The organism is Streptomyces pseudogriseolus, from assembly GCA_002154585.1.
Taxonomy (GTDB): Bacteria; Actinomycetota; Actinomycetes; order Streptomycetales; family Streptomycetaceae; genus Streptomyces; species Streptomyces pseudogriseolus.
Window position 1 is genome coordinate 1 of sequence record MUNG01000193.1, and the last position, 54506, is coordinate 54506.

Below are 54506 nucleotides of genomic sequence, written 5' to 3' on the forward strand. Positions count from 1 at the left end.
AGCAGCAGCAGTCCGCCGACGGCGGCCACGTACGGCCAGGCGGTGTGGGAGAGGGCGCCGACGGTCGCGGAGGCGTCCCCGGAGGCCCGCGCGGCCTTCTCGTCGAGGGCGGCGGAGTCGGACGCCCCGAGCAGCGCGGCGGCGACCGTGCCGGCCCCGGAGAGGGCGAGCACGGCGGCGACGGCGAGCCGCCCGGCACGGCGCACGGCGAAGACGGCGACCAGGGCGGCGAGCCCGACGACGGCCAGGGCGGCGGGCACGCCGGTGACGTCGCTGCCCGTCGCGGTCAGCGGGAACGCGCCGCCGGCCACCGTCGCGACGCCCTCCGACCACTGCTGCCGGGTGGCGAGCAGGGCCACGGCCGCGCCGAGGGCGCCGCTCAGCAGGGCGGCGGCGAGGCTCGTACGGCCGGTCCGGGAGGGGCCGGCAGGCTCGGGGCGGGGGCTGGGTACGGCAGTCACGCCCTCCACTATGGCCCGCGCCCCGGGCGTCGGGGCATCCGGGGGGATGTGTCAGCCGTCACCCAGCCGGTTCGCGGTGTGGACGGCGCGCAGCACGGCGGCCGCCTTGTTGCGGCACTCGGTGTCCTCGGCGACGGGGTCGGAGTCGGCCACGATCCCCGCGCCGGCCTGCACGTAGGCGGTGCCGTCGCGCAGCAGGGCGGTGCGGATGGCGATGGCCGTGTCGGAGTCGCCGGCGAAGTCGAGGTAGCCGACGCAGCCGCCGTACAGGCCGCGCCGGGACGGCTCCAGTTCGTCGATGATCTGCATGGCGCGGGGCTTGGGCGCGCCGGAGAGGGTGCCGGCCGGGAAGCAGGCGGTGAGCACGTCGAAGGCGGTGCGGCCGGCGGCGACCCGTCCGGTGACCGTGGAGACGATGTGCATCACGTGCGAGTAGCGCTCGACGGACATGAAGTCGACGACCTCGACGGAGCCGGGCTCGCACACCCGCCCGAGGTCGTTGCGGCCGAGGTCGACGAGCATCAGGTGCTCGGCGCGCTCCTTGGGGTCGGCGAGCAGCTCCTCGGCGAGCGCCTGGTCCTCCTGCGGGGTGGCGCCGCGGTGCCGGGTGCCGGCGATGGGGTGCACCATCGCCTGCCCGTCCTCGACCTTGACCAGGGCCTCGGGGGACGAGCCGACGACGTCGAAGCCGTCGAGGCGGAACAGGTACATGTACGGCGACGGGTTGGTGGCGCGCAGCACCCGGTAGACGTCGAGGGCGCTCGCCGTGCACGGCGTCTCGAACCGCTGGGAGGGCACGACCTGGAAGGCCTCGCCTGCGCGGATGCGTTCCTTGACGTCCTCCACGGCCGCCTGGAAGTCGGGGCCGCCCCATCGCGCGGTGTACCCGGGCAGCTCGGACGGCGGCAGCACGGCCGGGGGCTGGGCGACCGGGCGGGCGAGGTCGGCCTGCATGGCGTCGAGCCGGGCCACGGCGTCCGCGTAGGCCTCGTCGACGCCGGTCTCCAGGTCGTTGTGGTTGATCGCGTTGGCGATCAGCCAGACGGAGCCCTCCCAGTGGTCCATGACGGCGAGGTCGCTGGTCAGGAGCATGGTCAGCTCGGGCAGCTTCAGATCGTCCCGCTCGCCGGGGCCGATCTTCTCCAGGCGGCGCACGATGTCGTAGCCGAGGTAGCCGACCATGCCGCCGGTGAAGGGCGGCAGGCCGAGGTCCTGGGCGAGGTCGCGGGGGGTGTGCAGGGCCTCGAGGGTGGCGCGCAGCGCGGCGAGCGGGTCGCCGTCGACGGGCACGCCGACGGGCGGGGTGCCCTCCCAGTGGGCCTGGCCGCCGCGTTCGGTGAGGGTGGCGGCGGACCGTACGCCGACGAAGGAGTACCGGGACCAGGAGCGCCCTCCCCCAGTGCTGAACGCCTGGGAGGTGCCCCCGTCTGCGGACTCCAGCAGGAAGGTGCCGGGGCGCTCGGCGGCGAGCTTGCGGTAGAGCGCGACCGGGGTGTCGCCGTCGGCGAGGAGCTTGCGGGTGACCGGGATGACCCGGCGGTCGGTGGCGAGCTTGCGGAACGTCTCGAGGTCCATGGCGGCAGACCTTACTGATCTTCGGCGGGGGCGTCCGCCACCGCCAGGACGTCGGCGTCGAAGCAGGTGCGGTCGCCGGTGTGGCACGCGGCCCCCACCTGGTCGACCTTCACCAGCACGGTGTCGGCGTCGCAGTCCAGCGCGACCGACTTCACCCGCTGGACGTGGCCCGAGGTGTCGCCCTTGACCCAGTACTCCTGGCGGCTGCGCGACCAGTAGGTGCAGCGGCCGGTGGTGAGCGTGCGGTGCAGCGCCTCGTCGTCCATCCAGCCCAGCATGAGCACCTCTCCGGTGTCGTACTGCTGGGCGATCGCGGGCAGGAGGCCGTCGGGGCTGCGCTTGAGCCGCGCGGCGATCTCCGGGTCGAGGCGGCTGGGCGGAGCGCTGTGGCGCGAAGCGCCTCCCCCAGGGGCGGTGGTCGGGCGACGGGCGGGCGTGCTGGTCATGGGGACCATTGTGCCGCGCGGGGCGGACGCCCCCGGGTGGCCGTCCACTGTCCGGACGTCACGGCCCGCCGTAGGCTGGCTGGCATGTCGACCCATGCCAAGCGTGAACGACTCCTCCTTGCCGACCTGCTGGAGACCGCGGGTCCGGAGGCGCCCACCCTCTGCGAGGGGTGGACCACCCGGGACCTGGCCGCGCACGTGGTGGTGCGCGAGCGCCGTCCGGACGCGGCGGGCGGCATCCTGGTCAAGCAGCTGGCGTCGCGTCTGGAGCGGGTGACGGCGGAGTTCCTGGCGAAGCCGTACGACGAGCTGATCCAGCTGATCCGCACAGGCCCGCCGCGGTTCTCCCCCTTCTCGCTCAAGCAGGTCGACGAGATGTCGAACGTGATCGAGTTCTACGTCCACGCCGAGGACGTCCGCCGGGCGCAGCCGGACTGGACGCCCCGCGAGCTGGACCCGGTGTTCCAGGACGCCCTGTGGTCGCGTCTGGAGCGTTCGGCCCGGCTGATGGGGCGCGGGGTGCCGACCGGTCTGGTGCTGCGCCGCCCGGACGGGCAGACGGCGGTGGCGCGGCGCGGGGCGCCGGTGGTGACGGTGACCGGGGAGCCGTCCGAGCTGGTGCTGTTCGCGTACGGCCGGCAGGGCGCGGCGAAGGTGGCGCTGGACGGCGACGAGACCGCGATCGCCGAGCTGCGCGCCACGAAACAGCTCGGCATCTGATTCGCTCCGGAAAGGCCCAGCTCGTGATCAAGGTCGCCATGACGAGTGTCTACGTGGAGGACGTGGCCAAGGCGCACGCCTTCTACACCGGGGTGCTCGGCTTCGAGACCCGCACCCATGTGGACCCGGGCGGCGGCACGCCGTTCGTCACCGTGGGCGCGCGGGAGGGCGCCCAGCCGGATCTGGAGCTGCTGCTGGAGCCGGGTGACGGGCCGATCGCGGAGCCCTACCGCCGTGCGGTGCGGGAGGCGGGGCTGCCGTCGATCGTGTTCTCGGTGGACGACCTCCGCGCGGAGTTCGAGCGGCTGCGCGGGGAGGGCGTCCACTTCGTCCGGGAGCCGGAGAAGCAGGGCCCGGTGCTGACCGCGCTGCTCGACGACACGGTCGGCAACCTGATCCAGCTCACGCAGCCGCTCGGCTGAGGCTCACCGCACCGGGTGGCCGGCGTCCTTGAGGGTCTGCTTGACCTCGCCGATGCGCAGGTCGCCGAAGTGGAACACCGAGGCGGCCAGCACCGCGTCCGCGCCGGCGGCGACCGCGGGCGGGAAGTCGGCGAGCCGGCCGGCGCCGCCGGAGGCGATCACCGGGACCGTGACGTGCTTGCGCACGGCGGCGATCATCTCCAGGTCGTAGCCGTCCTTGGTGCCGTCGGCGTCCATGGAGTTCAGCAGGATCTCGCCCGCGCCCAGCTCGGCGGCGCGGTGCGCCCACTCGACGGCGTCGATGCCGGTGCCCTTGCGGCCGCCGTGGGTGGTGACCTCGAAGGCGCCGCCCTCGGTGCGCCGGGCGTCCACGGAGAGGACGAGCACCTGGCGGCCGAACCGCTCGGCGATCTCCCGGATGAGGTCGGGGCGGGCGATGGCGGCCGTGTTCACGCCGACCTTGTCGGCGCCGGCCCGCAGCAGCTTGTCGACGTCCTCGGCGGTGCGCACGCCGCCGCCCACGGTGAGCGGGATGAACACCTGCTCGGCGGTGCGGCGGACCACGTCGTAGGTGGTCTCGCGGTTGCCGGAGGACGCGGTGATGTCCAGGAACGTCAGCTCGTCGGCGCCCTCGGCGTCGTACACCTTGGCCATCTCGACGGGGTCGCCCGCGTCGCGCAGGTTCTGGAAGTTGACGCCCTTGACGACCCGGCCGCCGTCCACGTCCAGGCAGGGGATGACTCGGACCGCCAGGGTCATGACTCCACGGCTCCTCTGAATGCTTCGAGTTCCACTGAGACCAGTACGCGCGGGTCGACGAAGCCCTCGACCACCAGCAACGTGGTGACCGGGCGGACCGCGTCGAACAGCTCCTTGTGCGCGCGGCAGGCCGCGTCCACGTCCCGCGCGTGGGCGAGATGGAGCCGGGTGCGGATCACGGACCCGGCGTCGAGCCCGAACTCCGCGATCGCCTCCAGCGCGGCTGTGAAGGCGACCTTGGCCTGCTCGTACGGGTCGCCCTCCCCGTACAGCACCTCGCCCCGGAACGCGGTGGTGCCCGCGACCAGGACGCGGTCGCCGGCCGCGACGGCACGCGCGGAGCCGAGGATCTCTTCCCAGGGGTTCTCGCTCCGCACGCGCCGTACGGCATCGGATGTCATCGCGACACAGCCTCCAGGGCCTCTTCCAGGGTGAACGCCTTGGCGTACAGGGCCTTGCCGACGATGGAGCCCTCGACGCCGAGCGGGACGAGTTCGGCGATCGCCCGCAGGTCGTCCAGCGAGGACACCCCGCCGGAGGCGACCACCGGGCGGTCGGTGGCGGCGCAGACGTTCCTCAGCAGGTCCAGGTTGGGGCCCTGGAGGGTGCCGTCCTTGGCGATGTCGGTGACGACGTAGCGGGCGCAGCCCTCCTTGTTCAGGCGGTCCAGCGTCTCGTAGAGGTCGCCGCCGTCGCGGGTCCAGCCGCGGCCGCGCAGGGTGGTGCCGCGCACGTCGAGGCCGACGGCGACCTTGTCGCCGTGCTCGGCGATGACCTTGGCGACCCATTCGGGGGTCTCCAGGGCGGCGGTGCCGAGGTTGACGCGGGTGCAGCCGGTGGCGAGGGCGGCGGCGAGGGTGTCGTCGTCGCGGATGCCGCCGGAGAGCTCCACCTTGATGTCCATCGCCCGGGTGACCTCCGCGATCAGCTCGCGGTTGTCGCCGGTGCCGAACGCGGCGTCCAGGTCGACCAGGTGCAGCCACTCGGCGCCGGAGCGCTGCCAGGCGAGCGCGGCCTCCAGCGGCGAGCCGTAGGAGGTCTCGGTGCCGGACTCGCCGTGCACGAGGCGGACGGCCTGGCCGTCGCGGACGTCGACGGCGGGGAGGAGTTCGAGCGTGGCCATGTCTCTACAGGGTTCCGATCCAGTTGGTGAGGAGCTGGGCGCCGGCGTCGCCGGACTTCTCGGGGTGGAACTGGGTGGCCCACAGGGAGCCGTTCTCCACGGCCGCCACGAAGGGCCTGCCGTGGGTGGTCCAGGTGACGAGCGGGGGCTTCATCGCCGCGTTCGTGACCTCGAACGACCAGTCGTGGACGGCGTAGGAGTGCACGAAGTAGAAGCGGGCGTCGGCGTCGAGGCCGGCGAACAGCTCGGAGCCGGCCGGGGCGTCCACGGTGTTCCAGCCCATGTGGGGCACGACGTCGGCCTGGAGCGGCTCGACGGAGCCGGGCCACTCGTCGAGGCCCTCGGCCTCGACGCCGTGCTCGATGCCGCGGGCGAAGAGGATCTGCATACCGACGCAGATGCCCATGACGGGGCGGCCGCCGGCCAGGCGGCGGTCGACGATCCAGTCGCCGCGGGCCTCCTTGAGGCCCTTCATGCAGGCGGCGAAGGCGCCGACGCCGGGCACCAGCAGCCCGTCGGCGTTCATCGCCGTGTCGAAGTCGCGGGTGATCTCGACGTCGGCCCCGGCGCGCGCGAGGGCGCGCTCGGCGGAGCGGACGTTGCCGAAGCCGTAGTCGAAGACCACGACCTTCCTGGTGGTGCTCAAGGGCTCACACCTCCATCTGGAGCAGGCCCGTGACGATGCACAGCGCGGCGCCGACGGACATGAGCGTGATCAGGCTCGCGGGCATCTTCTGCTTGACGAAGGAGATGATCCCGCCGACGAAGAACAGGCCGACGACGATCAGGACGGTGGACAGTCCGTTCATGGTCTACAGCGCGCCCTTCGTGGACGGGAGGATGCCGGCCGCGCGCGGGTCGCGCTCGGAGGCGTAGCGCAGGGCGCGGGCGAGGGCCTTGAACTGGCACTCCACGATGTGGTGGGCGTTACGCCCGTAGGGCACGTGCACGTGGAGCGCGATCTGCGCCTGGGCGACGAAGGACTCCAGGATGTGCCGGGTCATCGTCACGTCGTAGGAGCCGATCATCGGCGCCATGTTCTCGGGCTCGGTGTGCACCAGGTAGGGGCGGCCGGAGAGGTCGACGGTGACCTGGGCGAGGGACTCGTCCAGCGGGACCGTGCAGTTGCCGAAGCGGTAGATGCCCACCTTGTCGCCGAGCGCCTGCCTGAAGGCGGCGCCGAGCGCGAGGGCGGTGTCCTCGATGGTGTGGTGGGAGTCGATGTGGAGGTCGCCCTCGGTCTTCACGGTGAGGTCGAACAGGCCGTGGCGGCCGAGCTGGTCGAGCATGTGGTCGTAGAAGCCGACCCCGGTGGAGATCTCGGTCCTGCCGGTGCCGTCGAGGTCGATCTCGACGAGCACGGAGGTCTCCTTGGTGGTGCGTTCCACGCGTCCAACGCGGCTCATGCGCTCTGCTCCTTCTTGATGTCACGGACCGCGTCGAGGAACGCGTCGTTCTCGGCCGGGGTGCCCGCGGTGACCCGCAGCCATCCCGGTACGCCGTTGTCCCGGACCAGGACGCCCCGGTCGAGGATCTGCCGCCAGACGGCGTGTGAGTCCTGGAAGCGGCCGAACTGGACGAAGTTGGCGTCGGAGTCGGTCACCTCGTAGCCCAAAGCGCGCAGTTCGGCGACCAGCCGGTCCCGCTCCGCCTTGAGCTGCTCGACGTAGCCGAGCAGGGTGTCGGTGTGCTCCAGGGCGGCCAGCGCGGTCGCCTGGGTGACGGCCGACAGGTGGTACGGCAGCCGTACGAGCTGGACGGCGTCGACGACCGCGGGGTGCGCGGCGAGGTAGCCGAGGCGCAGGCCCGCCGCGCCGAACGCCTTCGACATGGTGCGGGAGATGACGAGGTGGGGCCGCCCGTCCAGCAGCGGCAGCAGCGAGTCGCCGTGGCTGAACTCCACGTACGCCTCGTCGACCACGACGATCGAGGGCTTCGCGGCCTGGGCGGCCTCGTAGAGGGCGAGGACCGCCTCGGCCGGGACCGCGTTGCCGGTGGGGTTGTTGGGGGTGGTGACGAAGACGACGTCCGGCCGGTGCTCGGCGATCGCCTTCTGGGCGGCGGGCAGGTCGAGGGAGAAGTCCTCGCCGCGCGGGCCGGAGATCCAGCCGGTGCCGGTGCCGCGCGCGATCAGCGCGTGCATCGAGTACGACGGCTCGAAGCCGAGCGCGGTGCGGCCGGGTCCGCCGAAGGTCTGCAGCAGCTGCTGGATGACCTCGTTGGAGCCGTTGGCCGCCCACACGTTGTCCAGGGCGACCGGGTGGCCGGCGGTCCTGGTCAGGTACGCGGCCAGCCCGGTGCGCAGTTCGACCGCGTCCCGGTCGGGGTAGCGGTTGAGGTGCCGGGCGGCCTCGCGGACCCGCTCGGCGATCCGCTCGACCAGCGGCTCGGGCAGCGGGTAGGGGTTCTCGTTGGTGTTGAGCCGTACGGGGACGTCCAGCTGGGGCGCGCCGTAGGGGGACTTGCCGCGCAGCTCGTCCCGTACGGGGAGATCGTCGATGCTCACGTCGCTCACTTGTTCTCGGGCACCTTCCAGCCGAACCTGGCCTTGACCGCCGCGCCGTGCGCGGGCAGGTCCTCCGCCTCCGCCAGCGTGACCACGTGGTGTGCGACCTCGGCCAGCGCGTCCTCGGTGTAGTCGACGATGTGGATGCCGCGCAGGAAGGACTGCACGGACAGGCCCGAGGAGTGGCAGGCGCAGCCGCCGGTGGGCAGGACGTGGTTGGAGCCGGCCGCGTAGTCGCCGAGGGAGACCGGGGACCACGGGCCGATGAAGATCGCGCCGGCGTTGCGCACCCGCTCGGCGACCGCGGCGGCGTCGGCGGTCTGGATCTCCAGGTGCTCGGCGCCGTAGGCGTCGACGACCCGCAGGCCCTCCTCGACGCCGTCGACCAGGACGATGGCGGACTGGCGGCCGGACAGGGCCGGGACGATCCGCTCGTCGACGTGCTTGCTGGCCTTGACCTGGGGCTCCAGCTCCTTCTCCACCGCGTCCGCGAGGTCCGTGGAGTCGGTGACCAGGACGGCGGCGGCCAGCGGGTCGTGCTCGGCCTGGCTGATCAGGTCGGAGGCGACGTGCACCGGGTCGGCCGTGGAGTCCGCGAGGATCGCGATCTCGGTCGGGCCGGCCTCGGCGTCGATGCCGATCTTCCCGGTGAAGTAGCGCTTGGCGGCGGCGACCCAGATGTTGCCGGGGCCGGTGACCATGTTCGCGGGCGGGCAGGACTCGGTGCCGTACGCGAACATCGCGACGGCGGTGGCGCCGCCGGCCGCGTACACCTCGTCGACGCCGAGCAGGGCGCAGGCGGCGAGGATGGTGGGGTGCGGCAGGCCGCCGAAGTCGGCCTGGGCCGGGGATGCGAGCGCGAGGGACGGGACGCCGGCCTCCTGGGCGGGCACCGCGTTCATGATCACGGAGGACGGGTAGACGGACCGGCCGCCCGGCGCGTACAGGCCGACGCGGTCGACCGGGACCCACTTCTCGGTGACCGTGCCGCCGGGCACGACCTGGGTGGTGTGCGTGGTGCGGCGCTGCGCGCGGTGGACCAGGCGGGCCCGGCGGATGGACTCCTCCAGGGCGGCGCGCACGGCCGGGTCGAGCTCGTCCAGCGCGCGCTCCAGCGCGGCGGCCTCCACCCGGACCTGGTCGAGCTGCACGCCGTCGAAGCGCTCGGCGAAGTCGATCAGCGCCGCGTCGCCCCGATGATGCACGTCCTCGCAGATGGGCCGCACTTTCTCCAGGGCGGCCGCGACGTCGAAGTCGGCTCGGGGCAGCAGGTCGCGCAGGGCGGGGCCCTCGGGGAGGGCGTCGCCGCGCAGGTCGATTCGCGAGATCACGTGCTCAATTCTCTCAGACCCGCCCAGGAGGACGTCCGCCCGTTCCAGTGGCTGATACATCACGCTCGTGGTGACGTTCCGCGCTCGTTTTCGAGATCCTCTTCACTTTCCGTGTTCAACCCCTCACCGTACCGGGCATGAACGGCTGTACGACGCGATGAACCGGTGAGTAATGAGGAGGAGGGGAGTGCCGTGGCCGAGGGGGCGGGACCGCAGGGCGGCGAGCCGCCGGAGGACCTGACCGCCGCGGAGGCGGGCATGTGGCAGGCCTTCCGCAACGGCAGTGTGTACGACCTGAGCAGCGGCGACGCGCTGGTCGACGATCCGCACGGCGGACACCCCTGGGGACCCGAGCGCACGGTGCGGGCCCGGGTGGTGTGCTGGCTGCTGCTGGACGGCCCGCCCGCGCTGGCAGGGCGGGTGCCCTCGCTGAAGCTGGTCGGGGTGCGGATCAGCGGCCCGCTGGACCTGGCCGGGGGCACGGTCGTGCCGTACGTGGAAATGCGCGGCTGCCGGTTCGAACGGGACGTGCTGCTGCCGGAGTCGCGGTTCACCACGATGCGGCTGGTGGACTGCTCCATACCCCGCCTCGAGGCCGCCCGGCTGCACACGGAGGGCGATCTGCATCTGCCGCGCTGCCGCTTCCTGGGCGGCATACGGCTCACCGACGCCCGGATCGGCACGGACCTGCTGCTCAACCAGGCGGTCGTGCACCGTGACCGCAGCGGCCGCTCCATAGCCGGGGACGGGATGAGCGTCGGCCAGGACCTCCAGGCCGAGATGCTGGAGTCGTACGGCGAGCTGAGCCTGCGCGGCGCGACCATCGGCGTCTCGCTGAGCCTGCGCGGCGCCCGGCTGGTCAACCCGCACGGCCGGCTCGCGCTGAACGCGCCGCAGCTGACCGTGGAGCGCTCGCTGTACCTGACCCCGGCCGGGGTGGGGGCGCAGGCGCGCAGCGGCATGACGCCCGCGCGGGGCACGCGCATCCAGCGGTTCGACTGCGAGGGCGGGATCCGGCTGGACGACGGGCGGTTCGGGGACGCGGTCGACTTCGAGGGGGCCGTGTTCACCTTCACCGACGAGCAGGAGCTGTCGCTGCGCCGGGTGCAGACGCCGGAGCTGCGCTTCCTCGGGCAGCGGCCGGCGCGCGGGCGGGTGGTGCTGTCGGGGGCGCGGGTGGTGAACCTGATGGACCGCGCGGACAGCTGGCCGGGCCCGGGCCGGCTGCACATGGGCGGCTTCGCCTACGAGAACCTGGTGCCGCGCGGCCCTTTCCCGCTGGCGCTGCGGCTGCGCTGGGTGGACGCGGCGAGCGCCGAGTACACCCCGGAGCCGTACGAGCGGCTGGCGGCGGTGCTGCGGGGCGGCGGGGCGGACGAGGACGCGCGGGAGGTGCTGCTGGCCAAGCAGCGGCGGCGCCGCGAGAGCCTCCCGCTCGCCGCGAAGCTGTGGGGGTACGCGCAGGACTGGACGGTCGCCTACGGGTACCGGCCGGGCCGGGCGGCGGTGTGGATGGCGGTGCTGTGGGCGGCCGGTTCGGTGGCGTTCGCGCGGGCGGACCATCCGCCGCTGAAGGCCGGCGAGCACCCGGACTGGAACCCGGCGCTGTTCGCGCTGGATCTGCTGCTTCCGGTGATCGACCTCGGCCAGGTGGGGTTCTGGCAGCTGCGCGGGGGCTGGCAGTGGCTGTCGGCGGCGTTCATCCTGCTGGGCTGGATCCTGGCGACGACGGTGGCCGCGGGGGCGACCCGCACGCTGCGGCGCACGTGAGGGTGCGGGGGCACAGGTCCGTGTGCGACGTACGTGCGACATACGTGCGAGAGGTGGGGCCGGCGAGGCCTGGGGCGCCTGCCGGGCCCCGCTTTTTACCGGTCCTTGACTCACCCCCGTACAACTTTCCGCGACTTCCGCGTGGACCCTGGCGCAGCCGTGACCTGCGGTCTTTCAATGGTCGACACCATGGCTCTGCTGCACGCGTTCACCCGCACGCCGAAGGTGCGAGGAAGGCGGACGGGCACCCCGTCGCCCCTCGCCCCGGTCGCGCTGCCCGCCGACGACGAGGTGCTGCTCGACGTGCCGGACGACGCGCTGGGCCGGGCGCTGGTCGGCGCCGCGGCCGGTGACCACACGCCGGCCGCCGAACTGCTCCTCGCCACCCGCCGCCGGGCCGCGTGGGAGCACCGCGACCGCTACGTCCGCCGGCTCGCCGCCTTCGCCCGGTCGCGGCCCGAGTGGCTGGACGCCTGGCGGGCCCGTGCCCCGCGCGACCCGGACGCGCTGCTGGTGGACGCCCAGCGGGCAGTGGACCGGGTGTGGGACTCGCCGGCCCGTGCGGAGCTGCTGCGCGAGGTGAGCCCGCTGATCACCGCGGCCGCCCGCGCCGACCACCGTGACCCGGTGCCGTGGCGGCTGGCCCTGGACCATGCGCGCGGCGCGCGGGCCGGCCACACCTACTTCGAGGAGCTGTGGGAGGCGGCGGTGCGCCGCGCCCCGCACCACCACGGGTGCCATGTGGCGGCGCTGCGCTACCTGGCCTCCTCCTGGCACGGCTCGCACCGCGAGTGCTTCGACTTCGCCGACACGGCCGCGCAGGACGCGCCGGAGGGCTCGCTCACCCAGGCGCTGCCGCTGCGGGCGGCGTACGGCTACCTCACCGACGGCTGCGGCCCGGCGGTCGAGCGCGCCCGGCTGGACGCGGCCGCCGACCGGGCCGTCGCCCTGTCCGCGCGGCTGCCGTCTGCCCAGCCGTGGCCGGCCGAGCTGCGCAACCTGCTGGCCTGCGTGCTGGTCCGCCTCGGGCGCCCGCGGGACGCGCTGGAGCAGTTCCGGCTGACCGGCCCGTACGCCACCTCCTTCCCCTGGGACCGGGACGCCGACGATCCGCTCGGGCGGTTCCTGGAGGTCCGTCAGGAGGCGCTGCGGGCGGTCGCGTCGGGCGCCGGGGCGGCCGGTGCGGACGCCTCCGCCGCCGGGTCCGGGCGGTCCCGGGGCGAACGGCGGGGACGGCCGGAGCCCGGCGGCCATTAGGCTCTTGCGATGTGACCACCGTCCGGCTTCCGCTCTTCCCCCTGAACACGGTGCTGTTCCCGGGGCTCGTGCTCCCGCTCAACGTCTTCGAGGAGCGTTATCGCGCCATGATGCGTGAGCTGTTGAAGACACCCGAGGACGAGCCACGGCAGTTCGCCGTGGTGGCGATCCGCGACGGCCACGAGGTCGCGCCGAGCGCCCCCGGGCTGCCCGACCCCACGGCCGTGCCCGAGCGGGGCCCGGCGGCCGGCTTCGGCGCGGATCCGCTGCGCGCCTTCCACAAGGTGGGGTGCGTCGCCGACGCGGCCACGATCCGCGAACGGCCGGACGGCACCTTCGAGGTGCTGGCGACCGGCACGACCCGGATGCGGCTGCTGTCCGTCGACGCCTCCGGTCCCTTCCTCACGGCGGAGCTGGAGCCGCTGGAGGAGGACCCGGGCGAGGAGGCGGGGCCGCTGGCGGAGGGCGTGCTGCGGTCGTTCCGGCAGTACCAGAAGCGGCTGGCGGGGGCCCGGGAGCGGTCGCTGACCTCGGACACCGAACTGCCGGACGAGCCCAGCGTGGTCTCGTACCTGGTCGCCGCCGCGATGATGCTGGACACGCCGACGCGGCAGCGGCTGCTCCAGGCGCCGGACACCGCGTCCCGGCTGCGCGACGAGCTGAAACTGCTGCGCACCGAGACGGCGATCATCCGTAGTCTTCCGTCGTTGCCCGCGTCGGACCTGACGCGGGCGCCGACCAGTCTGAACTGAAGCGTTGCGATGCCACTGACGCGTGGGGAGCGGCGGCCGGATGGCCAAGAAGTCCAAGAAGCAGCAGTCCAACGGAACGCCCGCCACGGTGGCGCTGACCGCGGCCGGGGTGCCGTTCACGGTGCACTCCTACGAGCACGACCCCTCCCACCCCAGCTACGGCGAGGAGGCGGCCGAGGCGATGGGCGTCTCCCCCGACCGGGTCTTCAAGACGCTGGTGGCGGACGTCGACGGCGCGCTGACCGTGGCGGTGGTGCCGGTCGCGGGCCAGCTCGACCTCAAGGCGCTCGCCGCGGCGGCCGGCGGCAAGCGGGCGGCGATGGCCGACCCGGCCCTCGCGGAGCGCACCACGGGGTACGTGCGGGGCGGCATCTCCCCGCTGGGCCAGCGCAAGAGGCTGCCGACGGTGCTGGACGCGTCGGCGACCCGCCACGACACGATCTGCGTCTCGGCGGGCCGCCGCGGCCTGGAGGTCGAACTCACCCCCACCGACCTGGCCACCTTGACGGCGGCGACGGTGGCCCCGATCGGCCGGCTGTAGCGCGGAGCCGCTCCGCGGGGACCGCGGTTCACGCCGCGCACCGAGCCGGGCGGCACCGGGAGCCGGGCGGCACCGGCCGCCCCGCCCCGGACGACATGAGCCGTCGGCGCCCCTTGGGCCCGCTTCCGGACGCCCGCGCCGCGTGGCGGCGCCCGGCCGCAGATGACCGGGAGCCGGACGGCATCCGTCGGTAACGGCACGGCGGCCCACCCCCGGACGGCATGAGCCGCCGGCGAACGCACCCGGGTAGCGGTCGGACACCCGCGCCCTGCTGACCCTTGAGCGCCGCGCGCGCCGGTGATCGGCCGTGGATGGCCGCGAGGGCGGGTTTTCGGCGGCCGGGGCGCGGCCTGTTTTGCGGCTCGACGGGCGAGCGGGCTGCCGCCAAGTACCACAGGTATGTCGAAGCGGACGCGTAAGCGTGGGTGGCGGGTCAGGAAGCGGCGGGCCAATCATGGGCGGCGGCCGGCCTGAGGGTCAGTGGGGCTGCGGGGTGGCCGGCGGGGGCCATTCCTCCGGGTCGCGGGGGCCGAACAGGCCCGTCAGGCCCAGGTGGAACACCAGGGCCGCGAACGGCCACGCCAGCAGCGCGCCCTTGGCGTTGAGTTTCAGCGGGGCGTCGAACGTGACGCCCTTCCCCACGCTCTTGGCCTGCGCGATCACGTCCTGCGAGGGGCCCAGCCACACCCCGAGCCGCCAGGCCAGCACCGACCCGAGCAGCCCGCCGGCGGCCAGCGCCACCACCAGCGGGACGCCCCCGCGCCGCCGCACCAGGAAGACCGCCAGGGCGCTCAGCACGCCGCAGCCGAGGGCGACGAGCGTGAACGTGCCGTCCACGCCGATGCTCTGCTCGCCCTCGGAGTCCTTGAGGTAGACCACCCACGCGTCACCGGAGGCGTCGCCGACCAGCGGCACGCGCGGCGCCAGCCACCACCACAGCACCCCGAGCAGCACCCCGCCGAGCGCCACCGCGACGGTCACCACGGCCGCCTCGCGGAGCTCCTTCGCCAGCCCGGGGCCGTCCTCGTCGTGCCACCAGCCGTGCCGCGGGTACGCGGCGTGCCCGGGCTTGCCGTCGTACCGGTGCGCGCCGGCGGCGCCGTCGCCGGACGGCGGCTGCCACGGGTCGTGCGCGGAGGGGTCGTGCGGTGGCGGGGGTGTCAGAGGTGCGCTCACCCTGCCATCGTGCCAGGCGTGTCCGTGCGCCGCGTCACCGGACGGCGGCCCTGCGGTACGCCCAGGTCGCCACGGCCAGCGAGATCACGCCGACCACGCCGCACACGGCGAGGTCGCCGAGGACGCGGGCCCAGTCGGGGTGCGGGGCGAAGGTCCGCGCGAAGGCCTCGACGCCGTACGTCGAGGGCAGCAGGTCGCGGGCCACGCGGACCGCCTCCGGCATCCGCTCCGGCGGCAGCACGCCGAGCAGCAGCGCCGCCGACATGCCGAGCTGGCCGAGCAGGGTGGCCAGTTCCGGCCGGGGCGCGAGCAGTCCGAGGGCCGCGCCGAGCCCGGCGAGCGCCGCGCCCGCGAGGGGGATCACGGCGGCCAGGACCCACAGGTGGGCGAGCGGCAGCCCGAACAGGGCGCAGCCGACGACGGCGGTCACGACGGTGCCGGGGACGGTGAACGACGCGTAGGCGCCGGCCGCGCCCAGCACCACGGCCGCGGGCGGCACGGGGAGGGTGGCGTAGTGGTCGAGTCCGCCGCTGGCGCGCAGCTGCCCGAAGTACTGGGCGAGCAGGTTGAGCGCGACGAACGCGACGACCAGCACCGCCGATCCGGCCACCACGGCCCGCGCCTCGCCGCCGCCGTCGACGACCCCGCGCATCAGGATCATGATCCCGACGGACTGGAAGGTCGCCACGAACAGCAGCGGGATCCTCGCCACCCGGGCACGGGACAGCTGCGCCCGGTACACGGCCGCCAGGGACGGCCACAGCCGCGCGCGGGGGCCGAGCGCGGCGGGCCGCGGCGGGACGGTCTCCTCCGCGGTCAGGACGCCGGCCGGCAGGGCGCCGGCGGGTACGACACTCACGTCGTGCTGCTCCCCTTCGCTCGGAGATCCGTCCGGAGCCGCTCCGGAGGTCGCCCCGTTCCGTACGGATGACACGGCCCGTGTGCTCACGCCTTCACCAGTCCCTGCCGCACGGCGCCGCCCAGCGCCAGGTACACGTCCTCCAGGCTGGGTGTGGCGAGGGTGAAGTCGTCGAGGGCGGCGAAGGCGGCGCCGCCGGTGACGGTGGCGACGACGGTGCGGGCCTCCTCGGGCGCCAGCCGCAGGGTCCAGCGGCGGCCGGACTCGACGGCCCGGTCGCGCAGCGCGGCCACCTCGGGCACGTGCAGCGGCGCGGCCTCCCGCCACACCAGCTCGACCCGGACCTCCCCGGCGACCTGTTCCTTCAGCCCGTTCGGGGTGTCGCAGGCGATGACCCGGCCGCGGTCGAGCACGGCGACCCGGTCGAGCACGGTCTCGGCCTCGATGACGTTGTGGGTGACCAGCAGCACCGTGGTGCCGTGCTCCGCGCGCCTGCGGTCGACGGCGGACCACACGGCGCGCCGGGCCACGGGGTCCATGCCGGTGGTGGGCTCGTCGAGCACCAGCAGCGGGCGCTCCCCCACCAGCGCGGCGGCGAAGCAGGCGAGCCGGCGCTGGCCGCCGGAGAGCTTGCGCAGCGGGCGGGAGGCGAGGGCGGCGAGCCCCAGCTCGTCGAGCACGTCGTCCCGTTCAGCGCGGGCCTGGCGGGCGTCGAGCCCGCGCAGCCGGCCGGTGGTCTCGGCGGCCAGGGAGACGGTCAGTTCGTCGAGGGCGCTGGACTCCTGCCCGAGGTAGGCGAGGATGCGGGAGGCCCGCTCGGGGTGGCGGACGATGTCGTGGCCGAGGATCTCGACGCTGCCGCTGTCGGGCCGCATGAGGCCGGTCATCTGCCGGACGAGGGTGGACTTGCCGGCGCCGTTCGGGCCGAGCAGGCCGAAGATCTCGCCGCGCGCGATGTCGAGCGCCACGTCGTCGGTGGCCCGCACCTCGGGCGTCGCCGGCACCCCGCGCCGTCCGCGCACCGCCGGATAGGTCTTGGTCAGCCCGCGCACCGCGCACACGACGTCACCACCGTGCCGATGTACCTGTGCCGCGCGCGTACTCACGAGGGACGAGCCTACGGGGTCGCCCCCGTCCCCCCGCTCCCGGGTCACCCTTCCGCCCGGCCCTCTCCGGGGGGACGCACCGGACACCAGGGGAGGGATCGGCGCCCCGGACGGCATGCGCGCCGCCCGAATTTGACTGTACTGTAAAGCCCAGACGCATCGTGAGGAGGGAGCCCGCATGACCGCCCGTACGGAGGATGCCCCGGCCGGGGGCGCCGAGCGCCGCAGGTCGGCCTCGGACCTGAGGATCCTGCGCGCGGCGAAGGAGCTGTTCCTGGCCGACCGCTACGCCGGGGTCTCCCTGGAGCGGGTCGCCGAGCGCGCCGGCCTCTCCCGGCAGACCGTCTACAACCGCTTCGGGTCGAAGGAGGCGGTGTTCCGGGAGATGGTCCGCGACCACTGGGCGGCGTTCGCCGAGCGGGACGGGCGGCCGGCCGGGGACGCCGAGAACGTCGCGAGCGCCGCGGACGCCGAGGACGCGAGCGCCGAGGAGGTGCTGCGCGTCTTCGCCGGCTCGCTCCGCCGCTTCGCCGACGAGACGGACCAGATCCGCTTCGCGCGGCTCGTGGTGGCCGAGTCCGCCCGGCTGCCGTGGATCGCGGAGGAGTTCTACCGGCTGGGGAAGGGGCCGGTGGCGGCGGCGTTCACCGACCGCCTCGACGCCCTGGTCCGCGCCGGCCGGCTGCACTGCCCGGACACCCGCCTCGCCGCACGGCAGTTCATGGGCCTCGTCCAGGAGTTCCTCGTCTGGCCGCGCGTCATGGCCTTCACCGAGGAGACCGCCGCCGGGCCCGATCCGGACGTGGTGATCGACGAGGCCGTACGCACCTTCCTGGCCCGCTACGCGCCCCCGCGCGGGAGCGGCCCGGCCTGACCTGACCCGTTCGCACTGGAGGACTGCCATGTCCGCACCCGGCATCGTGCTCGGCGACGTCGAGATGACCCGCGTGATCGAGTGGTCGGGCCCCGTCCGCACCGCGCGTTTCATCATCCCGGACAGCGACGAGGAGACCTGGCGGCGCAACGAGGACTGGCTGGCGCCCGACTTCTGGACGCCCGCCGACGACGCCTACCGCTGCCACGTCCAGACCTGGGTGCTGCGCAGCGAGGGCCGGACCATCCTGGTGGACACCGGGATCGGCAACGGCCGGGACCGCCCGCAGGTCCCGCAGTTCGCCCACCTGCACACCGACTTCCTCGCCCGGCTGAGGGAGGCCGGCGTCGCGCCCGAGGACGTCGACGTCGTCGTCAACACGCACATCCACTACGACCATGTCGGCTGGAACACCGAGTGGCGTGACGGGGAGTGGGTGCCGGCCTTCCCCCACGCGACGTACCTGGTCCCGCGTGTCGATCACCGGTACTTCGACCCCGCGGGCCCCGGTCCCGGCGGCGGCCGGGCGCCGCGCGACGACCACGAACGCGTCCGCTGGGAGGGCAGCAGGCTGGTGTTCGAGGACAGCGTCGCACCCGTCGAGCGGGCGGGGCAGCTGGTGCTGTGGGAGGGCAGTCACCGCATCGACGGCAACCTGCTGCTGGAGGCCGCGCCGGGCCACACGCCGGGCTCGTCCGCCCTCACGTTGCGCTCGGGCACGGACCGTGCGGTGTTCGTCGGGGACATGCTGCACAGTCCGGTGCAGGTGCTCGAACCGGAGTGGAACAGCTGCTTCTGCGACGATCTGCGGCAGGCCGCGAAGACGCGGCGGGCCTATCTCGCCCGGGCGGCGGAGCGGGGGGAGCTGGTTGTGCCGGCGCACTGGCCCGGCCACGGTGCGGCGGAGGTCCGCCCTGCGGGCGACGGCTTCGCGATCAAGGAATGGGGTGCCTTCCCACGGACCTGATCCGCGGGTCCGCCGTGGCTGGTCGCGCAGTTCCCCGCGCCCCTGAGGGGCGCGGGGAACTGCGCGAAGGGTGCCATGACACCCCCGGCTGTGAAGCCGCCGCGTCCTCACTCCCCGGCGGACGCCCTCTCCGTCCCCGTCCGCGTATCCAGCTCGCGCCAGAACCCCGCCCGAATGGCGTAACGGTCCCGCTCGTCGATCTGGTCGTCCTTGTGCGCGAGCAGCCCGAACCGCGCCGCGTACCGCAACAGCTCACCGTCGATCCGGTGCGGAATCCGCGGATACATCCCCGACAGCTTCCGCACATGACTCTGGTCGCCCAGCCGCTCCGCCCACCGCCGCGCGAACACCTGCCCCACCTCGAAGGGGTCGCCCCCGACGGTGGTGATGTCCTCCTCCCGGTCGGCCCACCGCTGCTCGGCCGTGGTGAGCTGCGCCAGCGTCGGCATGGACGCGGCGTCCGGCGGCTCGGCGGCCGGCCTGTCCACCCAGCCCTTGTCGGAGGACCAGCGCAGCGTCGCGGAGGCGGGCTGCTGCGGCTGGTGCAGCCCGGGGTGGCGCAGCGCGGCCAGGTCCTTCGGGGTGGGCACGCCCTTGGCGGCGGGCGCGCGTTCGGCGGTCCCGTTGTGCGCGGCGTCGGCCGGATGGCGCGACTCGGCCGGGGCGCGCCCGGCGGCCGGGGCGAGGGCGGAGTCGGGCAGCGGCGCGGAGAGGATCGCGGCGATCTCGGGCCGGGGGGAGGGCGGCGGCGCGCACACCCCGCCGGTCTCCTTGGCGCGCACGGCCTGGGTGATCCACGCCCGGTCCAGGACGCGGCGCTCGTCGGCCTCGGCGACCAGGTCCTCGGACTGGTTGTAGTCGCCGTCGGCGGCCTGCACGGCCCACAGGTGCACGGCGACGCCGTGCTCCTTGGCGGCCATCATGCCCGGCAGCAGATCGCCGTCACCGGTGACCAGGACGATGTCGGAGCAAGCGCGGTTACGGGCGAGCTCGGTCAACTCGGCGTGCATCGCCGCGTCCACGCCCTTCTGCGCCCAGCGCCCGTCGCTGCGGGTCAGCGCGCCCAGCCGGACGGTGACCCGGGGCATGACGCGCAGCCGGCGGTGCTCGGGCTGCGGCACGCGGTCGGGGGCGCCGTCGAACCAGTAGATGCGCAGCAGCGGCCGGCGCGTGTCGTTCTCGGCGCGGTCACGCAGTCCCTGGATCAGGGCGGCGTGGTCCACGGTGATGCGGGACCGCGAGGGCTCCCCGGCGAGGAGACTGGCGGCGGCCCCCAGCAGATACCCGGCGTCCACCAGGACGATGCAGCGGTCCACGCGATCCACCCTCTTTCCGGGGAGTTTGGCTTCGGGCTTCCTTCGAGTCTGCCCGACCCTGCCGGTGTTAACGGCCCGAACTCGATCTTCGGCGTGGCGTTTCCACACTTCCTCCCCCGACCGCCCCATCACAGACGGTAATTGTCCGACATGCGTCGGTCATCGGCTTGTGTGAATCTGAATCCGGCCCTGGCCCCTAGTCCCCACAGGAGGCAACACCATGGCCAAGAACAAGAACCGTGACCGTAAGCAGCCCCAGGCCGAGCGCGCCCCGCGCGCCGCCCAGACGGCCACCCTGGAGGCCCCGGACGAGCAGCGCACCACGCAGGCGATACCCGGCGAGGCCGGCCGCGGCAAGGGCCGGCAGAAGCGCTTCGGCCACAACTGACGTCGGCGTGAAGGGCCATGACGGCCCCGCCGCACAGGAAGAGGGGCGCACCCGTCGCGGGTGCGCCCCTCCGGCGTGTCGGGGGTGGCCCGGGCGTCAGCCGGCCAGGCAGGACGGGCCGAGCAGCACCTTCAGGTCGCCGAACAGGGCCGGGTCGGGCTTGACCCGGTGCCGGTCGAGCCGCAGCACGGTCGTCCTGGTGGGCCCCTGGAGCTTGATGCGGACCTCGCTGTCGCCCTTGTGGTGGGTGAGGATCTCGCCGAGCCGGCTGACCATCGGCGGGGTGACGCGGGTGGCCGGGATGGTGAGCACCACGGGCGCGTTGGTGCCGGCGTTGGACAGGTCGGGGACCATCAGCTCCATGGCGACCAGCCGGGGCACGTCCTCGCGCTTGTCGAGCCGGCCCTTGACGAACACCACGGCGTCCTCGACGAGTTGGGTCGAGACGAGCTGGTAGGTCGCCGGGAAGAACATGCACTCGATGGAGCCCGCGAGGTCCTCCACGGTGGCGATCGCCCAGGCGTTGCCCTGCTTGGTCATCTTGCGCTGGAGGCCGGAGATGATGCCGCCGATGGTGACCACCGCGCCGTCGCCGAAGTCGCCGCCGGTGAGCTGGGAGATGCCCGCGTCGGCCTTGTCGGACAGCACGTGCTCCAGGCCGAACAGCGGGTGGTCGGAGACGTACAGGCCGAGCATCTCGCGCTCCTGCGCGAGGAGGTACGTCTTGTCCCACTCGTCGTCGGTGAACTGCACGTCCAGGCCGAAGCCCGGCTCGTCGCTCTGCTCCTCGCCCATGCCGCCGAAGAGGTCGAACTGTCCCTCGGCCTCCTTGCGCTTGACCGCCACCACGTTGTCGATCATCGGCTCGTACTGGGCGGTGAGGCCCTTGCGGGTGTGGCCCAGGGTGTCGAAGGCGCCGGCCTTGATCAGCGACTCGGTGGTGCGCTTGTTGCAGACGACCGCGTCGACCTTGTCGAGGTAGTCCGGGAAGGACGTGTACTTCCCCTTGGCCTTGCGGCACTTGATGATCGACTCCACCACGTTGGTGCCGACGTTGCGCACCGCGGAGAGGCCGAAGAGGATCACGTCGTCGCCCTGCGCGGCGAAGTTGGACTCGGACTCGTTGACGTTGGGCGGGAGCACCCGGATGCCCATGCGGCGGCACTCGTTGAGGTAGACCGCGGACTTGTCCTTGTCGTCCTTCACCGAGGTGAGCAGCGCCGCCATGTACTCGGCGGGGTGGTTGGCCTTGAGGTAGGCGGTCCAGTAGGAGACCAGGCCGTACGCGGCGGAGTGCGCCTTGTTGAAGGCGTAGCCGGCGAAGGGGACCAGCACGTCCCACAGGGCCTGGATGGCCTCGTCGCTGTAGCCGTTCTTGCGGGCGCCGGCCTGGAAGATGGTGAAGTTCTTCGCCAGTTCCTCGGGCTTCTTCTTGCCCATCACGCGGCGGAGGATGTCGGCCTCGCCGAGCGAGTAGCCGGCGATGATCTGGGCGGCCTTCTGCACCTGCTCCTGATAGACGATCAGGCCGTAGGTGACGTCCAGGACCTCCTTGAGCGGCTCCTCCAGCTCGGGGTGGATCGGGGTGATCTCCTGCTGGCCGTTCTTGCGCAGGGCGTAGTTGGTGTGCGAGTTCATGCCCATCGGGCCCGGCCGGTACAGGGCCGACACGGCGGAGATGTCCTCGAAGTTGTCCGGCTTCATCAGCCGGAGCAGGGAGCGCATGGGGCCGCCGTCGAACTGGAACACGCCGAGGGTGTCGCCGCGCTGGAGCAGTTCGAAGGTCGTGGGGTCGTCGAGCGGGAGGCTCAGGAGATCGATGTCGATCCCCTTGTTCGCCTTCACCATCTTGACGGCGTCGTCCATGATGGTGAGGTTGCGCAGGCCCAGGAAGTCCATCTTGAGCAGGCCGAGCGACTCGCAGCTCGGGTAGTCCCACTGCGTGATGGTCACGCCGTCGGTGTGCCGGACCCAGACCGGGACGTGGTCGGTGATGGTCTCGCTGGACATGATCACGCCGGCCGCGTGCACGCCCATCTGCCGCACCAGTCCCTCGACGCCCTTGGCGGTGTCGATGACCTTCTTCACGTCCGGCTCGTTCTCGTACATCCCGCGGACCTCGCCGGCCTCCGAGTAGCGGGGGTGCGCGGGGTCGGTGATGCCGGACAGCGGGATGCCCTTGCCGAGGACGTCGGCGGGCATCGCCTTGGTGATGCGGTCGCCCATCGCGTACGGGTAGCCCAGCACGCGCGCGGAGTCCTTGATGGCGTTCTTCGCCTTGATGGTGCCGTACGTGCCGATCATGGCGACCTTGTCGGCGCCGTACTTCTCGGTCACGTAGCGGATCACCTCGACGCGCCGGCGCTCGTCGAAGTCGATGTCGACGTCGGGCATGGAGATGCGCTCGGGGTTGAGGAACCGCTCGAAGATCAGGCCGTGCGGGATCGGGTCGAGGTCGGTGATGCCGAGGGCGTACGCGACGATCGAGCCGGCCGCGGAGCCACGGCCGGGGCCGACCGCGATGCCCTGCTTCTTGGCCCACATGATGAAGTCGGCGACCACGAGGAAGTAGCCCGGGAAGCCCATCGAGATGATGGTGTCCATCTCGTACTCGACCTGCTTCATGCGGTCGTCCGGGATGCCGTCGGGGAAGCGGCGGTTCATGCCGCGCAGGACTTCCTCGCGGAACCAGGAGACCTCGGTGTACCCCTCGGGGATGTCGAACTTGGGCATCAGGTCGCGCTTGACGAACATGCCCGTGGTGTCGACCATCTCGGCGATCAGCCGGGTGTTGGCGCAGCCCTGCTGCCAGGCGTCCGAGGAGTCGATGGCGTACATCTCGTCGGTGGACTTCAGGTAGTAGCCGGTGCCGTCGAACTTGAAGCGGTCGGGGTCGGAGAGGTTCTTGCCGGTCTGGATGCACAGCAGCGCGTCGTGGGCGGTCGCCTCGTGCGCGTACGTGTAGTGCGAGTCGTTGGTGACCAGCGGGGGGATGCCGAGCTTCCTGCCGATCTCCAGCAGGCCGTCGCGGACCCGGTGCTCGATCTCGATGCCGTGGTCCATCAGCTCCAGGAAGTACCGGTCCTTGCCGAAGATGTCCTGGTAGTCGGCGGCCGCCTTGAGGGCCTCGTCGAAGTGGCCGAGGCGCAGCCGGGTCTGCACCTCGCCGGAGGGGCAGCCGGTGGAGGCGACGATGCCCTCGGACCACTTGGCGATGGTCTCCTTGTCCATCCGGGGCCATTTCTGAAGCCAGCCCTCGGCGTAGGCGTCGGAGGAGAGCCGGAAGAGGTTGTGCAGACCGGTGCTGTTCACCGCCCACATCGTCTTGTGGGTGTAGCCGCCGGAGCCGGAGACGTCGTCCCGCTTCTGGTGCGGCTGGCCCCACTGGATCTTGCGCTTGTTGCGCCGGGACTCGGGGGCGACGTACGCCTCGATGCCGATGATCGGGGTGACGCCGGCCTTCTGCGCGGAGTGGAAGAAGTCGTACGCCCCGTGCAGGTTGCCGTGGTCGGACATGGCGATGTGCGTCATGCCCATCTCGTTGCAGGCGTCGAACATGTCCTTCAGCCGCGCGGCACCGTCCAGCAGCGAGTACTGGGTGTGGACGTGCAGGTGCGTGAACGGCGGCTTCGACACGGTGCGGCCTCCAGGGAGATCTCATCGGCAGCGGGTGGACGGTCCCGGGGGACAGCTCGGAAGTCTATGCCCCGGCACTGACACCCGGAGCCCTTCCCCGCGTACCTTCGGGCGGGGCGCCGGGCACTCCCGCGCGCGTCCGCACGTTAGGCAGGCGACGGACCAGCCGTCCCCGAGATCCCGCACCAGGAGGCACCCAGCGATGTCGGTCCCGCAGCTCAGCGACGAGCACCGCGGCGAGGAGATCCTCGCCGTCCTCGACACCGCCTTCGGCGAGCTCCTGGCCGCCGACCCGGCCGCGTTCCGGGTGAAGTTCCGGAAGATGGCGGCGTCGGCGTTCGCGTTCTACCGCGGGACGGCGAGCCTCTTCTACCACGACCTGTCCGCCGGGCAGCAGGGTCAGGGCGGCCCGTACCTGGACGAGCGCACCTCGCGCGTGTGGATCCACGGCGATCTCCACGCGGAGAACTTCGGCACGTACATGGACGCGGGCGGCCGCCTGGTGTTCAACGTCAACGACTTCGACGAGGCGTACGTCGGCCCCTTCCTGTGGGACCTGAAGCGTTTCGTGGCGTCCGTGGCGCTGATCGGGTACGCCAAGGCGCTCAGCGACGAGCAGATCACGGACCTGGTGTCGGTGTACGCGGCCGCCTACCGGGAGCGGATCCACGCCCTGGCGACCGGCGCGAAGCGGGACGAGGTGCCGCCGTTCACCCTGGACACCGCGCAGGGGCCGCTGCTGGACGTGCTGCGGGACGCCCGGTCGCTGACCCGGTTCTCGCTGCTGGAGTCGATGACGGAGATCCGTGACTTCGAGCGCCGCTTCGCGCCCGGCGGCGGCGCGGTGGAGCTGGACGCCGCCACGCGCTACAAGGTCCTCGCCGCGTTCGACGGCTATCTGGAGACGCTGCCGGACGCGTCCCTGGCCCGCCCGGACTCCTACCGGGTGAAGGACGTCGTGGGCCGCCGGGGCATCGGCATCGGCTCGGCCGGGCTGCCGTCGTACAACATCCTGCTGGAGGGGCACAGCGACGCCCTGGAGAACGACGTGGTGATCTACGTCAAGCAGGCGCAGACCCCCGCGGTCTCCCGGCACGTGACGGATCCCGCTGTGCGCGAGTACTTCCTGCACGAGGGGCACCGCACGGTGATCTCCCAGCGCGCCCTCCAGGCGCACGCCGACCCGTGGCTGGGCTGGACCGAGCTGGACGGCGCCGGGCAGCTGGTGGCCGAGGTCTCGCCGTACGCGGTGGACCTGGACTGGAGCGACCTCGACGACCCGGAGGAGATCACGCTGGTGGTCGCCGACCTGGGCCGGGCGACGGCGGCGATGCACGCGGCGGCGGACGACACCTCCGGCGAGTCGCTGGTGCCGTTCTCCACGGAGCGGGCCATCGACGCGGCGATCGCGGCCGACGAGGAGGCGCTGGTGCCGCTGCTGGTGGACTTCGCCCACGACTACGGGGCGCGGGCCCGCCGGGACCACCAGATCTTCCTCGACCTGTTCCGCAACGGCCGGATTCCGGGCCTGTAACCTTCCGCACTCACAGGGTCCCTTCACGGACCCCTTAACGGAGCTCGTGCCACACTCGTAGCCGCCATGGACATATCCGGACCCCAGCTCAGAGCCGTTCGCGCGGCGCTGTTCACGGCTGTCGTCGTGACCCTCAGCACCGCGTCGCACGTGCTGCTGTCCGGAGCCCCGCTGCCGCTGAGCACGGTGGCCCTGATCGGCGCCGCCGTGTTCGGCCTGGCCTACGCGCTCGCGGGGCGGGAACGTTCCTTCGGGCGGATCGCCGCCCTGCTGATCCCGCTGGAGCTGGCCGCCGACACGGTCTTCACCACCGGTCAGCACGTCTGCTACGGCCGGATGGGCGGCCCGGTGGCCGGCCCGCTGCGCGCCGTCGGCTTCGACGTGCTGTGCGGCGACGGCACCGGTGTGGGCGTGCCGCTGGCCCGGGTCACCGGGCATGCCGCGGAGGGCGGCGACCGGGTGGCGGCGGTGCTGGCCGAGGCCGGCCCCGCGACCGCCTGGCTGCTCCTGGGCGCGCACATCGGGGTGGGCCTGCTGGCCGCCGCCTGGCTGCGCCGCGGGGAGCGGGCGCTGGCCCAGCTGCTGGGCGCGCTCGCGGCGACGGCGTCGACGGCGGTCCGTCCGCTGCTGCTGGCCGTCGCGGTGGTGACCGTGCGCAGGCCGCCGAAGGCGGGCCGGCCGGTCCGCACCCCGCACCGCGCCGCCGTGGCGCGCACCCTGCTCCTCGCGCACTCCCTGGGACGGCGCGGGCCGCCGTGCTCCCTCGCCGCCTGAGGCGGATCACGCCCCGGGCGGTCGTCCGAGCATCAGCAGTCCCCCCGTACGAACTCCGCACACGAGCGTGTGCGTCCCCTGTGGAGACATCACCATGAGCAAGCGGAACAGCCAGGCGGCCAAGACGGCGGCGCGCGAGCGGCTGCGCGAGGAGCGCGAGCGCCAGGCGAAGCGGGCGAAGGTCAGGCGGCAGCTGATCGTCGCCGCGTCGGTGGTCGGCGTGCTGGCCGCGGCCGGCGGCATCGGCTACGCGGTGGTCCAGGCGAACAAGCCGGACCACTGGGAGGCCGCGAAGGACGCCGAGCTGGTCAAGCCGGCGAACACCAGCGGCAAGGACGGCACGACCGTCGTCATCGGCAAGGCCGACGCGAAGAAGACCCTCGAGCTGTACGAGGACCCGCGCTGCCCGATCTGCTCCTCCTTCGAGCAGGCCGTGGGCGAGACGATCGAGAAGGACGTCGCGGACGGCAAGTACAAGGTGCAGTTCATAGGCGCCTCGTTCCTGGACCGCAACCTCACCGGCGAGGGCTCGAAGAACGCGCTGAGCGCCCTGGGCGCCGCGCTGGACGTGAGCCCGGAGGCGTTCCTGGCGTACAAGTCGGCGCTCTACTCGGCGGAGTTCCACCCCGAGGAGACGGACGACAAGTTCAAGGACGACGCCTACCTGATCAAGGTCGCCGACACCGTGGACGCCCTGAAGAACAACAAGGAGTTCCAGGCGGCGGTGAAGGACGGCACCTACGACCGCTGGGCGCTGGAGATGTCGGACAAGTTCGACAGCAGCGACGTCCAGGGCACGCCGACGGTGAAGATGGACGGCAAGAAGCTCACCGGCTCCGACGGGCAGAACGCGCCCATGACGGCGGCCGAGTTCACCGCGGCGGTCGACAAGGCGCTGAAGGGCTGACACGGCGGTCCGACGGACGGCTGAAGAGCGGGCGAACTTTTCCCGGGTTCGCCCGCTCAGGCATGTACGCGTCAGTAACCTGATCGGCTGTGACCAGTCGACACGGAAGAACCGAGAGCGCCGTCTCCGCCACCGCGGACACCGCCCCCCTCACCCCGCGCCGCCGCACGGTCGTCAAGGCGGCCGCCGCCGGCGCGGCCCTGGCCGGACCGCTCGCCGTCGCGCCGGCCGCCCGCGCCGCCCGCTCGGCCCCCGCCTTCCTGCACGGCGTCGCCTCCGGCGACCCGCTGCCGGACGGCGTGCTGCTGTGGACCCGCGTGACCCCGGTACCGGAGGCGGTCCCCGGCTCAGGCATCGGCCCGGACACCGAGGTGAGCTGGACCGTCGCCCGCGACCGGGCGTTCACCGACGTCGTCGCGCGGGGCACGGTCCTCGCCACCGCCGCCTCCGACCACACCGTCAAGGCGGACATACGCGGCCTGCGCCCCGCCACCGACTACTGGTTCCGCTTCTCCGCGGACGGCGCCGACTCGCCCGTCGCCCGCACCCGCACCGCCCCGGCCGCCGACGCCGCGGTGACCGGGCTGCGGTTCGGCGTGGTGTCCTGCGCCAACTGGGAGGCCGGCCACTTCGCGGCGTACCGCCACCTCGCGGCCCGCGGCGACCTGGACGCCTGGCTGCACCTGGGCGACTACGTCTACGAGTACGGCACCGGCGAGTACGGCGCCCGCGACCAGGTCGTCCGCCCGCACTCCCCCGCCCACGAGATCGTCACCCTCGCCGACTACCGGCTGCGGCACGCCACGTACAAGACCGACCCGGACCTCCAGGCACTGCACGCCACGGCGCCGGTCGTCGCGATCTGGGACGACCACGAGTTCGCCAACGACACCTGGTCGGGCGGCGCCGAGAACCACACCGAGGGCGCGGAGGGCGCCTGGGCGGCCCGGCAGGCCGCGGCGAAGCAGGCGTACTTCGAGTGGATGCCGGTCCGCCCGGCGGTCGAGGGCACCACCTACCGCCGGCTGCGCTTCGGCAAGCTGGCCGACCTGTCGCTGCTCGACCTGCGCTCCTTCCGCTCGCAGCAGGTCTCCCTCGGCGACGGCGAGGTCGACGACCCGGACCGCACCCTCACCGGGCGCGCCCAGCTGGACTGGCTGAAGGCGGGCCTGTCGGCGTCCGACACCACCTGGCGGCTGGTCGGCACCTCGGTGATGATCTCGCCGTTCGCGCTGGGCGCCCTGCCCGCGAGCCTGCTGAAGCCGCTCGCGAAGCTGCTGGGGCTGCCGCAGGAGGGCCTCGCCCTCAACACCGACCAGTGGGACGGCTACACCGACGACCGCCGTGAACTCCTCGCCCATCTGCGCGCGAACGCCATCCGCAACACGGTCTTCCTCACCGGCGACATCCACATGGCGTGGGCCAACGACGTCCCGGTGAACGCCGGCACCTATCCGCTGTCGCCGTCGGCCGCCACGGAGTTCGTGGTCACCTCGGTGACCTCCGACAACCTCGACGACATCGTGAAGGTCTCCGAGGGCACCGTCTCCGCGCTGGCCTCCCCGCTGATCCGGGCCGCCAACCGGCACGTGCACTGGGTGGACACCGACCGGCACGGCTACGGCGTGCTGGACGTCACCGCCGAGCGGGCGCAGATGGACTACTACGTGCTGTCCGACCGCACGGCGGCGGACGCCACGTCCCGGTGGGTCCGCTCCTACCGCACCCGCAGCGGCACGCAGAAGGCCGAGCGCACCTACGACCCGGTGTGACGCCCCGCCGGACTCAGTCCTCCAGCGAGTCCAGGAAGCCGAGCGCCACCCGCCAGGTGGCCTCGGCCGCCTCCTCGTCGTAGTCGGGCAGGCCGGGGTCGGTGTAGAGGTGTCCGGCGCCCGCGTACCGGTACACCTCGACGTCGGCCCCGGCCCGGCCCATCCCCAGGTACCAGGCGGTGAGCCAGTCGTCGGTCTCGAACGGGTCCGGCTCGGCGACGTGCAGCTGCACCGGCAGCCCGTCCGCCGCGGCGTTCTCCGCGATGTCGGACGTGCCGTGCAGGAGAAGCAGGCCCTTGGCCTTCTCGTCGCCCAGGGCCAGCGTCTGCGCCACCGAGGCGCCGAAGGAGAACCCGGCGTACACCAGGCCGCGCTCCGAGTAGGGCGCGGCCGCCAGCACGGCCCGCCTCAGCAGCTCGTCCTTGCCGGTCTCCTCCCGGTGGGCCATGCCCTCCTCGACCGTGTCGAACGTGCGCCCCTCGAAGAGATCCGGTGTCCACACCTCGTGTCCGGCCGCGCGCAGCCGGTCCGCGGCCCGGTGCACGGCGGGACGCAGTCCGAAGGCCGAGTGGAAGAGCATGATGTTCATGGAGCCCATGGTGCCAGCCGGGTGTGACGGGTCCCGCGGGCGGCACTACCCGCGTCCGGACGGAAGTCACATGTTCATGCCCGAGCAGGCCGGTTAGGTTCGGGGGCATGGATGACGTGCTGCGCCCGCTGATCGTGGTCGGCGGCTCGGTGGTGCTGACGCTGCTGCTGGGCTGGGCCACCGACCGGCTGCTGCGGAAGGCCGACGAACGCCACCACGAGACACCGCTGTGGGGCCTGCTGCGCCGGGCCCGCGTTCCCTACCAGCTGCTGCTCATCGCCGTGCTGCTCAGAGCCTCCTACGACGAGACCCGCCTGCTGACCTCTCACGACGTCGCCGTCGGCCGGACGCTGACCCTGGTGCTGATCGGGTCCGCCGCCTGGATGGCGATCCGGATCGCCGCCGCCGTCGTGGAGACCTCCTACACCCGGTACGCCACCAACCACCGGGAGCGCGACCCGGCCCGCGTGCGCCGGGTGCGCACCCAGGTGACGCTGATCCGCCGCGTGGTGTCGGCGGTGGTGGGCGTGGTCGCGGTGGCCGCGATGCTGCTGACGTTCCCCGCGATGCGTGCGGCCGGCGCCTCCCTGCTGGCCTCGGCCGGCATCCTCGGCATCGTCGCCGGCGTCGCCGCCCAGTCGACGCTGAGCAACATGTTCGCCGGGCTCCAGATCGCGTTCGGCGACATGGTGCGCATCGGCGACACCGTGGTGGTCGACGGCGAGTGGGGCACGGTGGAGGAGATCACCCTCACCTTCCTGACCGTGCGCACCTGGGACGAGCGCCGGATCACCATGCCGGTGTCGTACTTCACCTCCAAGCCGTTCGAGAACTGGTCGCGCGGCACCCCGCAGATGACCGGCACCGTGTTCTGGCACGTGGACCACAGCGCCCCGCTGGACGCCATGCGCGCGAAGCTGCGCGACATCCTGCGGGAGTGCCCGGCCTGGGACGGCCGCGCCTGCAACCTGACCGTCACGGACTCCACCCCGAGCACCCTGGAGGTCCGGGCGCTGGTGACGGCCAAGGACGCGGACGACATCTGGACGGTCCGGGTCGAGGTCCGCGAGCGGATGATGCGCTTCCTGGCCGACGAGCACCCCTACGCGCTGCCCCGGGTCAACACCGCCGACGCGGTGCCGCCGCCCCGGGACGGGCTGGAGATCGCGCCGTCCGACGGGATGCCGGTGCCGGCGGCGCGCCGGGCCCACGCCCACCCGCCCCGGCAGCCGCGCTGAGCGGCGCTCAGCAGCCGCGCTCGGCGCCGCCGTTCACCTGGACGATCTGCGAGGTGATGTGCCCGGCGCCGTGCGAGGCGAGCCAGTGCAGGGTCGCCGCGACGTCGCCGGGCCGGCCGGCGCGCTTGTCGGACGTCTCGGCGACCAGCCGCGCGCGCCGCTCCTCGTCGACGCCGTCGTCGCCGAAGAACGCCGTGTCCTCGATGTAGCCGGGCGCGACCACGTTCACGGTGATCCCGTGCGGCCCCAGCTCCCGGGCCAGGGCATGGGCGTACGGGTGCAGACCCGCCTTGGCCGCCGCGTACGACACCCGGCCCGAGCCGCGCCGGGCGGCGATGGAGCTGAGGAACAGCACCCGCCCGCCGGGCACGGCGAGCCGGTCCCGCAGCGCCTCGGTGAGCAGCACGGCGGTCAGCACGTTGAGCCGGAAGTTGACGGTCCAGTCGCGGGCGACGGCGTCGAGCGGGTCGTCGCCGCCCACCGGCGGTTCGAGGAGCCCGTTGCCGCCCGCGCAGTGCACGAGCACGTCCACGGCGCCGAACTCGCGCCCCACGAACCCGGACACGCCGCGCACGGCCTCGGGGTCGGCCAGATCGGCGGCGTAGGTCAGCGCGCCGGGCACCTCGGCCCGCTCCAGGACGTCACCGCGCCGTCCGACGAGCAGGACGCGGTCGCCGTCGGCGGCGAACGTCTGCGCGGTGGCGAGCCCGATGCCGGTGCCGCCGCCGCTGATCACAACATTGCGTGTCATGCCCCGACCCTACGGAGCGGGCGACGGCGGACGGCGGCAACGCGGCGGCGCTCAGCGCAGACTGCGCACGTCCAGATGACGCAGCACCCGGTCCACCACCTCCGGGTCGGCGCCCGGCTCGCTGCGCGCGGTGAGCACCTCGTGCCGGGCGGCGCTCAGCATCTCCTGCTCGATGCGCCGGATCCGCTTCAGCCGCCTGGCCCGCTGCCGGACCGCCTCGCGCCGCTCGTCGTCCGCGATGTCCGGGCTGATCCGCACGCCCACGTCGAACGCGCGGCGCATCAGCTGCTCGGACAGCTCCTCCGGCAGCTCCTCCACGTCCTCGATCTCCCGCAGCCTGCGTTTGGCCGCCTTCGCCGCCCGGACGGCGAGCCGGCGCTCCAGCTCCTTCTCCCGTCCGGTGTCGCCGCGCACCCCGAGCCTGCCCACCAGCCACGGCAGGGTGAGCCCCTGCACCAGCAGCGTCCCCAGCACCACCCCGAACGCCATGAAGACGATCTCGCCGCGGGCGGGGAAGCCGGCGCCGGAGTCGGTCTCCAGCGGGATGGCCAGCGCCAGCGCGACGGACGCCACCCCGCGCATCCCGGACCACCACATCACCACGGTCTCGCGCCAGCTGAGCGGGATCTCCTCGCCGACGTCCCGGGCGGTGTGCAGCCGCTTGGTCAGCCAGGTCGCCGGCAGCAGCCACGCCAGCCGCACCAGCACGACCACCCCGACGACCACCCCCGACCAGCTGAGCAGCTCGCCCCAGTGGCCGGCCGCGGTGTTGACCGCGTTGTGCAGCTCCAGGCCGACCAGCCCGAACGCCACGCCGGTGACCAGGGTGTCCACGATGTCCCAGAAGGTGTGCCCGGCCAGCCGCGCCATCACGTCGTCGGCGTCGGTGGCGTACTCCACCAGGAACAGTGCGGTGACCAGCACCCCGAGGACGCCCGAGCCGTGCAGCTCCTCGGCGAGGACGTACGCGGCGAACGGCACCAGCAGGGTCAGCGCCACCTGGAGGGTGGGGTCGCCGAGCAGGTCCATGGCCTTGTTGGTGGCCCAGCCGAGCGCCAGTCCGACGACGACCGCCACCACGGCCGACAGCACCAGGTCGAGCCCGGCCGCCCAGGGCGAGAAGGAGCCGCTCACGGCGGCGGCCACGGCCACGTGGTACAGCACGATCGCCGTGACGTCGTTGAACAGCCCCTCCCCCTCCAGGATGGACACCAGGCGGCGGGGCAGCCCCAGCCGGCCGGCCACCGCGGTCGCCGCGACCGGGTCGGGCGGGGCGACCAGCGCGCCGAGGGCGACGGCGGCGGCCAGCGGCAGCCCCGGCACGATCGCGTGGGCGACGGCGGCGACGCAGAAGGTGGTGACGAAGACCAGCGCCACGGCCAGCAGCAGAATCGGCCGGACGTTGGCCGCGAACTGGCGCCAGGAGGTGCGCCGCACGGCGGCGTAGAGCAGGGGCGGCAGCAGCAGCGGCAGGATCAGTTCCGGCGGGACGTCGACGTTCGGCACGAACTCCAGCAGCGCCAGGACGATCCCGAACACCGTCATCAGCACCGGCGCCGGCAGCCTCAGCCGCTCCCCCACGGGGACGCTCACGAGCGCCCCGAGCAACAGGGCGAACAGCAGGGCCAGCTGATCCACGGTCACCGCTCCCGGGCGTCGGACGGGTCGGGCGCTCTCCAGCCTGCCATGCGCCGCACGGCCGCCGAGGTCACCCCGCCCCGGTCACAGCGCGCGCCGCATGGCCCGGTGCGGCATCCCCGCGTCCGGGAACTCCGGCCCGTAGGCCTGGTAGCCGAGCCGCTCGTAGAAGCCGAGGGCGTGGGTCTGGGCGTGCAGGTCGACGCCGGTGAGCCCGCGCTCCCGGGCGGCGTGCTCGACGGCCCGCACGAGCGCCGCGCCGACCCCGAGGCCGCGCGCCCGCCGCAGCACGGCGAGCCGGCCGAGGGAGCCGGCCGACAGGTCGCCGCCGTTCTTCGCGGCGGCCGCGGCGCCGTGCAGCAGCCGGGCCGTGCCCAGCGGGGTGCCGTCTTCGGCGACGGCGAGCAGGTGCACGGCGTCGGCGTCGTGGGCGTCGTACTCGATGTCCTCGGGCACGCCCTGCTCGGCGACGAAGACCTCCTTGCGGACCGCGAAGCACGCCTCACGGTCGGCGGGGTCCTCGGCGACGCGGACCGTGAAGGCGTCGCTCATGCCCAGGTCTCCTCGCGGACCTGGTCGAGCGCCTGCTGGAGGTCGTCCGGGTAGTCGCAGGAGAACTCCGCCCACTGTCCGTCGCCGGGGTGCTCGAAGCCGAGGCGCACGGCGTGCAGCCACTGCCGGGTCAGCCTCAGCCGCTTGGCGAGCGTGGGGTCGGCGCCGTAGGTCAGGTCGCCGACGCAGGGGTGGCGGTGGGCGGCCATGTGCACGCGGATCTGGTGCGTGCGGCCGGTCTCCAGCTTCACGTCGAGCAGGGACGCGGCGCGGAACGCCTCGATCAGGTCGTAGTGCGTGACGGACGGCTTGCCGTCGGCGGTGACCGCCCACTTGTAGTCGTGCTGCGGGTGGCGGCCGATGGGGGCGTCGATGGTGCCGCTGGTCGGGTCCGGGTGGCCCTGGACGAGCGTGTGGTAGCGCTTGTCGACCGTGCGCTCCTTGAACTGGCGCTTCAGCGACGTGTACGCGTACTCCGACTTGGCGACCACCATCAGGCCGGAGGTGCCGACGTCCAGGCGGTGCACGATGCCCTGGCGCTCGGCGGCGCCGGAGGTCGAGATGCGGTACCCGGCGGCGGCGAGACCGCCGATCACGGTGGGGCCGGTCCAGCCCGGGGAGGGGTGGGCGGCGACGCCGACGGGCTTGACGATCACGACCACGTCGTCGTCGTCGTGCACGATCTCCATGCCCTCGACCGGCTCGGCCACGACCTGCACCGGGGCGGGCGCCTGCGGCATCTCCACCTCGAGCCAGGCGCCCCCGCTGACCCGCTCGGACTTTCCGACCACCGACCCGTCGACCGTGACCTTCCCCGCGGCGGCGAGCTCGGCCGCCTTGGTACGGGAGAAGCCGAACATGCGGGAGATGGCGGCGTCGACGCGCTCGCCCTCCAGGCCGTCGGGCACGGGCAGGGTACGGATCTCGGGAATCGTGCTCACCCGTCGAGTATGCCGGACGGGTGCGTCACTCCCGCACGGGAGTGACGGGGCCCTCAGTCCTTGTGGACGGTGCCGTCCGGGTCGAGACCCCGGAAGGACAGCAGCACGATCAGGATGCCGCCGCACACGATGGCCGAGTCGGCCAGGTTGAACACGGCGAAGTGCTTCGGCGCGATGAAGTCGACGACCGCGCCCTCGAAGACGCCCGGCGAGCGGAAGATCCGGTCGGTGAGGTTGCCGAGGGCGCCGCCGAGGAGCAGGCCGAGCGCGATCGCCCAGGGCAGGCTGTAGAGCTTGCGGGCCAGGCGGAAGATCACCACGATGACGGCCGCCGCGATGACCGTGAAGATCACCGTGAACGCCTCGCCGAAGCCGAAGGCCGCGCCCGCGTTGCGGATCGCCTCGAAGCGCAGCCAGTCGCCGACGATCTCGATCGGCTCGTGGTGCTCCAGCTTCTCGACCACGATCATCTTGCTGACCAGGTCGAGGAGGTAGGCGAAGGCGGCGACGGCGAACAGCACGGCGATCCGCCGCCTGCCGCGGGGCCGCTGCGCCTCCGCCGTCGTACCGTCGGCGCCGGCCGGCTCCCCGCCGTCCCGGTCCCGCAGGTCCCGGTCCTCCTGGTCCCGGTCCTGCCCGTCCCGGTCCGCGTCCGGAGTGTCCGGCGTACCGATGATGCGCTCCGCCTCTGCCACGTGAGTCCCTCAGCCTAGGTCCTTGACTGAGGACGAGGGTACGGCACGGCCTGCGCGGCCGCCCTTCCGTACCGGCTCGGTACCGGCTCAGTACCGGCGCTCCTGCTTCTGCTTGCACTCGACGCACAGGGTGGCCCGCGGGAAGGCCTGCATACGGGCCTTGCCGATGGGTTTGCCGCAGTTCTCGCACAGGCCGTAGGTGCCCGCGTCGAGCCGCTGGAGCGCCCGCTCGAACTGGTCGAGCATCTCGCGCGCGTTCGCGGCGAGGGCCAGTTCGTGCTCGCGCGTGATGTTCTTGGTGCCGGTGTCGGCGTCGTCGTCGCCCGCGCCGTCCCCGGAGTCGCGCATCAGGCCGGCCAGCGACCGCTCGGAGGAGCTGATCTCCTCGCGCAGCCGCAGCACCTCCGACATCAGCTCCGCCCGCGCCTCGTCGACCTCCTCGTCCGTCCACGGCTCCTCGCCGGGACGCACCGCGAGCTCGCCCGGCTCCACCGCACCGTGCCGGGCCTTGGGCACGGCGGTCGCCGCCGCCGCGGCCGCCGGACCAGGGGTCTTCTTCGCAGCACCCACCGTCGTCACTCCCGTCTGCGCCGCGGCCTCGGCCGCGTCCGCGTCGTCGGCCGCGCTGTGCCCGGCCCCGTCCTGAGCGGACCCGCTGGTCCTGGCCGCACCGTTCCCCTCGCGGGCGCCGCGACGGCCGCCCGCACCCCGGTCCGGGGCGGCCGCCTTCCCGGCGGCGCCCCGTGCCGGCTTGCCGCCGGCGAGCTTCTTCGCGGTGGCCTTGCGGCCGCCGGCCTTCGCGGTGGCACCCTTCGACGCCGTCGTCCCGGACGCGGCCTCGGCCGCGCCGGCCTTCGCCTCGGCGGCCTCGGCCGCCGCACCCTTCTTCGCCACCATGGCCGCGGCCCCTTCACATATTGTGATCTTGCGCGCGAATCGTGCTGGGACGATAAATCGACTCAGGCCCTGCGGCAACGGGGCGCACCGCCCGGCCGCCTCGCCTCGCGCACGCCGCGCGGCGACCTGCATGCGTTGTGCCCAGCTGTCCGCGGGGTATGCCGCCCGCACGGACGTGCCGGCGTTCCGAACAGGCGTACCGCTCCATTCGGGGCATTCCCGGCGTACCGTCGCGGGAAAAGCGGTCGGCCGCCCGCCGCGCCGCGCCGTACACTGGGCGGAGCGAAAAGCGTGGATGGGGACGAGTAGCGGCGTACGCAGCCCAGAGCGACCCGGGGACGGTGTGAGCCCGGGGGCGAGCGCGACGTGAAGATCACCCCGGAGCCGCCGGAAGAAACCCCTGCACGGGGCGGTAGAACCGGCATCGCGGCCTCAATGAGGGGGCTCACCGGAGCGCGGGAAGCACCGGAGGGCCAAGGAGGGTGGTACCGCGGGAGCGCGCCGACGGCGGCGCAAGGACTCACAGCTCTCGTCCCTCCGGTCGGAAGGCAGCAAGTCCGCCGGAGGAAGCCCGCTGATGACAACGCCGACGTACCGCCCGGTACCCGCCCAGGTCGACCTGCCCGCCCTCGAGCACACGGTGCTCAGGTTCTGGGACGAGCAGAAGATCTTCGCCAAGAGCCTGGAGCAGTCCGAGGGCCGCCCCGAGTGGGTGTTCTACGAGGGTCCGCCCACCGCCAACGGCATGCCCGGCGCCCACCACATCGAGGCCCGCGTCTTCAAGGACGTCTTCCCCCGCTTCCGCACCATGCGCGGCTACCACGTGGCCCGCAAGGCCGGCTGGGACTGCCACGGCCTGCCGGTGGAGCTGGCCGTCGAGAAGGAGCTGGGCTTCTCCGGCAAGCAGGACATCGAGGCGTACGGCATCGCCGAGTTCAACGCCAAGTGCCGTGAGTCGGTGACCCGGCACACGGACGCCTTCGCCGAGCTGACGACCCGCATGGGCTACTGGGTCGACCTCGACGAGGCGTACCGCACGATGGACCCGGAGTACGTCGAGTCCGTCTGGTGGTCGCTGAAGGAGATCTTCAACAAGGGCCTGCTGGTCCAGGACCACCGCGTCGCCCCCTGGTGCCCCCGCTGCGGCACGGGCCTGTCCGACCACGAGCTGGCCCAGGGCTACGAGACGGTCGTCGACCCGTCGGTCTACGTCCGCTTCCCGCTGACGTCCGGCCCGCTGGCCGGCGAGGCCGCGCTGGTCGTCTGGACGACGACCCCGTGGACCCTGGTGTCCAACACGGCCGTCGCCGCCCACCCCGAGGTCACCTACGTCGTCGCCACGAACGGCGAGGAGAAGCTGGTCGTCGCCGAGCCGCTGCTGGAGAAGGCCCTCGGCGAGGGCTGGGAGAAGACCGGGCAGTCCTTCACCGGCGCCGAGATGGAGCGCTGGACCTACCGGCGCCCCTTCGAGCTGGTCGAGTTCCCCGACCCCGCCCACTACGTGGTGAACGCCGAGTACGTCACCACCGAGGACGGCACCGGTCTGGTCCACCAGTCCCCCGCCTTCGGTGAGGACGACCTCAAGGTCTGCCGCTCCTACGGCCTGCCCGTGGTCAACCCGGTCCGCCCCGACGGCACCTTCGAGGAGGACCTGCCGCTGGTCGGCGGCGTCTTCTTCAAGAAGGCCGACGAGCAGCTCACCGCCGACCTCGACGGGCGCGGCCTGCTCTTCAAGCACCTGCCGTACGAGCACAGCTACCCGCACTGCTGGCGCTGCCACACCGCGCTGCTCTACTACGCGCAGCCGTCCTGGTACATCCGCACCACCGCCGTCAAGGACCGGCTGCTCGAGGAGAACGAGAACACCAACTGGTTCCCGGACACGGTCAAGCACGGCCGGTTCGGCGACTGGCTGAACAACAACATCGACTGGGCGCTGTCCCGCAACCGCTACTGGGGCACCCCGCTGCCGATCTGGCGCTGCGCGGAGGACCACCTCACGGTCGTCGGCTCCCGCGCGGAGCTGACCGAGCTGTCGGGCGCCGACCAGTCGGGCCTCGACCCGCACCGCCCGTACATCGACGAGGTCACCTTCGCCTGCCCGCAGGACGGCTGCGGCGCCACGGCCACGCGCGTGCCGGAGGTCATCGACGCCTGGTACGACTCGGGCTCGATGCCGTTCGCGCAGTGGGGCTACCCGTACAAGAACAAGGAGCTGTTCGAGAGCCGGTACCCGGCGCAGTTCATCTCCGAGGCCATCGACCAGACCCGCGGCTGGTTCTACACGCTGATGGCGGTCGGCACGCTGGTCTTCGACAAGTCCTCCTACGAGAACGTGGTGTGCCTCGGTCACATCCTCGCCGAGGACGGCCGCAAGATGTCCAAGCACCTGGGCAACATCCTCCAGCCGATCCCGCTGATGGACCAGCACGGCGCGGACGCGGTCCGCTGGTTCATGGCCGCCGGCGGCTCGCCGTGGGCCGCGCGCCGCGTCGGCCACGGCACCATCCAGGAGGTCGTCCGCAAGACGCTCCTCACGTACTGGAACACGGTCGCCTTCCAGGCCCTGTACGCCCGCACGTCGAACTGGGCGCCGAGCGAGGCCGACCCGGCCCCGGCCGGCCGCCCCGTCCTCGACCGCTGGCTCCTGTCCGAACTGCACGCGCTCACCGACCAGGTGACCCAGGCGCTGGAGAGCTACGACACCCAGCGGGCCGGCAAGCTGCTGTCCGCGTTCGTCGACGACCTCTCCAACTGGTACGTCCGCCGCTCCCGCCGCCGCTTCTGGCAGGGCGACAAGGCCGCGCTGCGCACCCTGCACGAGGTCGTGGAGACGGTGACCAAGCTCATGGCCCCGCTCACCCCGTTCATCACCGAGCGGGTCTGGCAGGACCTGATCGTCCCCGTCACCCCGGGCGCGCCGGAGTCGGTGCACCTGTCCTCGTGGCCGGAGGCGGACCCGTCCGCCGTCGACCCGCGGCTGTCCCGCCAGATGGCGCTGGTGCGCCGCCTGGTGGAGCTGGGCCGCGCCACGCGCGCCGAGTCGGGCGTCAAGACCCGGCAGCCGCTGCGGCGGGCCCTGATCGCGGCGGCCGGCTTCGACACCCTCGACCCGGAGCTGCACACGCAGATCACGGAGGAGCTGAACGTCGAGTCGCTGGCGCTGCTGTCCGAGGTGGGCGGCTCGCTGGTGGACACCACGGCCAAGGCCAACTTCCGCGCGCTGGGCAAGCGGTTCGGCAAGCGGGTCCAGGACGTGGCCAAGGCGGTCGCGGGCGCCGACGCCGCCGCGCTGTCCCTGGCGCTGCGCGAGGGCACGGCCTCGGTGGAGGTCGACGGTGAGACGATCACCCTCTCCCCGGACGAGGTGATCATCACGGAGACGCCGCGCGAGGGCTGGTCGGTGGCGTCCGACGCGGGCGCCACGGTGGCCCTGGACCTGGAGATCACCGAGGAGCTGCGCCGGGCCGGCCTGGCCCGTGACGCGATCCGGCTGATCCAGGAGGCCCGCAAGAACAGCGGCCTGGACGTGGCCGACCGGATCGCCCTGCGCTGGACGTCGGACGACGCCGCGACGGCGGACGCGCTGACGGAGCACGCGGAGCTGATCGCCGACGAGGTGCTCGCCACGGACTTCGCCCGGGGCGAGGCGGACGACTCCTACGGCGCCCCGTTCACGGACGAGGGGCTGTCCCTGACGTTCCGTCTGCGCAAGGCGTAAGCGTCCGAGCAGGGCGCAACCGGCGTCACACGGTGAAGGCCCGGATCCGCCCGGAGAAAAACTCCGGCGGTCCGGGCCTTCGGCGTTGCGTGCGTCGGACAAGCCCGCCGTATCCGAACACATGGCGCCAACGGGGGCGAACCGGCAGGAACGCGCGTAGCACAAGGGCGGGGCCCCGGGTTGGTGAACCCGGGGCCCCGCCCTGAACGCTGCCGACTGCTACGCCGTACCCATGGCCACGGGGGCCGTCAGTTGTCGTCCTCGTCGATCAGGAAGCCACGCATCGGCGAGGGCGCCTGACCCATCGGCGAGGGGCCCTGCGGACGGACCGGAGCCATGGGCTGGGTCATCGCAGGCTGCATCTGCTGCTGACCGCCGTACGACGGGCCGGACTGGCCGCCGGGGCCACCGCCCATCGTCTGGTTGCCGCCGTAGGACGGGGCACCCGCGCCGGCCGGGGCCATCGAGGGCGCCGGGGACGGCGGCAGCGACGGAGCGGCGCTCGCGGGCTGACGCGGCGGGGCGAGCGAGTCGTCCGCCTGCGTCTCCAGCTGGCGCAGCTGCGACTCCAGGTAGGACTTCAGCCGCGTGCGGTACTCGCGCTCGAAGCCGCGCAGGTCCTCGACCTTGCGCTCCAGCGTGGCGCGGGCGGACTCCAGGGAGCCCATCGCGACGCGGTGCTTCTCCTGCGCGTCCCGCTCCAGGGCGTCGGCCTTGGCACGGGCGTCACGCTCGAGGCCCTCGGCACGCGAACGCGCCTCGCCCACGATCTTGTTGGCCTCGGAACGGGCCTCCGCGATCGCCTGGTCGGCGGTCTGCTGGGCCAGCGACAGGACGCGCGCGGCGCTGTCGCCACCGGGGCCGCCCTGACCGGGGAGACCCGGACCGCCCATGGGACCGCCCATCGGGCCGCCAGGGCCCATCTGCCCCTGCATCGGGCCACCCTGGCCCATCGGCCCGGGACCCTGGCCCATGGGGCCGGGACCCTGCGGGCCGCCCTGTCCGCCGGGGCCGGCGGGCAGTTGGGGAGCACCGCTCGGCAGCTGGGGCGGGCCACCCATGGGGCCGCCCATCTGCTGCTGCGGCGGGCCCGATATGCCGGCGGGCACCGGAGCGCCGGGACCTCGCATGCCCTGCTGGGGCATGCCCGGAGGCGGACCCTGCTGCTGCTGGTCCTGCGGCTCCGGAGGCTTGCGCATGTTCTGCTGGTTCTGCGCCGCGGCGCGCGTGGCCGCGGCCAGCTTGGCGCGCAGGTCCTCGTTCTCGCGCAGCAGGCGCGTCAGTTCGGCTTCGACCTCGTCGAGGAAGGCATCGACCTCGTCCTCGTCATAGCCTTCTCGGAGGCGGACGGTCGTGAACTGCTTGTTCCGCACGTCCTCGGGGGTCAACGGCATCTCTTCACCTCAACGTAGTCATCGGCAGTCGGCAAGACCGTATCGTCCACAGTCACCTCGCGAGATTGCCCACGATCGAGATGAGGATGTAGACGATGATCATCAGTACGAAGAAGGACAGGTCGAGCGCCACGCCCCCGAGACGCAGCGGCGGGATGAACCGCCGCAGAAGCTTCAGCGGTGGATCGGTGACAGTGTAGGTGGCCTCCAGGACGACCACCATCGCCTTGCCGGGTTGCCATGAGCGGGCGAACTGGAACACGTAATCCATGACCAAACGGAAGATCAGCACGATGAGGAACACCATCAGCGCGATGTAGATCACCTGCGCGAACACGCTCATGGCCTGCTTTTCCCTCTCCCCTGTGCCGCTCTCGGTCCGGTCCTGCGTCTCAGCTCTGGTTGAAGAACCCGCCCTCTGCGATGCGGGCCTTGTCCTCCGCCGTGACATCGACGTTAGCAGGCGACAACAGGAACACCTTCTGCGTCACCCGCTCGATGCTGCCGTGAAGACCAAACACCAAACCGGCTGCAAAGTCGACAAGTCGCTTCGCGTCTGTGTCATCCATCTCAGTCAAGTTCATGATCACCGGGGTGCCCTCACGGAAGTGTTCCCCGATGGTACGGGCCTCGTTGTAGGTCCGGGGGTGAAGCGTGGTGATCCGGTAAGGCTCTCGTTCCGACACGACCTTGGGCATGATCACCGGTGCGTTCTTCTCCAGGCTGGCGCGTTCTTGTGTGATGGATGCCACGGGCGCGATCCGCGCCGGGCGTGGCGATTCCGCGGGCAGCGAAGCGGAACGGGACACCGGTTCGCGGGGCGCGGGCGGGTGGACGACTCGTACCTCTTCGTCCCTTTGGGGCTGATGTGTTCCGTGGGACTGGTGCGGCGGCTCGTGCCGCCGGTGGTCCCGCTCCGGCTCCGGGTCGAGTTCCGGTTCGAAATCGTCGTCTGGGTCGAATCCGCGGCCGTCGTACCCATCGTCCTCCACGAGGCCGAGGTAGACCGCCATTTTGCGCATCGCGCCGGCCATGCTCCGAGTCCTCCGCTCTGTGGTGGATCCGCTGACGACCGCCAAGTGCCCGCGATCCACTGGGTCCTTGTTCCGCTGTTGGGCGGAAATGACCATATTTTCTGCTGTGGTCCGACTTCTTGGCGACGTTACCCGAGCCTGGGGCGGACTCCGAGTACCGCACTGCCGACGCGCACATGTGTCGCTCCGGCGGCCACGGCCTGTTCGAGGTCCGCACTCATCCCTGCCGAGACCATGTTCGCAGCCGGATGGGTCCGGCGCAGGTCGGTCGACAAATCCATCAACCGCTCGAACGCCGCCTGTTGGCGGCCCGCGTACTCCCCGGTGAGCGGCGCGACGGTCATCAGGCCGTCCAGCCGCAGCCCTTCGGCCCCGGCCACCAGGCCGGCCAGCTCCGCGACGCCGGAGGGCGCCACGCCCCCGCGCTCGCCCCGGCCGTCGGCACCGGCGTCGAACGCGACCTGGATCAGGCAGCCGACCTCGCGCCCGGCCCGGACGGCCTCCTTGGAGAGCACCGACACAAGACGGGCACGGTCGACGGACTGCACCACATCGGCATAACCGACCACCGAACGCACCTTGTTGGTCTGAAGTTGACCGACGAAATGCCACACGAGGGGCAGATCCGCACAGGCCGCCGCCTTCGGGGCGGCGTCCTGGTCGCGGTTCTCGGCGACGTGCCGCACACCGAGCTCCGCGAGGGCGCGCACGTCGCTCGCGGGCCAGGTCTTGGTGACCACGATCAGCGTCACCTCGTCGCGTCCGCGACCGGCCGCGTCGCACGCGGCGGTGATCCGCTCCTCCACTCTCGCCAGGTTCGCGGCGAGTTCGTCCTTACGGTCCGTCATGTCCTCGCGTCCAGCCACACATAACTCGCGAGCCGCCCGGTGGTGCGGTCGCGGCGGTACGAGAAGTGATCGTCCGACTCCCGTGTGCACACGGGCGAGCGCTCGGCGCCGGAGACGCCCAGACGCTCGAGTTGCGCGTGCACACCCGCGACGACGTCGACCGCCGGGGTGCCCCAGCTCGTCTCGGCGTACGCCGCCGGTTCGACGGCGGCCACGTCGGCGCGCATCCGCTCCGGCACTTCGTAGCACCGTCCGCACACCGCGGGTCCGGTGCGCGCGACGATCCGGGCCGGGTCGGCGCCGAGTCCGGTCATGGCGCGTACGGCGGCCGGGACCACCCCGGCGACCAGTCCGGGCCGGCCCGCGTGCGCCGCGGCCACGACGCCCGCGACGGGGTCGGCCAGCAGCACCGGCACGCAGTCGGCGGTGAGCACGGCGAGGGCGAGTCCGCGCCGCGCGGTGACGACCGCGTCCACCTCGGGCACCGGACGGTCGCCCCACGGCTCGTCGACGACGACCGCGTCGGCCCCGTGCACCTGGTTCATCCAGACCACGCGGGCCGGTTCAACGCCGAGCGCCTTGGCGGCCAGTTCCCGGTTGGTGCGCACGGCCTGCGGATCGTCCCCGACCGCGCCCCCCAGGTTGAGCTCCTCATACGGAGCGGCGCTCACCCCGCCCCACCGGTCGGTGAAGCCGAAGTGCGCGCCGCTCACGCTCTCGCGCCGTCCTATCACTTCAGGAAGTCCGGGACGTCCAGTTCCTCGGCCGCGCTGTCGTAGCTCCGGGACGGCGGGACGGGGGGCTGGACGGCCGGGATGTCGGCCACGGGCTCGGCGGCCGGGGCCGGCTCCGGGTCCTCCTTCGGCGTGACGCTGCCGAGCGAGCCGAAGGACGGGCGGCTCTCCGGCCGGCCGGCCGGGGCGGGCTCCTCGCGCTTGACCGAGGAGGAACCGAGGACGTTGTCCCGCTTGGCGGGCGGCTGGCCGCCGTCGAAGCCGGCCGCGATGACGGTGACCCGGACCTCGTCGCCGAGGGCGTCGTCGATCACCGCGCCGAAGATGATGTTGGCCTCCGGGTGGGCGGCCTCGCTGACCAGCTGGGCGGCCTCGTTGATCTCGAACAGGCCGAGGTCGGATCCGCCGGAGATGGAGAGCAGCACGCCGCGGGCGCCGTCGATGGACGCCTCGAGCAGCGGGGAGGAGATGGCCATCTCGGCGGCGGCCACCGCGCGGTCGTCGCCGCGGGCCGAGCCGATGCCCATGAGGGCCGAACCGGCCTCGGACATGACCGACTTGACGTCGGCGAAGTCGAGGTTGATGAGGCCGGGGGTGGTGATGAGGTCGGTGATGCCCTGGACACCGGAGAGGAGGACCTGGTCCGCCGACTTGAAGGCGTCGAGAACCGACACCTGGCGGTCCGAGATGGACAGCAGCCGGTCGTTGGGGATCACGATGAGGGTGTCGACCTCTTCGCGGAGCTCCGCGATGCCGTCCTCGGCCTGGTTCGCGCGGCGCCGTCCCTCGAAGGTGAACGGGCGCGTCACCACACCGATGGTGAGGGCGCCGAGGGAGCGGGCGATGTTGGCCACGACGGGCGCGCCGCCGGTGCCGGTGCCGCCGCCTTCACCGGCCGTCACGAAGACCATGTCGGCCCCCTTGAGGACCTCCTCGATCTCCTCGCGGTGGTCCTCGGCGGCCTTGCGGCCGACGGCCGGGTTCGCTCCGGCGCCGAGTCCGCGGGTGAGTTCACGGCCGACGTCGAGCTTGACGTCGGCGTCGCTCATCAACAGCGCCTGCGCGTCGGTGTTGATGGCGATGAACTCGACGCCCTTGAGACCGACCTCGATCATCCGGTTGATGGCATTGACACCACCGCCGCCGACACCGATGACTTTGATGACTGCGAGGTAGTTCTGCGGTGCTGCCACGTCGAAGGCCTCTCGCCTCGAGTTACGTGTCGCCGGGGCCGCCGGAGCAACTGCTGCCCCCGCGATCCGACGACTGATGCCGATTGGGACGGTCCGTAGCGCCGACCCGAACCCTAACGTTGAAGTTTAGGGTTACCAGTGTGTCTGTTCCCTGGAGTCTTCTGAACAGGACACTAAGTCGACACGTGGCGCACGTTCAACGAACACGCCGAACCTCCCGTTTTTCTTTTCACCCTATGTGATCAGCCGTGTCGCTGCCCAACCAGGGTGCTGGCCTGCGCTGATGTGCGTCAACTCCCTGATGACGCCGGGGCGCTGGGAACGCTGACGTCGAAGTGACGCGCGTCCGGCTCCGCTTTCATCAGCGCGGTGAGGGCGCGCGCCTTCCGCGCCCCCCTCTCGCTGCTTCCCCAGTCGACGGTACGGCCGTCCGTGAGTTCCAGCGAGATGTCGTCGTAGGAACGGACCTTGACGGTGCGCGTCTCAGGCGCGAGGGACTCGGGGACGGCGCCGGCCACGCGTACCGCCTCGCGCACGAGACGGTCCTCGCCGAAGCGCCGGAGGCTGGCCGCCGCGGACCCGGAACGGGAGAGGTCCATCTCCAGGGCGGGCACTCCCTTGGGCGCCTTCTCGACGGTGGCGAACCGGACGCCCTCGTCGTCCACTTCGACGAACTTGCCGCCCTGGTGGACGAGGAGGACGGCGGTGCGTTCGGTGACCCGGAGCGCGATCTCGTCGGGCCAGGAACGGACCACCTCGACGGTGTCGATGCGGGGCAGCGCCTCGGCGGTCCGCCCCTCGATGGCCCCGGTGTCGACCGAGACGAGCTGTTCCCCGAGCGGCACATCGGCCGCTCCGCGGACCTGGTCCGGCGTCAGGACGTCGGTCCCGGTGACCGAGACGCGCTCCACACGCACCAGATCCGATCCGTACAGCAGCCAGAAGGTGCCGCTGCCGAGGAACAGAAGGACGATCGCCGATGCGATCATCAGACGAAGACGCCGTCGTCGTACGGCTCGTACGGGCGGCGGGCCGGACGACTCCCGCTTGCGTTCACCGCGCTCGGCGGTCGTCGATCCGGCCACGCTTCCTGCCCTCCGTCACATGCCTCTACCTGTGGGCACGGGCGGCGACCGCCTCGTACACCATGCCGACGAGCAGGTCGTCGGCGTCCCGGCGGCCGAACTCGCTTGCGGCGCGGGACATCTCGTACAGCCGGTGCGGGTCGGCGAGCACGGGCAGGACGTTCTGCTGCACCCACTCCGGGGTGAGGTCCGCGTCGTCGACCAGCAGTCCGCCGCCGGCCTTCACCACCGGCTGGGCGTTGAGCCGCTGTTCGCCGTTGCCGATGGGCAGCGGGACGTAGGCGGCCGGGAGTCCGACGGCGGAGAGTTCGGCGACGGTCATCGCGCCCGCGCGGCAGAGCATCATGTCGGCCGCCGCGTACGCGAGGTCCATCCGGTCCAGGTAACTTACCGGGATGTAGGGGGGCATGCCCGGCATCTGCTGCACCTGCGGCAGTTCGTTCTTCGGGCCGACCGCGTGCAGGATCTGGATCCCGGCCTGCTGGAGCCACGGGGCGACCTGCTGGACCACCTCGTTGAGCCGGCGGGCGCCCTGCGAGCCGCCGGAGACCAGCAGCGTCGGCAGATTGGGGTCGAGGCCGAACGCGGCGCGCGCCTGCGGGCGCACGGCGGCCCGGTCGAGGGTGGCGATGGTGTGCCGCAGCGGGATGCCGATGTAGCGCGCGCCCCGCAGCTTGCTGTCCGGGGTGGCGACGGCGACCTGGGCCGCGTACCGGGAGCCGATCTTGTTGGCCAGGCCGGGGCGGGCGTTGGCCTCGTGGATGACGATCGGCACGCCGAGGCGCTTGGCCGCGAGATAGCCGGGCAGGGCGACGTAGCCGCCGAAGCCGACCACGGCGTCGGCCCGGGTGCGCTCCAGGATCTGCTCGGCCGCCTTGATGGTGCCGCGCAGCCGGCCCGGGACGGTGATCAGCTCGGGGGTGGGCTTGCGTGGCAGCGGGACGGCGGGGATCAGCGCGAGCTCGTACCCGCGCTCGGGTACGAGACGAGTCTCCAGGCCGCGCTCCGTGCCCAGGGCCGTGATGCCCACGGACGGATCCTGCCTGCGCAGCGCGTCCGCGAGGGCGAGCGCGGGCTCGATGTGGCCCGCGGTTCCTCCGCCGGCGAGTACGACATGCACCGAAATTCACCGCTCTCCGGACGAACGCGCCCCCGGGGCACGCCGTCGCATCGTGTTCCATCTCCGGGGCCGCTGAGAACCCCTGATCCGCTTTCTACCAAAGCGGGGTTGCCGCATGGCGAGCGCCATCCGCGCAGCGGGGTCCTCACGCGCGAAGGCGATCAGCAGCCCGATGGCGAACATGGTCGGCAGCAGGGCGGACCCGCCGTAGGAGAACAGCGGGAGCGGGACTCCGGCGATCGGCAGCAGACCGAGCACCGCACCGATGTTGATCACGGCCTGCGCCGTGATCCAGGTGGTCACGCCTCCCGCGGCATACCTGACGAAGGGGTCCTCCGTGCGTCCGGCCACGCGGATACCCGCATAGCCTAGAGCGGCGAACAGGGCGAGCACCGACAGCGTCCCCGCCAGGCCCAGTTCCTCACCGGTGACGGCGAAGATGAAGTCCGTGTGCGCTTCGGGCAGTTCACCCCATTTCTCCAGGCTCGCGCCGAGCCCGGAGCCGAAGATCCCGCCGGAGGCCAGGGCGTAGATGCCGTGCACGGCCTGCCAGCAGTCGACCGGGCCGGTCTGCGGCTCGGTGGCGCCGAGGCAGGCGAGCCGGGCCATGCGGTTCTCGCTGGTGCGGATGAGGATCGCGCCGAGCAGCGCGGCGACCGCCAGCACCCCGGCGAACAGCCGGGTCGGGGCGCCCGCCAGCCACAGCAGGCCGAAGAGGATCGCGGTGAGGATGATGGCGGTGCCCATGTCGCCGCCGAGCATGATCAGCCCGAGCAGCATGAACGCGGCCGGCACCAGCGGCACCAGCATGTGCTTCCACTGGGCCAGCAGCCGCTTGTCCTGTTTGCGGGCGAGCAGGTCGGCGCCCCACAGCACCAGCGCCAGCTTGCCGAACTCGCTGGGCTGGAGCTGGAAACTGCCGCCCAGCGCGAGCCAGTTCTGGTTGCCGTTGACCGCGACTCCTATCCCCGGCACCTGCACCAGGGCCATCAGGAACACGGCCCCCGCGAGGATGGGGTAGGCGAGCGCGCGGTGCAGCTTCACCGGCATCCGGGACGCCACCAGCAGCAGCACGGCGCCGATCACGGCGGCCAGCAGCTGCTTGCGGAAGAAGTACGAACCCGGCAGCGACATCTGGAGCGCCGTGATCTGGGAGGCCGAGTAGACCATCACCAGACCCAGCACGGTGATCAGCAGACTGCCGCCGAGGACGACGTAGTACGCGGTCAGCGGCCGGTCCCAGGCCCTGCGCGCCCGGATCACCAGCGTGCGCAGGGGGTTCTCGCGCGGGGGGCGGGGCACGACGGGGCGCCGGGCGGCCCGCTGCACGGGCGGCCTGCCGGTACGGCTACTGGACATCACGACCTCCGCGGTACGCCGGCCAACAGGTCTCGGACGGTCCCACGCGTCCCTCCCAGGGTCGCCCGGCGCCGAAGCGGCCGGGGTCAGGCGCCGAGCTCGCGCACCGCCTGGGCGAACGCGTCACCGCGCTTGTTGTAGTTGGCGAACATGTCCATCGAGGCGCAGGCCGGGGCCAGCAGCACCGTGTCACCGGGGCGGGCCAGCCGCCGCGCCTCCTGGACGGCCTGGAGCATCGCCCCAGTGTCGGTCCGCCCGAGGTCGACCACGGGGACTTCGGGGGCGTGTCGCGCGAGGGCTTCGCGGATCAGCTCGCGGTCCCGGCCGATCAGCACGGCGCCGCGCAGCCGCTTCGCCGCCTCGGCGACGAGTTCGTCGAAGGTGGCGCCCTTGGCGAGCCCGCCGGCGATCCACACCACGGAGTCGTACGCCGCCAACGAGGCCTGCGCGGCATGCGTGTTGGTGGCCTTGGAGTCGTCGACGTACGCCACGCCGTCCACGTCGGCCACGTGCGCGATGCGGTGGGCGTCCGGGGTGAAGTTCCGCAGGCCCTCCCGTACGGCGCCCGCGGGCACGCCGTAGGCGCGCGCGAGGGCCGCCGCGGCAAGGGCGTTGGCGATGTTGTGCGGGGCGGCCGGCTTCACGTCGGCGACCTCGGCGAGCTCCTGGGCGTTCTTCTGCCGGTTCTCCACGAAGGCACGGTCGACCAGGAGGCCCTCGACGACGCCGAGTTGGGAGGGGCCGGGGGTGCCGAGGGTGAAGCCGACGGCCCGGCAGCCCTCCTCCACGTCGGCCTCGCGGACCAGGTCCTCGGTGGCCTTGTCGGCCACGTTGTAGACGCAGGCGACGCGGTTGCCCTCGTAGATACGGCCCTTGTCCTTCGCGTACGCCTCCATGGAGCCGTGCCAGTCGAGGTGGTCGGGCGCCAGGTTGAGGACGGCGGCGGAGTGGGCGCGCAGCGAGGGCGCCCAGTGGAGCTGGTAGCTGGACAGCTCCACGGCGAGCACGTCGTACTCCTCGTCGCCGAGGACCGCGTCGAGGAGGGAGACGCCGATGTTGCCGACGGCGGCGGTGCGCAGGCCGGCCGCCTCCAGGATGGAGGCGAGCATCTGCACGGTGGTGGTCTTGCCGTTGGTGCCGGTGACCGCGAGCCAGTCCGCCGCGCCCGGCTTCCTGAGCCGCCAGGCGAGTTCGACGTCGCCCCACACCGGCACCCCGGCCGCGTCCGCCGCCGCGAAGAGCGGCTTGTCCGGCTTCCAGCCGGGCGCGGTGACGATGAGCTCGGTGCCGTCGGGCAGGGTGGCGCCGTCCCCGAGGCGGACGGTGACGCCGAGCGCCTCCAGTTCCGCGGCCTGCTCCCGGGCCCGTGCGTCGTCGCCGTCGTTGACGACGGTGACCTTCGCGCCGAGTCCGTGGAGCACCTTGGCCGCCGGGACGCCGGAGACGCCCAGTCCCGCGACGGTGACGTGCTTGCCCTGCCAGTCGGTCACTTGTCCGCTGCCCATCCCGCGTAGAAGAGGCCGAGTCCGACGATCACACAGATGCCCTGGATGATCCAGAAGCGGACCACCACAAGGACTTCGGACCAGCCTTTGAGTTCGAAGTGGTGCTGGAGCGGCGCCATCCGGAAGACCCGCTTTCCGGTGAGCCGGAACGAGCCGACCTGGATGACCACCGACATCGTGATGAGGACGAACAGGCCGCCGAGGATGGCGAGCAGCAGCTCGGTGCGGGAGCAGATCGCGAGACCCGCGAGCACGCCGCCGAGCGCCAGCGAACCAGTGTCGCCCATGAAGATCTTGGCCGGGGAGGTGTTCCACCACAGGAAGCCCAGGCAGGAGCCCATCAGCGCGGACGCCACGACGGCGAGGTCCAGCGGGTCGCGCACCTCGTAGCAGGCGCCCGGGTTGGTCAGGGTCTCGCCGTTGGCGCAGGACTCCTGGAACTGCCAGACGCCGATGAAGGTGTAGGCGCCGAAGACCAGCACGGAGGCGCCGGTGGCCAGACCGTCCAGGCCGTCGGTGAGGTTCACGCCGTTCGACATCGCGAGGATCATGAACAGCGCCCAGATCACGAACAGCACCGGGCCGATGGTCCAGCCGAAGTCCGTGATGAACGACAGCTTGGTGGAGGCCGGGGTCTGCCCGCGGGAGTCCGCGAACTGCAGGGACAACACCGCGAAGGCGACGCCGACGATCAGTTGGCCGGCCATCTTCGCCTTGGCCCGCAGACCCAGCGAACGCCGCTTGACGATCTTGATGTAGTCGTCGAGGAAGCCGACCAGGCCCATGCCGACCATCAGGCCCAGCACCAGCACGCCGGAGTACCGGGGCGACTCGCCACTGATCACCTTGGACAGGAAGTAGGCGGCGACCGTCGACAGGATGAAGGCGATGCCGCCCATGGTGGGCGTACCGCGCTTGCTGGCGTGCTCGCGCGGGCCGTCGTCGCGGATGTACTGCCCGTATCCCTTGCGGGCGAGCAGCTTGATCAGCAGCGGGGTGCCGATCAGCGTCAGGAAGAGGCCAATGACTCCTGCGAACAGGACCTGATTCATCATCGGGCGGCGACCTCACCCTCGGCACCGGTCTCGAGCAGCGCCTGCGCCACGCTCTCGAGCCCGACCGAACGGGACGCCTTCACGAGTACGACATCCCCCGGGCGCAATTCGCTGCGCAACAGGTCGACCGCCGCCTGTGCGTCGGACACGTGCACCGACTCCTCACCCCACGAACCCTCGTTATATGCGCCCAGTTGCAGCCAGGCGGCTTCCCTGCCCCCGACCGCGACGAGCTTGCTGACGTTGAGCCGGACGGCGAGCCGTCCGACCGCGTCGTGCTCGGCGAGCGCCTCGTCCCCGAGCTCGGCCATCTTGCCGAGCACCGCCCACGTACGTCCCCCCTTTGCCCGTGAGGCTTCACCCATGGCGGCCAGCGCACGCAGCGCGGCCTTCATGGACTCGGGGTTCGCGTTGTAGGCGTCGTTGACGACCGTCACGCCGTCCGGTCGCTCGGTGACCTCCATGCGCCAGCGGGAGAGGGAGCCCGCCTCGGAGAGCGCGCGGGCGATCTCGTCTGCGGACATGCCCAACTCGTGGGCGACGGCGGCCGCGGCGAGCGCGTTCGACACGTGATGCTCACCGTACAGGCGCATGGTCACATCGCTTGCACCGGAGGGTGTGTGAAGCCTGAAGGAAGGCTGTCCGCTGTCCGTGAGTCGCACGTTCTCGGCGGAGACGTCCGCTTCGCCGGACTCTCCGAAAAGGAGCACCTTCGCCTTCGTACGGGAGGACATGGCGCGGACGTAGGGGTCGTCCGCGTTGAGGACCGCGACGCCCCCCTCCTCGGCCGGCGGCAGCGACTCGACCAGCTCGCCCTTGGCCTGGGCGATCTGCTCACGGCCGCCGAACTCGCCGATGTGCGCGGAGCCGACGTTCAGCACGAGGCCGATCCGCGGCGGCGTCAGACCGGTGAGGTAGCGGATGTGGCCGATTCCGCGCGCTCCCATCTCCAGCACGAGGAACTTCGTCTCCTCGGTGGCGGTGAGCGCGGTCAGCGGCAGTCCGATCTCGTTGTTGAGGGAGCCGGGCGTGAACACGGTGGGGGCCTTGTGGCGCAGCACCTGGGCGATGAGGTCCTTGGTGCTGGTCTTGCCGGCCGACCCGGTGAGGGCGACGAGGGTGGCGCCGAGCCGGGCGACGACATGGCGGGCGAGGGCCCCGAGGGCGGCCTGGACGTCCTCCACGACGATCGCGGGGACCCCGACCGGCCGGGAGGCGAGCACGGCGGCCGCGCCCGCCTCGACGACCTGGGCCGCGAAGTCGTGGCCGTCCACGCGCTCGCCGACGAAGGCGACGAAGAGGCTGCCCGGACCCGCCTCCCGCGAGTCCCGGACCACCTCGCCGGTGACCAGGACGGAGGGGTCCGGTATGTCGTGCGTCTGCCCGCCGACGACTTCTGCGATCTCGGCGAGGGAGAGGGCGATCACAAGTTCATCCCTGGGTCTTCTTGATGGCTTCGCGAAGCACCTGGCGGTCGTCGAACGGACGCACCACCCCGGCGATGTCCTGTCCCAGCTCGTGGCCCTTGCCGGCGACCAGCACGGTGTCGCCGGGCTCGGCCCGGGCGACGGCGGCGGCGATCGCGGCGGCCCGGTCCTCGAAGACCTGGACCTCGCCGCGCTCGTGGGCGGGCACCGAGGCCGCGCCCTGGAGCATCGCGGCGAGGATCGCCAGCGGGTCCTCGGAGCGGGGGTTGTCGGAGGTCAGTACGGCGGTGTCGGCGAGCCGCGCGGCGGCGGCGCCCATCGGCTCCCGCTTGGTGACGTCGCGGTCGCCGCCGCAGCCGAGCACGACGTGCACCCGGCCCTCGGTCACCTTGCGCAGGGCGCGCAGCACCGACTCCACGGCGTCCGTCTTGTGGGCGTAGTCCACGACCGCCAGGTACGGCTGGCCGGCGTCGACGCGCTCCAGGCGGCCGGGCACGCCCGGCACGGCGGCGACGCCGTCGGCGGCGGCCTGCGGGTCGAGTCCGGCGGCGGCCAGCGCGACGATCGCGGCCAGGGAGTTGGCCACGTTGAACGGGCCGGGCAGCGGGGCGCGGGCGGTGATCCGCTCGTCCTTGGGCCCGACCACGGTGAACGTCGAGTCCAGCGGGCCGACATGCACGTCCTCGGCGCGCCAGTCGGCGTCCGGGTGCCCCTCGGCGGAGTAGGTGACGACCGGGACGCCGGCCTCCTTGACCAGGCGGCGGCCGTACTCGTCGTCCACGTTGACCACGCCGAGCCGGCTGCGGGCCGGCGTGAACAGCTGCGCCTTGGCCTGGAAGTAGTCCTCCATCCCGGAGTGGAACTCCATGTGCTCCGGGGAGAGGTTGGTGAAGACGGCGATGTCGAAGACGCAGCCGTCGACCCGGCCGAGGACCAGCGCGTGGCTGGAGACCTCCATGGCCACGGCCTCGGTGCCGCGCTCGCGCATGACCGCGAACAGCGCCTGGAGGTCGGTGGCCTCGGGCGTGGTGCGCTCGGACTTGATGCGCTCGTCGCCGATGCGCATCTCGACCGTGCCGATCAGTCCCGTGCTGCGAACGGTCCGCAGACCGCCCTCGACGAGGTAGGCGGTGGTGGTCTTGCCGGAGGTGCCGGTGATGCCGATCTGGAGCAGATCGCGCCCGGGGTGGCCGTAGATGGTGGCGGCCAGTTCGCCCATCCGCGCCCGCGGGTCGTCCACCACCAGGGCGGGCAGTCCGGTCGCGGCGACGCGTTCGGCGCCCGCCGGGTCGGTGAGCACGGCGGCGGCGCCGAGGCCGGCGGCCTGGGTGACGAAGTCGGCGCCGTGGGCGCGGGCGCCGGGCAGGGCGGCGTACAGGTCCCCGGGCCGGACGGCGCGCGAGTCGTGGGTGATGCCCGTGACGTCGGCGGTCTGCGCGGGTGCGGGGACACCCAGCTGACCGGCGAGTTCCGCGAGAGATGTGGCGGAGACCCGGTCCGGACGGGGCGGTCCCGGATATGTCACGGGTTGGCCCTTCTGGGTGGTTTGGGACTGATCAGCGTGTGGCACGGCGGTGAGCGTACCGGGCGTACCGCTCGGCGGGCCAAGCGAGGGGCCGCGGGGGCTCTGGTTCCCGGGGTCGGGGGTGATCGTTGTCACGAGGTGGTTCCTGGTGGCTCGGTGCTCGGTACGTGGCTCGGTGCTCGGAACGGGGTCAGGGCTGGAAGGTGACCGGCAGGGCGGCGGGGGCGGCGCCG

Annotated in this window: 51 protein-coding genes; 15 read left to right on the forward strand and 36 right to left on the reverse strand. The window is 72.5% G+C overall.

Annotation, left to right across the window (positions count from 1 at the left end; genetic code table 11):
• The 3 genes from CCN29_RS18130 to hisI form a co-directional block, all read right to left on the reverse strand.
• On the reverse strand, positions 1-470 hold a 470-nt coding region (locus CCN29_RS18130; RefSeq protein ID WP_086683111.1), incomplete at its 3' end, for a TIGR02234 family membrane protein.
• Positions 471-512: 42 nt separating this feature from the next.
• On the reverse strand, positions 513-2036 hold the full coding sequence (locus tag CCN29_RS18135; protein ID WP_031018444.1) for an anthranilate synthase component I: 1524 nt from the start codon (positions 2034-2036) through the stop codon (positions 513-515).
• Positions 2037-2047: 11 nt separating this feature from the next.
• Complete coding sequence (gene hisI, locus CCN29_RS18140; protein WP_006136096.1) at positions 2048-2482, reverse strand: phosphoribosyl-AMP cyclohydrolase; 435 nt, start codon at positions 2480-2482, stop codon at positions 2048-2050.
• Between the two features lie 84 nt (positions 2483-2566).
• Between hisI and CCN29_RS18145 the strand changes: the two genes are divergently transcribed.
• Positions 2567-3202, forward strand: coding sequence for a TIGR03085 family metal-binding protein (locus CCN29_RS18145; protein ID WP_006136097.1), 636 nt, complete (start codon positions 2567-2569; stop codon positions 3200-3202).
• A gap of 23 nt (positions 3203-3225) precedes the next feature.
• Positions 3226-3624 carry a VOC family protein gene (locus CCN29_RS18150; protein WP_006136098.1) on the forward strand — a complete coding sequence of 133 codons (399 nt, stop codon included), beginning with the start codon at positions 3226-3228 and terminating at the stop codon, positions 3622-3624.
• Positions 3625-3627: 3 nt separating this feature from the next.
• Here the strand turns inward: CCN29_RS18150 and hisF are convergent, their stop codons facing one another.
• The 8 genes from hisF to hisD are packed head-to-tail and all read right to left on the reverse strand — an operon-like array spanning position 3628 to position 9343.
• On the reverse strand, positions 3628-4383 hold the full coding sequence (gene hisF, locus CCN29_RS18155; protein ID WP_006136099.1) for an imidazole glycerol phosphate synthase subunit HisF: 756 nt from the start codon (positions 4381-4383) through the stop codon (positions 3628-3630).
• Positions 4380-4784 (reverse strand): Rid family hydrolase, encoded by a 405-nt coding sequence (locus CCN29_RS18160; protein WP_031018442.1) that lies wholly within the window; start codon positions 4782-4784, stop codon positions 4380-4382. The genes hisF and CCN29_RS18160 overlap by 4 nt, the downstream gene beginning before the upstream one ends.
• Positions 4781-5506, reverse strand: coding sequence for a bifunctional 1-(5-phosphoribosyl)-5-((5-phosphoribosylamino)methylideneamino)imidazole-4-carboxamide isomerase/phosphoribosylanthranilate isomerase PriA (gene priA, locus CCN29_RS18165; RefSeq protein ID WP_031018441.1), 726 nt, complete (start codon positions 5504-5506; stop codon positions 4781-4783). The genes CCN29_RS18160 and priA overlap by 4 nt, the downstream gene beginning before the upstream one ends.
• 4 nt (positions 5507-5510) lie before the next feature.
• Positions 5511-6152 (reverse strand): imidazole glycerol phosphate synthase subunit HisH, encoded by a 642-nt coding sequence (hisH, locus tag CCN29_RS18170; protein WP_006136102.1) that lies wholly within the window; start codon positions 6150-6152, stop codon positions 5511-5513.
• Positions 6153-6156: 4 nt separating this feature from the next.
• Positions 6157-6315 carry a CG2302 family histidine operon protein gene (locus CCN29_RS35990; protein ID WP_006136103.1) on the reverse strand — a complete coding sequence of 53 codons (159 nt, stop codon included), beginning with the start codon at positions 6313-6315 and terminating at the stop codon, positions 6157-6159.
• Positions 6316-6318: 3 nt separating this feature from the next.
• Positions 6319-6912: an imidazoleglycerol-phosphate dehydratase HisB gene (hisB, locus tag CCN29_RS18175; RefSeq protein WP_006136104.1), complete on the reverse strand. Its 594-nt coding sequence runs from the start codon at positions 6910-6912 to the stop codon at positions 6319-6321.
• Positions 6909-8021, reverse strand: a complete 1113-nt coding sequence (locus tag CCN29_RS18180) for a histidinol-phosphate transaminase (RefSeq protein WP_006136105.1) — start codon at positions 8019-8021, stop codon at positions 6909-6911. The genes hisB and CCN29_RS18180 overlap by 4 nt, the downstream gene beginning before the upstream one ends.
• Positions 8018-9343 carry a histidinol dehydrogenase gene (hisD, locus tag CCN29_RS18185; RefSeq protein ID WP_006136106.1) on the reverse strand — a complete coding sequence of 442 codons (1326 nt, stop codon included), beginning with the start codon at positions 9341-9343 and terminating at the stop codon, positions 8018-8020. The genes CCN29_RS18180 and hisD overlap by 4 nt, the downstream gene beginning before the upstream one ends.
• Before the next feature lie 192 nt (positions 9344-9535).
• Here hisD and CCN29_RS18190 point away from each other — a divergent pair, with 192 nt between their 5' ends.
• The 4 genes from CCN29_RS18190 to ybaK all read left to right on the forward strand — a co-directional run bounded on the left by CCN29_RS18190 (position 9536) and on the right by ybaK (position 13663).
• Positions 9536-11113, forward strand: a complete 1578-nt coding sequence (locus CCN29_RS18190) for a hypothetical protein (protein ID WP_031061942.1) — start codon at positions 9536-9538, stop codon at positions 11111-11113.
• 177 nt (positions 11114-11290) lie between these two features.
• The gene (locus CCN29_RS18195; protein WP_006136109.1) at positions 11291-12370 is read left to right on the forward strand and encodes a hypothetical protein; all 1080 of its coding nucleotides are present in this window, start codon (positions 11291-11293) and stop codon (positions 12368-12370) included.
• 11 nt (positions 12371-12381) lie between these two features.
• Positions 12382-13122 carry an LON peptidase substrate-binding domain-containing protein gene (locus tag CCN29_RS18200; protein ID WP_006136111.1) on the forward strand — a complete coding sequence of 247 codons (741 nt, stop codon included), beginning with the start codon at positions 12382-12384 and terminating at the stop codon, positions 13120-13122.
• Positions 13123-13162: 40 nt separating this feature from the next.
• Positions 13163-13663, forward strand: a complete 501-nt coding sequence (gene ybaK, locus CCN29_RS18205) for a Cys-tRNA(Pro) deacylase (protein ID WP_006136112.1) — start codon at positions 13163-13165, stop codon at positions 13661-13663.
• A gap of 477 nt (positions 13664-14140) precedes the next feature.
• Here the strand turns inward: ybaK and CCN29_RS18210 are convergent, their stop codons facing one another.
• The 3 genes from CCN29_RS18210 to CCN29_RS18220 form a co-directional block, all read right to left on the reverse strand.
• Positions 14141-14839, reverse strand: a complete 699-nt coding sequence (locus CCN29_RS18210; RefSeq protein ID WP_006136114.1) for a hypothetical protein — start codon at positions 14837-14839, stop codon at positions 14141-14143.
• A gap of 34 nt (positions 14840-14873) precedes the next feature.
• Positions 14874-15698, reverse strand: a complete 825-nt coding sequence (locus CCN29_RS18215) for an ABC transporter permease (RefSeq protein WP_031061937.1) — start codon at positions 15696-15698, stop codon at positions 14874-14876.
• Positions 15699-15784: 86 nt separating this feature from the next.
• Positions 15785-16759, reverse strand: a complete 975-nt coding sequence (locus tag CCN29_RS18220; RefSeq protein WP_006136116.1) for an ABC transporter ATP-binding protein — start codon at positions 16757-16759, stop codon at positions 15785-15787.
• A gap of 223 nt (positions 16760-16982) precedes the next feature.
• On the opposite strand from CCN29_RS18220, the gene CCN29_RS18225 reads away from it, so the two are divergent.
• Both CCN29_RS18225 and CCN29_RS18230 read left to right on the forward strand, forming a co-directional pair.
• Positions 16983-17678, forward strand: coding sequence for a TetR/AcrR family transcriptional regulator (locus CCN29_RS18225; RefSeq protein ID WP_086683091.1), 696 nt, complete (start codon positions 16983-16985; stop codon positions 17676-17678).
• A gap of 28 nt (positions 17679-17706) precedes the next feature.
• On the forward strand, positions 17707-18645 hold the full coding sequence (locus CCN29_RS18230) for an MBL fold metallo-hydrolase (RefSeq protein ID WP_086683094.1): 939 nt from the start codon (positions 17707-17709) through the stop codon (positions 18643-18645).
• Between the two features lie 107 nt (positions 18646-18752).
• Here CCN29_RS18230 and CCN29_RS18235 read toward each other — a convergent pair whose 3' ends face one another.
• A complete protein-coding gene (locus tag CCN29_RS18235) occupies positions 18753-19961 on the reverse strand; it encodes an NYN domain-containing protein (protein ID WP_006136119.1) in 1209 nt (402 codons plus the stop codon).
• 220 nt (positions 19962-20181) lie between these two features.
• On the opposite strand from CCN29_RS18235, the gene CCN29_RS35995 reads away from it, so the two are divergent.
• Complete coding sequence (locus CCN29_RS35995; protein WP_006136120.1) at positions 20182-20349, forward strand: hypothetical protein; 168 nt, start codon at positions 20182-20184, stop codon at positions 20347-20349.
• Between the two features lie 96 nt (positions 20350-20445).
• On the opposite strand, the gene dnaE is transcribed toward CCN29_RS35995, so the two are convergent.
• Positions 20446-23985: a DNA polymerase III subunit alpha gene (gene dnaE, locus CCN29_RS18245; RefSeq protein ID WP_006136122.1), complete on the reverse strand. Its 3540-nt coding sequence runs from the start codon at positions 23983-23985 to the stop codon at positions 20446-20448.
• Between the two features lie 202 nt (positions 23986-24187).
• Here dnaE and CCN29_RS18250 point away from each other — a divergent pair, with 202 nt between their 5' ends.
• From CCN29_RS18250 to CCN29_RS18265, 4 genes are all read left to right on the forward strand, one after another.
• Positions 24188-25519 (forward strand): DUF2252 domain-containing protein, encoded by a 1332-nt coding sequence (locus tag CCN29_RS18250; RefSeq protein ID WP_006136123.1) that lies wholly within the window; start codon positions 24188-24190, stop codon positions 25517-25519.
• A gap of 66 nt (positions 25520-25585) precedes the next feature.
• Positions 25586-26293: a hypothetical protein gene (locus CCN29_RS18255; RefSeq protein WP_031018432.1), complete on the forward strand. Its 708-nt coding sequence runs from the start codon at positions 25586-25588 to the stop codon at positions 26291-26293.
• Positions 26294-26387: 94 nt separating this feature from the next.
• Positions 26388-27200, forward strand: coding sequence for a thioredoxin domain-containing protein (locus CCN29_RS18260; RefSeq protein ID WP_006136126.1), 813 nt, complete (start codon positions 26388-26390; stop codon positions 27198-27200).
• A gap of 89 nt (positions 27201-27289) precedes the next feature.
• Complete coding sequence (locus CCN29_RS18265; protein WP_031061931.1) at positions 27290-28972, forward strand: alkaline phosphatase D family protein; 1683 nt, start codon at positions 27290-27292, stop codon at positions 28970-28972.
• A 13-nt stretch (positions 28973-28985) separates the two neighbouring features.
• On the opposite strand, the gene CCN29_RS18270 is transcribed toward CCN29_RS18265, so the two are convergent.
• A complete protein-coding gene (locus CCN29_RS18270) occupies positions 28986-29561 on the reverse strand; it encodes a dienelactone hydrolase family protein (RefSeq protein WP_031018427.1) in 576 nt (191 codons plus the stop codon).
• A gap of 107 nt (positions 29562-29668) precedes the next feature.
• On the opposite strand from CCN29_RS18270, the gene CCN29_RS18275 reads away from it, so the two are divergent.
• Positions 29669-30799, forward strand: a complete 1131-nt coding sequence (locus CCN29_RS18275; protein WP_031061928.1) for a mechanosensitive ion channel family protein — start codon at positions 29669-29671, stop codon at positions 30797-30799.
• A gap of 7 nt (positions 30800-30806) precedes the next feature.
• On the opposite strand, the gene CCN29_RS18280 is transcribed toward CCN29_RS18275, so the two are convergent.
• From CCN29_RS18280 to CCN29_RS18305, 6 genes are all read right to left on the reverse strand, one after another.
• Complete coding sequence (locus CCN29_RS18280) at positions 30807-31550, reverse strand: SDR family NAD(P)-dependent oxidoreductase (RefSeq protein WP_031018422.1); 744 nt, start codon at positions 31548-31550, stop codon at positions 30807-30809.
• Between the two features lie 51 nt (positions 31551-31601).
• Positions 31602-33194: a Na+/H+ antiporter gene (locus CCN29_RS18285; RefSeq protein ID WP_006131305.1), complete on the reverse strand. Its 1593-nt coding sequence runs from the start codon at positions 33192-33194 to the stop codon at positions 31602-31604.
• Positions 33195-33272: 78 nt separating this feature from the next.
• Positions 33273-33740 carry a GNAT family N-acetyltransferase gene (locus tag CCN29_RS18290; protein WP_006131304.1) on the reverse strand — a complete coding sequence of 156 codons (468 nt, stop codon included), beginning with the start codon at positions 33738-33740 and terminating at the stop codon, positions 33273-33275.
• Positions 33737-34681: an RluA family pseudouridine synthase gene (locus CCN29_RS18295; RefSeq protein WP_006131303.1), complete on the reverse strand. Its 945-nt coding sequence runs from the start codon at positions 34679-34681 to the stop codon at positions 33737-33739. Before CCN29_RS18295 ends, CCN29_RS18290 begins: the two co-directional genes overlap by 4 nt.
• A gap of 53 nt (positions 34682-34734) precedes the next feature.
• Positions 34735-35376: a signal peptidase II gene (lspA, locus tag CCN29_RS18300; RefSeq protein WP_006131302.1), complete on the reverse strand. Its 642-nt coding sequence runs from the start codon at positions 35374-35376 to the stop codon at positions 34735-34737.
• 87 nt (positions 35377-35463) lie between these two features.
• Positions 35464-36273 (reverse strand): TraR/DksA family transcriptional regulator, encoded by an 810-nt coding sequence (locus CCN29_RS18305; protein WP_006131301.1) that lies wholly within the window; start codon positions 36271-36273, stop codon positions 35464-35466.
• A 577-nt stretch (positions 36274-36850) separates the two neighbouring features.
• Here CCN29_RS18305 and ileS point away from each other — a divergent pair.
• On the forward strand, positions 36851-39994 hold the full coding sequence (ileS, locus tag CCN29_RS18310; RefSeq protein ID WP_086683097.1) for an isoleucine--tRNA ligase: 3144 nt from the start codon (positions 36851-36853) through the stop codon (positions 39992-39994).
• 248 nt (positions 39995-40242) lie between these two features.
• Here ileS and CCN29_RS18315 read toward each other — a convergent pair whose 3' ends face one another.
• From CCN29_RS18315 to CCN29_RS18375, 13 genes are all read right to left on the reverse strand, one after another.
• A complete protein-coding gene (locus CCN29_RS18315) occupies positions 40243-41388 on the reverse strand; it encodes a DivIVA domain-containing protein (protein ID WP_006131297.1) in 1146 nt (381 codons plus the stop codon).
• Between the two features lie 52 nt (positions 41389-41440).
• Entirely contained in the window at positions 41441-41731 is a 291-nt protein-coding gene (locus CCN29_RS18320; RefSeq protein ID WP_004932337.1) for a YggT family protein, read from the reverse strand.
• 49 nt (positions 41732-41780) lie between these two features.
• Positions 41781-42422, reverse strand: coding sequence for a cell division protein SepF (locus tag CCN29_RS18325; protein WP_006131296.1), 642 nt, complete (start codon positions 42420-42422; stop codon positions 41781-41783).
• 128 nt (positions 42423-42550) lie between these two features.
• A complete protein-coding gene (locus CCN29_RS18330) occupies positions 42551-43270 on the reverse strand; it encodes a YggS family pyridoxal phosphate-dependent enzyme (RefSeq protein ID WP_031018417.1) in 720 nt (239 codons plus the stop codon).
• Positions 43267-44004 (reverse strand): peptidoglycan editing factor PgeF, encoded by a 738-nt coding sequence (gene pgeF, locus CCN29_RS18335; RefSeq protein ID WP_086683100.1) that lies wholly within the window; start codon positions 44002-44004, stop codon positions 43267-43269. Before pgeF ends, CCN29_RS18330 begins: the two co-directional genes overlap by 4 nt.
• The gene (ftsZ, locus tag CCN29_RS18340; protein ID WP_086683103.1) at positions 44001-45197 is read right to left on the reverse strand and encodes a cell division protein FtsZ; all 1197 of its coding nucleotides are present in this window, start codon (positions 45195-45197) and stop codon (positions 44001-44003) included. Before ftsZ ends, pgeF begins: the two co-directional genes overlap by 4 nt.
• Positions 45198-45487: 290 nt before the next feature.
• On the reverse strand, positions 45488-46282 hold the full coding sequence (locus CCN29_RS18345; protein WP_086683106.1) for a cell division protein FtsQ/DivIB: 795 nt from the start codon (positions 46280-46282) through the stop codon (positions 45488-45490).
• A gap of 25 nt (positions 46283-46307) precedes the next feature.
• A complete protein-coding gene (gene murG, locus CCN29_RS18350; RefSeq protein WP_006131291.1) occupies positions 46308-47402 on the reverse strand; it encodes an undecaprenyldiphospho-muramoylpentapeptide beta-N-acetylglucosaminyltransferase in 1095 nt (364 codons plus the stop codon).
• A gap of 6 nt (positions 47403-47408) precedes the next feature.
• Positions 47409-48761: a putative lipid II flippase FtsW gene (gene ftsW, locus CCN29_RS18355; protein WP_086683108.1), complete on the reverse strand. Its 1353-nt coding sequence runs from the start codon at positions 48759-48761 to the stop codon at positions 47409-47411.
• Between the two features lie 86 nt (positions 48762-48847).
• Positions 48848-50266 (reverse strand): UDP-N-acetylmuramoyl-L-alanine--D-glutamate ligase, encoded by a 1419-nt coding sequence (gene murD, locus CCN29_RS18360; protein ID WP_031018407.1) that lies wholly within the window; start codon positions 50264-50266, stop codon positions 48848-48850.
• Positions 50248-51318, reverse strand: a complete 1071-nt coding sequence (gene mraY / locus CCN29_RS18365; RefSeq protein WP_006131287.1) for a phospho-N-acetylmuramoyl-pentapeptide-transferase — start codon at positions 51316-51318, stop codon at positions 50248-50250. Before mraY ends, murD begins: the two co-directional genes overlap by 19 nt.
• Entirely contained in the window at positions 51318-52748 is a 1431-nt protein-coding gene (locus CCN29_RS18370) for a UDP-N-acetylmuramoyl-tripeptide--D-alanyl-D-alanine ligase (RefSeq protein ID WP_031061917.1), read from the reverse strand. Before CCN29_RS18370 ends, mraY begins: the two co-directional genes overlap by 1 nt.
• A gap of 4 nt (positions 52749-52752) precedes the next feature.
• The gene (locus tag CCN29_RS18375; protein ID WP_006131285.1) at positions 52753-54273 is read right to left on the reverse strand and encodes a UDP-N-acetylmuramoyl-L-alanyl-D-glutamate--2,6-diaminopimelate ligase; all 1521 of its coding nucleotides are present in this window, start codon (positions 54271-54273) and stop codon (positions 52753-52755) included.
• Positions 54274-54506 lie beyond the last annotated feature (233 nt).

Excerpts from the sequence above, each read along its gene's own strand:
- CCN29_RS35990 (WP_006136103.1), bottom strand. The coding sequence starts at position 6,315 with ATGAACGGACTGTCCACCGTCCTGATCGTCGTCGGCCTGTTCTTCGTC.
- CCN29_RS18320 (WP_004932337.1), bottom strand. The coding sequence starts at position 41,731 with ATGAGCGTGTTCGCGCAGGTGATCTACATCGCGCTGATGGTGTTCCTC.
- CCN29_RS18250 (WP_006136123.1), top strand. The coding sequence starts at position 24,188 with ATGTCGGTCCCGCAGCTCAGCGACGAGCACCGCGGCGAGGAGATCCTC.
- CCN29_RS18225 (WP_086683091.1), top strand. The coding sequence starts at position 16,983 with ATGACCGCCCGTACGGAGGATGCCCCGGCCGGGGGCGCCGAGCGCCGC.
- CCN29_RS18325 (WP_006131296.1), bottom strand. The coding sequence starts at position 42,422 with ATGGCCGGCGCGATGCGCAAAATGGCGGTCTACCTCGGCCTCGTGGAG.
- CCN29_RS18195 (WP_006136109.1), top strand. The coding sequence starts at position 11,291 with ATGGTCGACACCATGGCTCTGCTGCACGCGTTCACCCGCACGCCGAAG.
- mraY (WP_006131287.1), bottom strand. The coding sequence starts at position 51,318 with ATGAATCAGGTCCTGTTCGCAGGAGTCATTGGCCTCTTCCTGACGCTG.
- CCN29_RS18330 (WP_031018417.1), bottom strand. The coding sequence starts at position 43,270 with ATGACGGACCGTAAGGACGAACTCGCCGCGAACCTGGCGAGAGTGGAG.
- CCN29_RS18260 (WP_006136126.1), top strand. The coding sequence starts at position 26,388 with ATGAGCAAGCGGAACAGCCAGGCGGCCAAGACGGCGGCGCGCGAGCGG.
- CCN29_RS18315 (WP_006131297.1), bottom strand. The coding sequence starts at position 41,388 with ATGCCGTTGACCCCCGAGGACGTGCGGAACAAGCAGTTCACGACCGTC.
- hisI (WP_006136096.1), bottom strand. The coding sequence starts at position 2,482 with ATGACCAGCACGCCCGCCCGTCGCCCGACCACCGCCCCTGGGGGAGGC.
- CCN29_RS18145 (WP_006136097.1), top strand. The coding sequence starts at position 2,567 with ATGTCGACCCATGCCAAGCGTGAACGACTCCTCCTTGCCGACCTGCTG.
- ftsW (WP_086683108.1), bottom strand. The coding sequence starts at position 48,761 with ATGTCCAGTAGCCGTACCGGCAGGCCGCCCGTGCAGCGGGCCGCCCGG.
- hisB (WP_006136104.1), bottom strand. The coding sequence starts at position 6,912 with ATGAGCCGCGTTGGACGCGTGGAACGCACCACCAAGGAGACCTCCGTG.
- murD (WP_031018407.1), bottom strand. The coding sequence starts at position 50,266 with ATGGGCAGCGGACAAGTGACCGACTGGCAGGGCAAGCACGTCACCGTC.
- hisF (WP_006136099.1), bottom strand. The coding sequence starts at position 4,383 with ATGACCCTGGCGGTCCGAGTCATCCCCTGCCTGGACGTGGACGGCGGC.
- CCN29_RS18255 (WP_031018432.1), top strand. The coding sequence starts at position 25,586 with ATGGACATATCCGGACCCCAGCTCAGAGCCGTTCGCGCGGCGCTGTTC.
- CCN29_RS18160 (WP_031018442.1), bottom strand. The coding sequence starts at position 4,784 with ATGACATCCGATGCCGTACGGCGCGTGCGGAGCGAGAACCCCTGGGAA.
- CCN29_RS18305 (WP_006131301.1), bottom strand. The coding sequence starts at position 36,273 with ATGGTGGCGAAGAAGGGTGCGGCGGCCGAGGCCGCCGAGGCGAAGGCC.
- CCN29_RS18290 (WP_006131304.1), bottom strand. The coding sequence starts at position 33,740 with ATGAGCGACGCCTTCACGGTCCGCGTCGCCGAGGACCCCGCCGACCGT.
- priA (WP_031018441.1), bottom strand. The coding sequence starts at position 5,506 with ATGGCCACGCTCGAACTCCTCCCCGCCGTCGACGTCCGCGACGGCCAG.
- CCN29_RS18275 (WP_031061928.1), top strand. The coding sequence starts at position 29,669 with ATGGATGACGTGCTGCGCCCGCTGATCGTGGTCGGCGGCTCGGTGGTG.
- ybaK (WP_006136112.1), top strand. The coding sequence starts at position 13,163 with ATGGCCAAGAAGTCCAAGAAGCAGCAGTCCAACGGAACGCCCGCCACG.
- CCN29_RS35995 (WP_006136120.1), top strand. The coding sequence starts at position 20,182 with ATGGCCAAGAACAAGAACCGTGACCGTAAGCAGCCCCAGGCCGAGCGC.
- ileS (WP_086683097.1), top strand. The coding sequence starts at position 36,851 with ATGACAACGCCGACGTACCGCCCGGTACCCGCCCAGGTCGACCTGCCC.
- CCN29_RS18270 (WP_031018427.1), bottom strand. The coding sequence starts at position 29,561 with ATGAACATCATGCTCTTCCACTCGGCCTTCGGACTGCGTCCCGCCGTG.
- CCN29_RS18230 (WP_086683094.1), top strand. The coding sequence starts at position 17,707 with ATGTCCGCACCCGGCATCGTGCTCGGCGACGTCGAGATGACCCGCGTG.
- CCN29_RS18280 (WP_031018422.1), bottom strand. The coding sequence starts at position 31,550 with ATGACACGCAATGTTGTGATCAGCGGCGGCGGCACCGGCATCGGGCTC.
- CCN29_RS18135 (WP_031018444.1), bottom strand. The coding sequence starts at position 2,036 with ATGGACCTCGAGACGTTCCGCAAGCTCGCCACCGACCGCCGGGTCATC.